At 55.4% G+C, this 56,633-nt stretch carries 54 protein-coding genes, 1 rRNA gene and 1 pseudogene (1 of these 56 running past the window's edge); 21 read left to right on the forward strand and 35 right to left on the reverse strand.

The features are described from left to right. The first annotated feature begins 12 nt into the window (after positions 1-12). A 5S ribosomal RNA gene (rrf, locus tag BBA90_RS06050) occupies positions 13-128 on the forward strand. Positions 129-205: 77 nt separating this feature from the next. Here rrf and mobB read toward each other — a convergent pair. Further along, positions 206-709, reverse strand: a complete 504-nt coding sequence (gene mobB, locus BBA90_RS06055; protein ID WP_065648380.1) for a molybdopterin-guanine dinucleotide biosynthesis protein MobB — start codon at positions 707-709, stop codon at positions 206-208. Continuing rightward, positions 709-1,281, reverse strand: coding sequence for a molybdenum cofactor guanylyltransferase MobA (gene mobA, locus BBA90_RS06060; RefSeq protein ID WP_065648381.1), 573 nt, complete (start codon positions 1,279-1,281; stop codon positions 709-711). The genes mobB and mobA overlap by 1 nt, the downstream gene beginning before the upstream one ends. A gap of 46 nt (positions 1,282-1,327) precedes the next feature. Here mobA and BBA90_RS06065 point away from each other — a divergent pair, with 46 nt between their 5' ends. The 4 genes from BBA90_RS06065 to polA all read left to right on the forward strand — a co-directional run bounded on the left by BBA90_RS06065 (position 1,328) and on the right by polA (position 6,442). Next, the gene (locus tag BBA90_RS06065) at positions 1,328-1,603 is read left to right on the forward strand and encodes a YihD family protein (RefSeq protein ID WP_065650414.1); all 276 of its coding nucleotides are present in this window, start codon (positions 1,328-1,330) and stop codon (positions 1,601-1,603) included. Positions 1,604-1,649: 46 nt separating this feature from the next. Next, positions 1,650-2,636: a serine/threonine protein kinase gene (locus tag BBA90_RS06070; protein ID WP_065648382.1), complete on the forward strand. Its 987-nt coding sequence runs from the start codon at positions 1,650-1,652 to the stop codon at positions 2,634-2,636. Between the two features lie 26 nt (positions 2,637-2,662). Beyond that, a complete protein-coding gene (dsbA, locus tag BBA90_RS06075) occupies positions 2,663-3,292 on the forward strand; it encodes a thiol:disulfide interchange protein DsbA (protein WP_065648383.1) in 630 nt (209 codons plus the stop codon). Between the two features lie 366 nt (positions 3,293-3,658). Further along, complete coding sequence (gene polA, locus BBA90_RS06080) at positions 3,659-6,442, forward strand: DNA polymerase I (RefSeq protein ID WP_065648384.1); 2,784 nt, start codon at positions 3,659-3,661, stop codon at positions 6,440-6,442. A gap of 290 nt (positions 6,443-6,732) precedes the next feature. Here the strand turns inward: polA and yihA are convergent, their stop codons facing one another. Beyond that, positions 6,733-7,377, reverse strand: coding sequence for a ribosome biogenesis GTP-binding protein YihA/YsxC (gene yihA / locus BBA90_RS06085; protein ID WP_065648385.1), 645 nt, complete (start codon positions 7,375-7,377; stop codon positions 6,733-6,735). A gap of 554 nt (positions 7,378-7,931) precedes the next feature. Between yihA and yihI the strand changes: the two genes are divergently transcribed. Further along, entirely contained in the window at positions 7,932-8,453 is a 522-nt protein-coding gene (gene yihI / locus BBA90_RS06090) for a Der GTPase-activating protein YihI (protein ID WP_065648386.1), read from the forward strand. A 233-nt stretch (positions 8,454-8,686) separates the two neighbouring features. Continuing rightward, entirely contained in the window at positions 8,687-10,060 is a 1,374-nt protein-coding gene (hemN, locus tag BBA90_RS06095; protein ID WP_065648387.1) for an oxygen-independent coproporphyrinogen III oxidase, read from the forward strand. Between the two features lie 31 nt (positions 10,061-10,091). Here the strand turns inward: hemN and BBA90_RS19070 are convergent, their stop codons facing one another. From BBA90_RS19070 to glnA, 4 genes are all read right to left on the reverse strand, one after another. Then, positions 10,092-10,217, reverse strand: coding sequence for a YshB family small membrane protein (locus BBA90_RS19070; protein WP_139074175.1), 126 nt, complete (start codon positions 10,215-10,217; stop codon positions 10,092-10,094). 99 nt (positions 10,218-10,316) lie between these two features. Then, positions 10,317-11,726, reverse strand: coding sequence for a nitrogen regulation protein NR(I) (gene glnG / locus BBA90_RS06105; RefSeq protein WP_065648389.1), 1,410 nt, complete (start codon positions 11,724-11,726; stop codon positions 10,317-10,319). A 7-nt stretch (positions 11,727-11,733) separates the two neighbouring features. Further along, on the reverse strand, positions 11,734-12,783 hold the full coding sequence (glnL, locus tag BBA90_RS06110) for a nitrogen regulation protein NR(II) (RefSeq protein ID WP_065648390.1): 1,050 nt from the start codon (positions 12,781-12,783) through the stop codon (positions 11,734-11,736). Between the two features lie 177 nt (positions 12,784-12,960). After that, entirely contained in the window at positions 12,961-14,370 is a 1,410-nt protein-coding gene (gene glnA, locus BBA90_RS06115; protein ID WP_065648391.1) for a glutamate--ammonia ligase, read from the reverse strand. Between the two features lie 439 nt (positions 14,371-14,809). Here glnA and typA point away from each other — a divergent pair, with 439 nt between their 5' ends. From typA to fabY, 5 genes are all read left to right on the forward strand, one after another. Beyond that, on the forward strand, positions 14,810-16,630 hold the full coding sequence (gene typA, locus BBA90_RS06120; RefSeq protein ID WP_065648392.1) for a ribosome-dependent GTPase TypA: 1,821 nt from the start codon (positions 14,810-14,812) through the stop codon (positions 16,628-16,630). 138 nt (positions 16,631-16,768) lie between these two features. Then, the gene (gene yihX, locus BBA90_RS06125) at positions 16,769-17,365 is read left to right on the forward strand and encodes a glucose-1-phosphatase (protein ID WP_065648393.1); all 597 of its coding nucleotides are present in this window, start codon (positions 16,769-16,771) and stop codon (positions 17,363-17,365) included. Positions 17,366-17,370: 5 nt separating this feature from the next. Further along, positions 17,371-18,237: a virulence factor BrkB family protein gene (locus BBA90_RS06130; protein ID WP_065648394.1), complete on the forward strand. Its 867-nt coding sequence runs from the start codon at positions 17,371-17,373 to the stop codon at positions 18,235-18,237. Then, positions 18,234-18,671, forward strand: coding sequence for a D-aminoacyl-tRNA deacylase (gene dtd / locus BBA90_RS06135; RefSeq protein ID WP_065648395.1), 438 nt, complete (start codon positions 18,234-18,236; stop codon positions 18,669-18,671). The genes BBA90_RS06130 and dtd overlap by 4 nt, the downstream gene beginning before the upstream one ends. Positions 18,672-18,730: 59 nt before the next feature. Continuing rightward, the gene (fabY, locus tag BBA90_RS06140) at positions 18,731-19,678 is read left to right on the forward strand and encodes a fatty acid biosynthesis protein FabY (protein WP_065648396.1); all 948 of its coding nucleotides are present in this window, start codon (positions 18,731-18,733) and stop codon (positions 19,676-19,678) included. 49 nt (positions 19,679-19,727) lie between these two features. Here the strand turns inward: fabY and BBA90_RS06145 are convergent, their stop codons facing one another. The 7 genes from BBA90_RS06145 to gmk form a co-directional block, all read right to left on the reverse strand. Next, positions 19,728-21,407, reverse strand: a complete 1,680-nt coding sequence (locus BBA90_RS06145) for an AsmA family protein (RefSeq protein WP_065650415.1) — start codon at positions 21,405-21,407, stop codon at positions 19,728-19,730. A 122-nt stretch (positions 21,408-21,529) separates the two neighbouring features. After that, a complete protein-coding gene (locus tag BBA90_RS06150) occupies positions 21,530-22,918 on the reverse strand; it encodes a nucleobase:cation symporter-2 family protein (protein ID WP_065648397.1) in 1,389 nt (462 codons plus the stop codon). A gap of 133 nt (positions 22,919-23,051) precedes the next feature. Then, the gene (gene recG, locus BBA90_RS06155) at positions 23,052-25,130 is read right to left on the reverse strand and encodes an ATP-dependent DNA helicase RecG (protein ID WP_065648398.1); all 2,079 of its coding nucleotides are present in this window, start codon (positions 25,128-25,130) and stop codon (positions 23,052-23,054) included. Beyond that, positions 25,127-25,822, reverse strand: a complete 696-nt coding sequence (trmH, locus tag BBA90_RS06160) for a tRNA (guanosine(18)-2'-O)-methyltransferase TrmH (RefSeq protein ID WP_065648399.1) — start codon at positions 25,820-25,822, stop codon at positions 25,127-25,129. The genes recG and trmH overlap by 4 nt, the downstream gene beginning before the upstream one ends. A 3-nt stretch (positions 25,823-25,825) precedes the next feature. Next, positions 25,826-27,934, reverse strand: a complete 2,109-nt coding sequence (gene spoT, locus BBA90_RS06165) for a bifunctional GTP diphosphokinase/guanosine-3',5'-bis pyrophosphate 3'-pyrophosphohydrolase (RefSeq protein WP_039381317.1) — start codon at positions 27,932-27,934, stop codon at positions 25,826-25,828. Between the two features lie 20 nt (positions 27,935-27,954). Then, on the reverse strand, positions 27,955-28,230 hold the full coding sequence (rpoZ, locus tag BBA90_RS06170) for a DNA-directed RNA polymerase subunit omega (RefSeq protein ID WP_013511051.1): 276 nt from the start codon (positions 28,228-28,230) through the stop codon (positions 27,955-27,957). Between the two features lie 57 nt (positions 28,231-28,287). Continuing rightward, positions 28,288-28,911 (reverse strand): guanylate kinase, encoded by a 624-nt coding sequence (gmk, locus tag BBA90_RS06175; protein ID WP_065648400.1) that lies wholly within the window; start codon positions 28,909-28,911, stop codon positions 28,288-28,290. A 237-nt stretch (positions 28,912-29,148) separates the two neighbouring features. On the opposite strand from gmk, the pseudogene ligB reads away from it, so the two are divergent. Beyond that, a pseudogene (gene ligB / locus BBA90_RS06180) lies at positions 29,149-30,885 on the forward strand (NAD-dependent DNA ligase LigB); the annotation flags it as partial. Here ligB and BBA90_RS19530 read toward each other — a convergent pair. The 6 genes from BBA90_RS19530 to BBA90_RS06210 form a co-directional block, all read right to left on the reverse strand. After that, positions 30,832-31,449, reverse strand: a complete 618-nt coding sequence (locus BBA90_RS19530; RefSeq protein WP_075050760.1) for a trimeric intracellular cation channel family protein — start codon at positions 31,447-31,449, stop codon at positions 30,832-30,834. The pseudogene ligB and the gene BBA90_RS19530 sit on opposite strands and share 54 nt — an antisense overlap. 304 nt (positions 31,450-31,753) lie before the next feature. Continuing rightward, the gene (locus BBA90_RS06190) at positions 31,754-32,398 is read right to left on the reverse strand and encodes an oligosaccharide flippase family protein (RefSeq protein WP_167350664.1); all 645 of its coding nucleotides are present in this window, start codon (positions 32,396-32,398) and stop codon (positions 31,754-31,756) included. A gap of 73 nt (positions 32,399-32,471) precedes the next feature. Next, on the reverse strand, positions 32,472-32,738 hold the full coding sequence (locus BBA90_RS06195; RefSeq protein ID WP_065648403.1) for a hypothetical protein: 267 nt from the start codon (positions 32,736-32,738) through the stop codon (positions 32,472-32,474). Between the two features lie 433 nt (positions 32,739-33,171). After that, complete coding sequence (locus tag BBA90_RS06200) at positions 33,172-33,567, reverse strand: polyketide cyclase (RefSeq protein WP_065648404.1); 396 nt, start codon at positions 33,565-33,567, stop codon at positions 33,172-33,174. A gap of 372 nt (positions 33,568-33,939) precedes the next feature. Beyond that, positions 33,940-34,863, reverse strand: coding sequence for a kdo(2)-lipid IV(A) palmitoleoyltransferase (gene lpxP / locus BBA90_RS06205; protein WP_065648405.1), 924 nt, complete (start codon positions 34,861-34,863; stop codon positions 33,940-33,942). 408 nt (positions 34,864-35,271) lie between these two features. Then, positions 35,272-36,135 carry a YicC/YloC family endoribonuclease gene (locus BBA90_RS06210; RefSeq protein ID WP_065648406.1) on the reverse strand — a complete coding sequence of 288 codons (864 nt, stop codon included), beginning with the start codon at positions 36,133-36,135 and terminating at the stop codon, positions 35,272-35,274. A 133-nt stretch (positions 36,136-36,268) separates the two neighbouring features. Here BBA90_RS06210 and BBA90_RS06215 point away from each other — a divergent pair, with 133 nt between their 5' ends. The 3 genes from BBA90_RS06215 to pyrE all read left to right on the forward strand — a co-directional run bounded on the left by BBA90_RS06215 (position 36,269) and on the right by pyrE (position 38,192). Continuing rightward, positions 36,269-36,685, forward strand: a complete 417-nt coding sequence (locus BBA90_RS06215; RefSeq protein ID WP_065648407.1) for a DUF3574 domain-containing protein — start codon at positions 36,269-36,271, stop codon at positions 36,683-36,685. A 98-nt stretch (positions 36,686-36,783) separates the two neighbouring features. Continuing rightward, positions 36,784-37,500 carry a ribonuclease PH gene (rph, locus tag BBA90_RS06220; RefSeq protein WP_065648408.1) on the forward strand — a complete coding sequence of 239 codons (717 nt, stop codon included), beginning with the start codon at positions 36,784-36,786 and terminating at the stop codon, positions 37,498-37,500. 50 nt (positions 37,501-37,550) lie between these two features. Then, a complete protein-coding gene (gene pyrE, locus BBA90_RS06225; protein ID WP_039381285.1) occupies positions 37,551-38,192 on the forward strand; it encodes an orotate phosphoribosyltransferase in 642 nt (213 codons plus the stop codon). 74 nt (positions 38,193-38,266) lie between these two features. Here pyrE and slmA read toward each other — a convergent pair whose 3' ends face one another. From slmA to coaBC, 3 genes are all read right to left on the reverse strand, one after another. Then, on the reverse strand, positions 38,267-38,863 hold the full coding sequence (gene slmA, locus BBA90_RS06230) for a nucleoid occlusion factor SlmA (RefSeq protein WP_065648409.1): 597 nt from the start codon (positions 38,861-38,863) through the stop codon (positions 38,267-38,269). A 112-nt stretch (positions 38,864-38,975) separates the two neighbouring features. Then, complete coding sequence (gene dut / locus BBA90_RS06235) at positions 38,976-39,434, reverse strand: dUTP diphosphatase (protein WP_065648410.1); 459 nt, start codon at positions 39,432-39,434, stop codon at positions 38,976-38,978. Next, on the reverse strand, positions 39,412-40,632 hold the full coding sequence (gene coaBC / locus BBA90_RS06240) for a bifunctional phosphopantothenoylcysteine decarboxylase/phosphopantothenate--cysteine ligase CoaBC (protein ID WP_065648411.1): 1,221 nt from the start codon (positions 40,630-40,632) through the stop codon (positions 39,412-39,414). The genes dut and coaBC overlap by 23 nt, the downstream gene beginning before the upstream one ends. A 189-nt stretch (positions 40,633-40,821) precedes the next feature. Between coaBC and radC the strand changes: the two genes are divergently transcribed. From radC to mutM, 4 genes are all read left to right on the forward strand, one after another. Continuing rightward, positions 40,822-41,478: a RadC family protein gene (gene radC, locus BBA90_RS06245; protein ID WP_065648412.1), complete on the forward strand. Its 657-nt coding sequence runs from the start codon at positions 40,822-40,824 to the stop codon at positions 41,476-41,478. Between the two features lie 243 nt (positions 41,479-41,721). Then, positions 41,722-41,958 carry a 50S ribosomal protein L28 gene (gene rpmB / locus BBA90_RS06250; protein WP_010616494.1) on the forward strand — a complete coding sequence of 79 codons (237 nt, stop codon included), beginning with the start codon at positions 41,722-41,724 and terminating at the stop codon, positions 41,956-41,958. 11 nt (positions 41,959-41,969) lie between these two features. Next, positions 41,970-42,137, forward strand: coding sequence for a 50S ribosomal protein L33 (rpmG, locus tag BBA90_RS06255; protein WP_001051798.1), 168 nt, complete (start codon positions 41,970-41,972; stop codon positions 42,135-42,137). A 78-nt stretch (positions 42,138-42,215) separates the two neighbouring features. Further along, positions 42,216-43,025, forward strand: coding sequence for a bifunctional DNA-formamidopyrimidine glycosylase/DNA-(apurinic or apyrimidinic site) lyase (gene mutM, locus BBA90_RS06260; RefSeq protein ID WP_065648413.1), 810 nt, complete (start codon positions 42,216-42,218; stop codon positions 43,023-43,025). Here the strand turns inward: mutM and coaD are convergent, their stop codons facing one another. The 8 genes from coaD to BBA90_RS06300 form a co-directional block, all read right to left on the reverse strand. Continuing rightward, positions 43,026-43,511 carry a pantetheine-phosphate adenylyltransferase gene (gene coaD, locus BBA90_RS06265; RefSeq protein WP_065648414.1) on the reverse strand — a complete coding sequence of 162 codons (486 nt, stop codon included), beginning with the start codon at positions 43,509-43,511 and terminating at the stop codon, positions 43,026-43,028. Next, a complete protein-coding gene (locus tag BBA90_RS06270) occupies positions 43,508-44,284 on the reverse strand; it encodes a glycosyltransferase family 2 protein (RefSeq protein ID WP_065648415.1) in 777 nt (258 codons plus the stop codon). Before BBA90_RS06270 ends, coaD begins: the two co-directional genes overlap by 4 nt. 3 nt (positions 44,285-44,287) lie before the next feature. Beyond that, a complete protein-coding gene (gene waaA / locus BBA90_RS06275) occupies positions 44,288-45,562 on the reverse strand; it encodes a lipid IV(A) 3-deoxy-D-manno-octulosonic acid transferase (RefSeq protein WP_065648416.1) in 1,275 nt (424 codons plus the stop codon). Positions 45,563-45,647: 85 nt separating this feature from the next. Continuing rightward, complete coding sequence (locus BBA90_RS06280; RefSeq protein ID WP_065648417.1) at positions 45,648-46,781, reverse strand: glycosyltransferase family 4 protein; 1,134 nt, start codon at positions 46,779-46,781, stop codon at positions 45,648-45,650. Beyond that, a complete protein-coding gene (rfaQ, locus tag BBA90_RS06285) occupies positions 46,774-47,850 on the reverse strand; it encodes a putative lipopolysaccharide heptosyltransferase III (RefSeq protein WP_065648418.1) in 1,077 nt (358 codons plus the stop codon). Before rfaQ ends, BBA90_RS06280 begins: the two co-directional genes overlap by 8 nt. A 72-nt stretch (positions 47,851-47,922) precedes the next feature. Beyond that, entirely contained in the window at positions 47,923-48,924 is a 1,002-nt protein-coding gene (locus BBA90_RS06290) for a glycosyltransferase (RefSeq protein ID WP_075050716.1), read from the reverse strand. Beyond that, the gene (locus tag BBA90_RS06295) at positions 48,921-50,030 is read right to left on the reverse strand and encodes a glycosyltransferase family 9 protein (RefSeq protein WP_065648419.1); all 1,110 of its coding nucleotides are present in this window, start codon (positions 50,028-50,030) and stop codon (positions 48,921-48,923) included. Before BBA90_RS06295 ends, BBA90_RS06290 begins: the two co-directional genes overlap by 4 nt. A 42-nt stretch (positions 50,031-50,072) precedes the next feature. Continuing rightward, positions 50,073-51,197, reverse strand: coding sequence for a glycosyltransferase (locus BBA90_RS06300; protein ID WP_065648420.1), 1,125 nt, complete (start codon positions 51,195-51,197; stop codon positions 50,073-50,075). A gap of 304 nt (positions 51,198-51,501) precedes the next feature. On the opposite strand from BBA90_RS06300, the gene BBA90_RS06305 reads away from it, so the two are divergent. Beyond that, positions 51,502-52,470, forward strand: coding sequence for a deacetylase (locus tag BBA90_RS06305; protein WP_065648421.1), 969 nt, complete (start codon positions 51,502-51,504; stop codon positions 52,468-52,470). Here the strand turns inward: BBA90_RS06305 and BBA90_RS06310 are convergent. The 4 genes in view from BBA90_RS06310 to rfaC are tightly spaced (each overlapping or abutting the next) and all read right to left on the reverse strand, a layout consistent with a single transcriptional unit that may run on beyond the window. Continuing rightward, positions 52,458-53,459, reverse strand: coding sequence for a glycosyltransferase family 2 protein (locus BBA90_RS06310; RefSeq protein WP_065648422.1), 1,002 nt, complete (start codon positions 53,457-53,459; stop codon positions 52,458-52,460). The two genes, BBA90_RS06305 and BBA90_RS06310, sit on opposite strands and share 13 nt — an antisense overlap. Continuing rightward, positions 53,456-54,712, reverse strand: coding sequence for an O-antigen ligase family protein (locus tag BBA90_RS06315; RefSeq protein WP_065648423.1), 1,257 nt, complete (start codon positions 54,710-54,712; stop codon positions 53,456-53,458). The genes BBA90_RS06310 and BBA90_RS06315 overlap by 4 nt, the downstream gene beginning before the upstream one ends. Continuing rightward, positions 54,699-55,880, reverse strand: a complete 1,182-nt coding sequence (locus tag BBA90_RS06320; RefSeq protein ID WP_065648424.1) for a glycosyltransferase — start codon at positions 55,878-55,880, stop codon at positions 54,699-54,701. Before BBA90_RS06320 ends, BBA90_RS06315 begins: the two co-directional genes overlap by 14 nt. Then, positions 55,877-56,633 carry the 3' portion of a lipopolysaccharide heptosyltransferase RfaC gene (gene rfaC / locus BBA90_RS06325; protein WP_065648425.1) on the reverse strand. Its footprint extends 212 nt past the window's final position, so 757 of the gene's 969 nt are visible here — the last part of the coding sequence; the start codon falls outside the window, past its right edge — the gene reads right to left on this strand; it ends in the stop codon at positions 55,877-55,879. The genes BBA90_RS06320 and rfaC overlap by 4 nt, the downstream gene beginning before the upstream one ends.

Consider the following 56,633-nt stretch of genomic DNA (forward strand, 5'->3'; position numbering starts at 1 on the left):
TAACAGAATTTGCCTGGCGGCCACAGCGCGGCGGTCCCACCTGACCCCATGCCGAACTCAGAAGTGAAACGCCGTAGCGCCGATGGTAGTGTGGGGCCTCCCCATGCGAGAGTAGGGAACTGCCAGGCATCCATCAAGTAAGAGAGCCCTGAACAGACGTTCAGGGCTTTTTTACGTCTGCAGAAAACGCAGAAATGAGTAAAATTTAAGCTTTTTTCAGCCAGCTGACGATAAAGTCAGCGATGCGGTCAGGCTGGTTGATATCCAGCAGCGGCAGATCAAGCGCCAGGGCTTCATCGCTGGCTATGGCAATCACATATTCATCCAGCAACTCTTCTGCCCCGCCTTTAACACCACGCCGCCACAGCGCAATTTTTGCCACCTTTTCATCCCTGAATCCTTCAACCAGTATCAGATCCAGCGCTGCGCTGTTCATCTGTGCTGCCAGATGCTGCAGAGATGCGGGTTCATCTGGCGTTTCACACATCAGCGCCCAGCGCCGTTCACTGGCAACCATCACCTGGTCGGCGCCCGCTTTACGTAAAACGTAGCTGTCTTTACCTGGCGTATCGATCTCCAGCTGATGATGAGAATGCTTGATCAGCCCGGTCCGGATCCCGCGCTGTTTTAACAGCGGTATCAGCGATTTAAGCAGCGTAGTCTTGCCGGTACCGCTCCACGCGGCAATGGCGAGTAAAGGGACGTCCATTATTCTCCTTCCTCCTGTGCCAGATCGTCTGCGGTATTGATATTACGGAATAGTGTCTCATCCTCATCAAACAGCACTGCATGGCCGCCGCTGGCGCACAGAAACTGCATCAGACGCCGTTCGCCGCGTGAGAGATACATGGCCAGTTCATCAGCCAGCGCCCGGTTAAGCAGAGCCAGTACCGGATGATCGCGCATGACCGATCTGACCCAGACCGCCGGCGCCTCTGCGCGCTGTTGCCATAGCCGCAGGACAAAATCCTGAGGAATATAGGGCGTATCACAGGCGCAGAAAACAACCCATTCGCTCTGGCTATGGCGTAATCCGCTCAGCATACCCGCCAGCGGACCGGGCCAGTCAGGTAATGTGTCTGTTATCACTTTACAGCCGCTTAACTGATATTGATCAAGGTGCCGGTTAGCGCTGATCAGCACACTCTCTACCTGTGGCTGCAGTCGCTGCAGCACATGCTGATAAAGAGGCTGATTATGCAGCCGCACCAGCCCCTTATCACGACCTCCCATACGGCTGCCCTGGCCACCCGCCAGAATAACGCCGGTAAATACGGGCATGGTTATCTCCTTTTATAAACCCGCGCAGTGTAACGAGGGATCGGCTATGAAAACCCATCGTCTTAACGAACTGATTGCGCTCCTGCAGCCTGCCTGGCAGCAGGAGCCTGAATATAACCTGCTGGCTTTTTTACACAAGCTGGCGCAGGAGGCGGGCTTTCATGGCCCGTTAAGTGAATTAAGCGACGACATATTGATTTACCATCTCAAAATGCGTGATACCGATAGCACCACAGAAATACCCGGTATCAGAAAAGATTACGAAGCAGACTTTAAAACAGCACTGTTACGCGCACGCGGTGTGATCAAGGCTGACGAGTAGTGCTATCCTTGCGCATCTACTGCAAAGGTAACATACAGGGCCGACAATGAACGACGCTGCCTTTAATTTTCATACGCTGGATCCGGATGCCATTCTCGACGCTTTATGGGATACCGGCCTGCGGGTGGAGTCAGGCTTAACGGCGCTGAACAGCTATGAAAACCGCGTTTACCAGTTCAGCGATGATGAAAACCGGCGCTACGTCGCTAAGTTTTATCGTCCGCAGCGCTGGAGCCGGGAACAGATCCTTGAAGAGCATGCGCTGGCGCTGGATCTGCTGAATGACGACGTGCCGGTAGCGGCACCGCTTACGCTACAGGACAGCACGCTTAACCAGCATGCCGGATTTATGTTTGCCGTGTTCCCCAGCGTCGGCGGTCGTCAGTATGAAACGGACAATGAGGAACAGATGGAGTGGGTGGGCCGCTTCCTCGGCCGCATGCATCAGACCGGACGTCGTAAACCTTTCGTCCGGCGTCCGGAGCTGGGGCTTGAAGAGTATATCCGGCAGCCACAGCAGACGCTGGCCCACAGCGAGCTGGTACCGGCAAGGCTTAAAGAGAGCTTGCTGAAGGCTATAGAGCATCTCTTAAGCACGCTGCAGCAGAGCTGGCACACGCAGTGGCAGCCGCTGCGCCTGCACGGCGACTGTCATCCGGGCAATATTTTATGGCGTGACGGCCCGATGTTTGTTGATCTGGATGATGCGCGCACCGGCCCGGCCGTGCAGGATCTCTGGATGCTGATAAACGGCGATCGACAGGAACAGCGCATTCAGTGGGATATTCTGATAGAGGCGTATAACGAGTTCGGTGATTTCGATTTACATGAATTGACACTGATTGAGTCTTTACGCGCCATGCGCATGGTTTATTATCTGGCCTGGGTCGTACGCCGCTGGCAGGATCCCGCTTTTCCGCGTGCGTTCCCCTGGATGACTGACGAGGATTTCTGGCGCCGGCAGATTGCACTCCTGATTGAGCAGGAGCGACTGTTGCACGAACCCCCATTACGGCTTGGTCCGCAATTTTAATAACGTACTCAGGAGATAGGTTAACAATGAAAAAAATCTGGCTTGCGCTGGCGGGAATGTTGCTGGCATTTAGCGTATCAGCGGCGCAGTTCACCGACGGTAAACAGTATGTCACGCTGCAGAAGCCGGTGGCAGGTGAACCTCAGGTCATGGAATTCTTCTCGTTTTTCTGCCCGCACTGCTATCAGTTTGAACGTGTTTACCACGTCAGCGAGGCAGTGAAGAAGAACCTGCCGGCTGAGACCAAAGTGACAAAATATCACGTCGATTTTCTCGGCGGTGACTTAGGGCCGGTTGTAACGCACGCCTGGGCAGTGGCTATGGCACTCGGCGTGGAAAGCAAAGTTACCGCACCAATTTTTGATGGCATTCAGAAGACGCAAACCATCACCGATCCGGCCAGCCTGAAAGAGACCTTTATCAAAGCAGCAGGGATCTCAGCTGGCGATTATGATGCTGCCTGGAACAGCTTTGCGGTCAAGGCGCTGGTTGCGCAGCAGCAGAAAGCCGCTTCTGACGTCAATCTGCAGGGCGTGCCGGCTATTTTTGTTAACGGCAAATATATGGTCAATAACGGCGGTCTGGACACCAGCTCTATGGAGAATTTTGTCGCCGATTATGCCAACGTGGTTAAGTTCCTGGCTGAAAAGCAGTAACGTAATACGCTTAAACGCTGGCAATGCCAGCGTTTTTTATTTCTTTCTTCCTCATTTATTCTTTTTTCCGCAGATCCTCCGCAGTGATATCCACATGGACGATCGCGTCCCCGAAAGCGCGCTCTGTGTCACGGCAACTTATTAACTTACTGTAAATAAATAGTTATTATCTGATATTTTTTTTTCTCATCCTGAAAAATTAGCGCCCTGTAAAATTTGCGCACAAAGTTATCCACAGAAAGATCGTTGCGATCCGCGTTTGATAACCGTGAAAAAAAGTGCCTCTCTCCCGTGTTCATTCAACATTTTTCTCAGGTTGTGGCATCCTTATAAGCCTGAATCTCGCAACGAAGAAACCTTAACACTATGGCGAAAATCGCAGAAAATCCCCTGATTCTGGTAGACGGATCCTCTTATCTCTACCGTGCATATCATGCCTTTCCGCCACTGACCAACAGCGCGGGTGAACCCACCGGCGCGATGTATGGTGTGCTCAACATGCTGAAAAGCCTGCTGATGCAGTATCAGCCCAGCCATGTGGCTGTGGTCTTCGATGCGAAAGGAAAAACCTTCCGTGACGAACTGTTCGAACACTACAAGTCTCATCGCCCGCCGATGCCTGACGATCTGCGTGCGCAGATCGCACCGCTGCATGAAATGGTAAAAGCGATGGGGCTGCCGCTGCTGGCCGTATCGGGCGTGGAAGCGGACGATGTTATCGGTACGCTGGCGCTGGAAGCGGGTAAACAGGGGCGCAGCGTGCTGATCAGCACCGGTGATAAAGATATGGCGCAGCTGGTGACGCCAGAGATCACGCTGATCAATACCATGAGCAATACCGTACTGGGACCGGAAGAGGTTGAAGAGAAATATGGTGTGCCGCCTGCACTGATCATCGATTTTCTGGCGATGATGGGCGACAGTTCCGATAACATTCCCGGCGTGCCGGGCGTAGGTGAGAAGACCGCGCAGGCGCTGCTGCAGGGACTGGGTGGCATGCATGCCATTTATGAAAATCTCGACAAAGTAGCCGGTCTGGCATTCCGTGGCGCGAAAACCATGGCGGCCAAACTCGAACAGAACCGCGATGTGGCCTTTCTCTCCTACCAGCTGGCGACCATTAAAACGGATGTGCCGCTGGAGGTGAGTTACGATCAGCTGACGGTGAACCAGCCTGACGTTGAGACGCTGCAGACGCTGTTTGCCCGCTTTGAATTCCGGCGCTGGCAGGCCGATCTGCAGGAAGGTAAGTGGCTGCAGGGCAAAAAGAGCAATGTGCAGGCGCAGAGCGTGCTGGCTGATGAGCCCGAGGCCGCGGAAGCCACCAGCGTGCTCTCAGCAGACGGGTATGTCACTATCCTTGATGAGGCAACCTTTAACACCTGGCTCGATAAACTGAAGCAGGCTGACGTGTTTGCCTTCGACCTTGAAACTGATTCACTCGATACGCTCAGCGCGACCATTGTGGGTATCGCCTTTGCCGTCGCGCCCGGTGAGGCCGCCTACCTGCCGGTGGCGCACGACTATCTGGACGCACCCGATCAGCTCGATCGCATCGACGTGCTGGCGAAATTAAAACCGCTGCTGGAAGATGAACGCGCGGCGAAAGTCGGGCAGAACCTGAAGTACGATCGCGGCGTGCTGAAAAATTACGGTATCGAACTGCGCGGCATCCGGTTTGACACCATGCTGGAGTCATACTGTCTGAACAGCATTGGCGGCAAGCATGATATGGACAGCCTCTCGGCGCGCTGGCTGAATCACAAGACGGTCACGTTCACGGAGATCGCCGGCAAAGGCAAAAATCAGCTCACGTTTAACCAGATTGCGCTGGAGCAGGCGGCACACTATGCGGCAGAAGATGCCGATGTGACGCTGCAGCTGCATCAGCAGATGTGGCCAAAACTGGAGCAGGAAGCGGGTCCGAAACAGGTCTTTACGGACATCGAAATGCCCCTGGTCACGGTGATTTCACGTATTGAGCGTAACGGCGTGCTTATCGATCAGAACATCCTCGCCAGGCACTCTCAGGAGCTGACCACCCGCCTCTCTGAACTGGAACTGAAGGCGCATGAACTGGCGGGCGAGCCGTTTAATCTCTCCTCAACTAAACAGCTGCAGACCATCCTGTTTGAAAAGCAGGGCATTAAGCCTACGAAGAAGACACCGGGCGGCGCACCTTCAACCAGCGAAGAGGTGCTGGCCGAGCTGGCGCTTGATTATCCGTTGCCAAAAGTCATTCTGGAGCATCGGGGGCTGTCAAAGCTGAAATCTACCTACACCGATAAACTGCCGCAGATGATTAATCCGGTCTCCGGACGCGTTCACACCTCTTATCATCAGGCCGTCACGGCGACCGGCCGTCTCTCTTCGACCGATCCGAACCTGCAGAACATTCCGGTCCGTAACGAAGAAGGTCGCCGGATCCGTCAGGCCTTTATTGCCGGTACAGATAAACGGATTGTTGCTGCGGACTATTCCCAGATTGAGCTGCGCATCATGGCGCATCTGTCACAGGATAAAGGTTTGCTGGATGCCTTTGCCCAGGGAGAGGATATCCACCGTGCCACGGCAGCGGAAGTATTTGGTTCCGCGCTGGAAAAGGTCTCAGCCGAGCAGCGCCGCAGCGCCAAAGCGATTAACTTTGGCCTGATTTATGGCATGAGTGCTTTTGGTCTGTCGCGCCAGCTGAACATCGGTGCCGGTGAAGCGAAGAAATATATGGATCTCTACTTCGAACGCTATCCGGGCGTGCTGCGTTACATGGAAAAGACCCGCGATCAGGCGGCGTCCAAAGGCTATGTGGAGACGCTGGACGGGCGTCGTCTGTGGCTGCCGGATATCAAATCCAGTAACGCTATCCGCCGCAAAGCGGCTGAGCGTGCGGCAATCAATGCGCCAATGCAGGGAACTGCAGCAGATATCATCAAGCGGGCAATGATTGCCGTGGATGGCTGGCTGCAGCAGCAGAGCGGTGATGACGTGAAGATGATCATGCAGGTACACGATGAACTGGTGTTTGAGATCCACAAAGACGCGGTGGAGAGCGCCAGCGCAAAAATCCGTCAGCTGATGGAGAGCAGCATGACGCTGGATGTGCCGCTGCTGGTGGAAGTCGGCGTCGGTGATAACTGGGATCAGGCGCACTGATCTAACTTGCTGCCTGCTAAACATTTTTTCGGGAATTAAACTATAGCTTCTGTGCAAAAGTGTGACGAGGCTGGTAAAAATTATGTCAAAACCTGAAAGTGAATCACAAAAAATCCTTTGTCGGTCAGAAAAAATCAGGTAAAGTTCGTCGCGTAGGGTACAGAGGTAAGATGTTCTATCTTTCAGACCTTTTACTTCACGTAATCGGATTTGGCTGAATATTTAGCCGCCCCAGTCAGTTATGACTGGGGCGTTTTTTATTGGGCTTTTTTCACCTGACTACGCTGCCGTTACTCTGCTGGCAGGTTATCTGCATCGCCTTCCCGGGCCGGCTCAAGTTCGCTGAACCAGGTATCCAGCTTCTGACGCACTTTGTCCACGCCCAGCTTTTTCAGCGAAGAGAACATCTCAACCTGCACGTCGCCCGTAAAGCCCAGCGCGGCTTCACGCACCATATTGAGCTGCGCTTTACGCGCGCCAGAAGCGAGCTTGTCCGCTTTGGTCAGCAGCACTAAAACCGGAATGTTGCTGCTCACGGCCCACTCAATCATCTGCTGATCGAGATCTTTAAGCGGGTGGCGGATATCCATCAGCACCACCAGCCCTTTCAGCGCCTGCCGCTTTTGCAGATATTCTGCCAGCGCACGCTGCCATTTACGTTTCATCTCTTCCGGTACTTCGGCATAGCCGTAGCCGGGCAGATCCACCAGACGTTTGCCCTCAACCACTTCAAACAGGTTGATAAGCTGGGTACGCCCCGGCGTTTTACTGGTGCGCGCCAGACTTTTCTGGTTAGTCAGTGTATTAAGCGCACTGGATTTGCCTGCATTTGAGCGCCCGGCAAAGGCTACTTCAATACCCGTGTCGGACGGCAGATGACGGATATCTGGCGCACTGAGCATGAAGTGAGTAACGTGATAATTCAAAGCAGACAAAATAGACTCCAGCTGATAGATACGGACTAATGCGCTGATTATACCTGTTATGACGCAAAAGTATCTGACAGCTGTTGCCCTGACAGACTGTGTAAGAGATCGCCGTTTCATGATGCCAGTTTTGGCTGAAATATAAAAAGTTCAATATTTTTTTATCATTAAAATACAAAGTCTTGCGTTGTTTTAATCACTCTTTTCTCTAAATAAGGGCAAGGACTCACTTGTTGATTCTGCACTTTCGTCTACATTTGGTGTCAGTGCAAGGCAGCACCCATCAGGATGATGCGCTCAGGAGTGTCCGGAAGACCACGAGCATGGCAGGAGTACGATTCAGGCAGGAATCGGGAAAGGACAGGGATTACTCGCAGGAGCGATATGGCGACGGAGTGACCGGGACGTTGAGAGCCGTAAAGGATTTATTCAGAGTTTCCTTCGTACGAAGGTGCGAAATAAGGCGATAGCAAAAGCTATCGCCTTTTTTCTTTGTCTGCTTTCTGCTAGATTTCGCCGCAATTCTATACTGAACTCACCAGGCATCACTGAGACCGGATACCATGAAGCAACCTGCACCCGCCCAGCGTGGCAAACCCGCTGCTAAAGCCAAACGCAAATCGCGTGAAGAACTGAATCAGGAAGCGCGCGATCGTAAACGTGACAAAAAGCACAGCGGCCATAAATCGGGCAGCCGTGCCAGCCCGACGGCGCAGAGCAGCGGCAGCGCACAGACTAAAAAAAGCAGCGATGCCCGCATTGGCAGCAAAAAACCGGTATCGCTGGTGGCTGAAGGCAAAACGCAGCCCGTGACAAAAGCGGCACCTCAGCCCAAAGCGAAAGCGCAGAAAGTACGCCTGACGCCTGAAGAGGAGCTGGCGAAGCTGGAGAACGACGAACGTCTCGACACACTGCTTGATCGCCTGGAAAAAGGCGAGACGCTGAGCGGTGAAGACCAGGCGTGGCTGGATGAGACGCTGGACCGCATCGATGAGCTGATGGAAACGCTGGGGATCGCGCTGGATGACGACGCCGAAGATGAGCAGGCTGAAGAAGATATGATGCGCCTGCTGAAAGGGCAGTAATTCCGTTACCGGACGGCATGCGCCGTACCGCATGCCGCGCTGAGCAGGTATTCAACAATGTTTTGGCCTGGATCAATTTTAGCGCTGCTGCTCACATGTTATATCCTCTGGTTATTGTTTAAACTACGCCGCCTGTCGCGCCTGAAATCGCGTTTATGGCGGCGTTCCCTTCACCGCTTCACTGACCCTTCTGCGCGACCTTTCCGGACCACACGCCACCGAAAGAGGTAAGCATGACCGCGCAGCAGATAGAATGGGATCAGCAGCTGGTTGAGAAATACAGCGGCTCAGGCCCGCGTTATACTTCCTATCCCACCGCGCCGGAATTCAGTGAAATTTTCCGCGACGCAGATTTTCAGCAGGCTGCTACCCGCTATCCTCACCGGCCGCTCTCCCTTTACGTGCATATTCCGTTCTGTCACAGGCTATGTTACTTCTGCGGCTGCAATAAAATAGTGACGCGTCAGCGGCATAAAGCTGACCGCTATCTGAATGCGCTGGCACAGGAGATCGCCTGTCGTGCACCGCTGTTTGCCGGTCGCCGGGTAACTCAGCTGCACTGGGGAGGCGGCACGCCGACCTTCCTTGACGGACCGCAGATAAGCCGGCTGATGGCGCTGTTGCGGCATCACTTTGATATAGCGGATGACGCTGAAATGTCGATCGAAATCGATCCGCGTGAGATCGCACCGGCCACGATCGATCATCTGCGGGCGGAAGGATTTAACCGCCTGAGCATAGGGATTCAGGATTTTGATCGGGCGGTGCAGGCGCGCATTAACCGGGTACAGGATGAAGCGGCAATTGGTGCGCTGGTAAAGCGCGCGCGCGAACAGGGCTTTCGTTCGGTCAGTTTCGATCTGATCTACGGTCTGCCGCTGCAGACTGCGGAACGCTTTGCACGGACGCTGCAGCGGGTGGTCGGGCTTGCTCCCGACCGTCTCAGCCTGTTCAGCTATGCGCATATGCCCGCGCTGTTTGCGGCGCAGCGCAAAATCAAAGCAGCAGAGCTACCCGACGCCGCGCAAAAGCTGCTGATCCTGCAGCAGAGCATTGCCACACTGACCGCCGCAGGCTACCAGTTTATCGGGATGGATCACTTTGCCCGGCCGGATGATGACCTGGCGATCGCGCAGCGCAGCGGCCTGCTGCACCGCAATTTTCAGGGCTACACCACGCACGGTGAGAGCGATCTGCTGGGACTGGGCGTTTCTGCTATCAGCATGCTGGGCGACAGCTATGCGCAGAACCGGAAAGTGCTGAATGAGTGGTATGCAGGGGTGGAGCAGCAGGGTAGCGCGCTGTGGCGCGGATTAACGCTGACGGAGGATGATCGTTTGCGGCGCGAGGTCATTAAACAGCTTATCTGCAACTTCACGCTCGATTTTGCCGCCGTGGAGGCGCAGTGGCCGGTCGCGTTTGAAGACTATTTTGCTGAAGATTTGACGCAGTTAGCCCCGCTGGTGGCGGAGGGGCTGGTGCGTTATGAAGCGCGGCGCCTGACGGTGACCGGGCGCGGCCGTCTGCTGATCCGCTCTGTCTGCATGTGTTTTGATCGCTATCTGCGGCAGAAAAACCGCCAGCAGCACTATTCCCGGATTATTTAAATAACAAAGGGAGCAGTACGCTCCCTTGCTATTAACTGAACAGGCTCGCCGTAACGGCGCATACCACAGCAGCCAGCGCAGTCTGCGGCGAATGTGTCACCGCGCTGCCAATGGCTGCCAGGTTATGCGCTATCGTCAGCATGACAGATTGCAGCATGATACTTGTCTCCCGATTACCGCGCATATGATACTCATCGGTAACGGTCTGTACAGCCTGTGCGTGCAAAAAATCAGCAGAAAGCCGCTCCCTGCAGCGTTACTCCATGCCCAGCTCTTTGAGCTTGCGCGTCAGCGTGTTGCGTCCCCAGCCGAGCAGGCGTGCCGCTTCCTGTTTATGCCCCTGAGTATGACGCAGCGCCGTCGTCAGCAGGGTGCGCTCCATCTCCGGTTGCGCTTCGGATAACAGGTTCTGATGACCGGAACGCAGTGCGCGATCGGCCCACTGTGCCAGCAGCGTGGCCCAGCTGTCCGGCAGCGATTGCACCGGACTGTCAGGCGTGACGGATTCAAACAGCTCCGGCGGCAGATCCTGAATCAGCACTTCCTGACCGGCGGCCATGACCGTCAGCCAGCGGCAGGTGTTCTCCAGCTGGCGCACGTTGCCTGACCAGTGCAGGCGGGTCAGCGCCGTTTCCGTTTCCGGATGCAGGATTTTGGCCTCAACCCCCAGCTCGCGCGCGGCGACCTGCAGGAAGTAGCGTGCCAGACGCGGAATATCTTCGCGGCGCTCACGCAGCGGCGGCAGATGCACACGAATAACGTTGAGGCGGTGGAACAGATCCTCACGGAATTTGCCCTCCTGCACGCGCAGCTCAAGGTTCTGATGCGTGGCGGCAATAATGCGCACATCCACCTTTACCGGCGCGTAGCCGCCCACGCGATAGAACTGACCGTCTGCCAGCACGCGCAGCAGGCGAGTCTGCACATCCAGCGGCATATCGCCAATCTCATCAAGAAACAGCGTGCCGCCATCCGCCTGTTCAAAGCGGCCCTGGCGGATCTGGTTAGCGCCGGTAAACGCCCCTTTTTCGTGCCCGAACAGCTCAGATTCAATCAGGTCTTTCGGGATCGCTGCCATATTCAGCGCGATAAAAGGCGCCTTGGCCCGCGGGCTGTGGCGATGCAGCGCATGCGCGACCAGCTCTTTACCGGTTCCGGACTCTCCGTTGATCAGCACGCTGATTGAGGAGCGGGAGAGACGGCCAATAATACGGAACACATCCTGCATCGCCGGCGCTTCGCCGATGATGTCGGTTGTCGGGCCGCTGACGGGCTGATTGCGCGGCTGCTGCTGCTCCTGATAGTGGCTGATGGCGCGCTCGACCAGCGCGACCGCCTCATCAATATCAAACGGCTTCGGCAGATAATCAAACGCACCCTGCTGATAGGCGCTGACGGCGGCATCAAGATCGGAATGCGCCGTCATAATGATGACCGGCAGCATCGGATGACGCTGTTTAATCTGCTTAAGTAGCGCCAGGCCATCCATGCCCGGCATGCGGATATCTGACAATAATACGTCCGGGGTTTTGCTGGCGAGTGCATCCAGCACTTCACTGGCGCTGTCAAACGTCGCGCAGCTTAAACCGGCTCCAGTGAGCGCGCGTTCAAGCACCCAGCGGATGGAGCTATCGTCATCGACGATCCAGACTATCCCTCGTTGCATAGAAACCTCACTGGCGAATGGGCAGGTAAACCGAAAATTCGGTGTGGCCTGGCCAACTGTTAAATTCAATTTTTCCTGAGTGCTGATCGATCAGACTGCGGGCGATAGAGAGCCCGAGACCGGTGCCGCCTTCGCGTCCGCTGACCATGGGATAGAACAGCGTATCCTGCAGCTGTGCCGGGATACCCGGTCCGTTATCTTCCACATCAATACGCGCCACCAGCCGGTAGCGTGTGCCGTGCAGCGTCAGCTGAAAAGCGGTGCGCGTACGCAGCACGATGGTACCGCCCTCTGCGCCCAGCGCCTGCAGCGCATTGCGTACTACGTTAAGCAGCACCTGTTCAATCTGGTCAGGATCGTGTGGCAGTTCCGGCAGACTGGGGTCGTAGTCGCGCACCAGCGTGACGTTATCCGGCAGCTCCATCGAGACCAGCTTGACCACGCGTTCAGCCACCTGATGAATGCTCTGCGTAACGTGCAACCCCGGCTGCTGCGGGCCCAGCAGACGATCCACCAGATTGCGCAGCCGGTCTGCCTGCTCAATGATAACGTTGGTATATTCATTCAGCGACGGGTCAGGTAGCGCGCGCGACAGCAGCTGCGCTGCGCCGCGCAGGCCGCCAAGCGGGTTTTTAATCTCATGCGCCAGGCCGCGTACCAAATCGCGTGCGGCAACCTGCTGAGCATGCTGGATCTGCTCTTGGCTGAGCCGGCGCTGGTTGTCCATCGGGGCCATCTCCAGCAGGATCAGGCCGTCTGGCAGACGCTGCGCGGTCAGCGACATAATATGCGCACGTCCGTCGACCACCAGCGTGACTTCGCTGTCGGTAAAGCCCTGGCCCGCAGCCAGGCTCTCACGCATCACGTCAATGTTCAGCGAAAAGTAGCCGGTCAGTTCCGGCAGCGGTGTGCCAAACAGTTTGCGCGAACTCTGCGCCAGCAGCTGCTGCGCAGCCGGATTGGCATAGCGGATCACCAGCCCGTCATCGACCAGCAGGATACTGTTTATCAGGGAGTTGAGAATCTGCCCTGCATCAGGCAGTGAGCCAGCAACCATACCACGATCCTCTGCACCAAATTAGTGCACTATAGCGTTTTGGGATGGAAAACTCCCTGATAACGGCAATTTTGCGGTGAAAAAAACCCATCCGGAGATGGGCTAAAGTTTCCACGGCAACAAAAAAACGTTGTCCTCTTTTGCCCGGACTGGCGGACAAAAGAGGTGAATGGCCATTTAAACGCTGTAGTAGAGTTCAAATTCAACCGGGTGTGGCGTCATGCGAACGCGATCAACATCTGGCTTGCGCAGCTCGATGTAAGCATCGATAGCGTCGTCAGTGAATACGCCGCCGCGGGTCAGGAACTCGCGATCTTCATTCAGCGCGTTCAGCGCCTCTTCCAGAGAACCGGCTACTTTCGGGATCTCCGCTTCTTCTTCCGGCGGCAGATCGTAGAGGTTTTTGTCCATCGCATCGCCAGGATGGATTTTGTTGATGATGCCGTCGAGGCCAGCCATCAGCAGTGCAGTAAACGCCAGGTATGGGTTAGCCGCTGGATCCGGGAAGCGCGCTTCAATACGGCGAGCTTTCGGGCTGGCAACAACCGGAATACGGATAGAGGCAGAACGGTTACGCGCAGAATAAGCGAGCATAACCGGCGCTTCATAACCCGGCACCAGACGCTTGTAAGAGTTGGTGGTTGGGTTAGCCAGGGCGTTAATTGCTTTAGCGTGCTTGATCACACCGCCGATGTAGAACAGTGCCGTTTCAGACAGGCCGCCGTACTTATCACCGGAGAACAGGTTTACGCCACCTTTAGAGAGTGACATATGGCAGTGCATACCGGATCCGTTATCACCAAACATTGGCTTTGGCATAAAGGTTGCGGTCTTGCCGTAAGCGTGCGCGACGTTGTGCACGACATACTTATAAATCTGAATTTCATCCGCTTTTTTGGTCATGGTATTGAAGCGGGTTGCCACTTCGTTCTGACCAGCGGTTGCCACTTCGTGGTGATGTGCTTCTACAACCAGCCCCATCTGCTCCATGGTCAGACACATGGCAGAACGAATATCCTGAGAGGAGTCAACCGGTGGCACCGGGAAGTAACCGCCTTTCAGACCCGGACGATGGCCTTTGTTGCCGCCTTCGTACGCTTTGCCGGTGTTCCAGCACGCTTCGATATCATCGATAGCAACATGTGAACCTGAAGTCGATGAGCCGAAACGGATATCGTCAAACAGGAAAAATTCTGGCTCAGGCCCGAACAGCACCGTGTCAGCAATACCGGAAGAACGCAGGTACTCTTCGGCGCGCTTGGCAATGGAACGCGGGTCGCGATCGTAACCCTGCAGCGTGCCTGGCTCAAGGATGTCACACCGGATGATGAGAGTCGGGTCTTCGAAGAACGGATCCATTACCGCGGTGGTGGCATCCGGCATCAGCACCATGTCTGATTCGTTAATGCCTTTCCAGCCACCGATGGATGAACCATCGAACATTTTGCCTTCTTCAAAGAAGTCTGCGTTAACCTGATGAGCAGGAATGGTGACGTGCTGTTCTTTACCTTTGGTATCGGTAAAACGCAGATCGACGAACTTAACTTCATGCTCGTTCATCATCGAGAGAACGTGTTCAGCGGACATACTCAACTCTCCTGGAAATGGTCATCTGTTGTCGTGGTGAGAGAACTCAAAATGCCTGGAATGTGTCACGACTACTGACCACCCCTGACTAAGATCCCGGCAAGCTATTCAGCCATCAGGCCACTGTCGTTTGCACTTAAAAAAGATAAAGCGAATTCTGTGCCAACTTTTTTCAAGCGCGATAAATGGCGCTGTGCGGCGCGCTGCGGTGCATCAGCAGCTGCACCAGAACAGACGCATTGCTTTATTATGGTGCAAATCCGTGCGGTGTCAGCACTAAAATGGTGCACAAAGCCAGCAGGATGCAGATATTTGCACCGCTAATGGTGCTAAAAATCAGCAGCGCGAGAATATTGTCGGGAAAACTGTGATCATGTTCAGTATTCCGCTTAATCCGTGTACAATACCGCGTTATTTCTATAATGCCTGAGGCAAAGCTGTGATCGAAAATTTGCGTAACATCGCCATCATCGCGCACGTTGACCATGGAAAAACCACCCTGGTCGACAAACTGCTGCAACAGTCCGGTACTTTTGACGCTCGTACCGAAGCGACTGAACGTGTGATGGATTCCAATGATTTGGAAAAAGAGCGTGGAATTACCATCCTCGCAAAAAACACCGCCATCAAATGGAACGACTACCGTATCAACATCGTTGATACCCCGGGACACGCCGACTTCGGTGGTGAAGTAGAGCGCGTCATGTCCATGGTGGATTCGGTGCTGCTGGTTGTTGATGCGATGGATGGCCCTATGCCGCAAACCCGCTTCGTAACCAAGAAAGCCTTTGCCCACGGTCTGAAACCTATTGTGGTTATCAACAAAATTGACCGTCCAGGCGCGCGTCCTGACTGGGTTGTAGATCAGGTATTCGACCTGTTCGTTAACCTCGACGCGACTGACGAGCAGCTGGACTTCCCTATCATTTACGCGTCAGCGCTGAATGGTATTGCAGGTCTGGAACATACTGATATGGCTGAGGACATGACCCCGCTGTATCAGGCAATCGTCGATCACGTTTCTCCGCCGCAGGTTGAAGCTGATGCGCCGCTGCAGATGCAGATTTCACAGCTGGACTACAACAACTACCTGGGCGTTATCGGTATTGGCCGCATCAAGCGCGGTAAAATCAAGCCGAACCAGCAGGTAACGGTGATTGATAGCGAAGGCAAAACCCGTAACGCAAAAGTAGGCAAAGTGCTGACGCATCTGGGTCTGGAGCGTATCGACAGCGATCTGGCAGAAGCGGGCGACATCATTGCCGTTACCGGTCTGGGTGAGCTGAACATCTCCGATACCATCTGCGACACGCAGAATGTGCAGGCCCTGCCGGCGCTGAGCGTGGATGAGCCGACCGTGACCATGTTCTTTAACGTCAATACCTCACCGTTCTGCGGTAAAGAAGGTAAATACGTTACTTCACGTCAGATCCTGGATCGCCTGAACAAAGAACTGGTACACAACGTTGCGCTGCGCGTTGAAGAGACCACCGATGCTGACGCGTTCCGCGTATCAGGTCGTGGTGAGCTGCACCTTTCTGTTCTGATCGAAAACATGCGTCGTGAAGGTTTCGAGCTGGCGGTATCCCGTCCGAAAGTTATCTTCCGTGAGCATGAAGGCCGCAAGCAGGAGCCATTTGAGAACGTGACCCTCGATATCGAAGAGACCCATCAGGGCTCGGTGATGCAGGCGATGGGTGAGCGTAAAGGCGACCTGAAAAATATGGATCCGGATGGCAAAGGCCGCGTACGTCTCGACTACGTGATCCCAAGCCGTGGTCTGATCGGCTTCCGTAACGAATTCATGACCATGACCTCCGGTACCGGTCTGCTTTATTCTACCTTCAGCCACTACGACGACGTTCGTCCGGGTGAAGTGGGTCAGCGTCAGAACGGCGTTCTGATCTCCAACGGTCAGGGTAAAGCCGTTGCGTTTGCGCTGTTTGGTCTGCAGGATCGCGGTAAGCTGTTCCTGGGTCACGGTGCAGAAGTCTATGAAGGCCAGATCATCGGTATTCACAGCCGCTCTAACGACCTGACAGTAAACTGCCTGACCGGTAAGAAACTGACCAACATGCGTGCGTCAGGTACCGATGAGGCAACCACGCTGGTTCCGCCACAGAAAATGACGCTGGAGCAGGCGATCGAGTTCATCGATGATGATGAACTGGTTGAAGTCACGCCACAGTCAGTGCGTATTCGTAAACGTCACCTGACCGAGAACGATCGCAAACGCGCGTCTCGCGGCGGTAAAGAGTAAGCGATACCTTCTGTTATCAGGCCCCGCACTGCGGGGCTTTTTTGTTTTTGTTGCCCGCCTTTTCCCCGGCTGCTTACTGTTCAGCTACGCTTTTTGCCGCTAGAGTGAATGATCCCGGAAGCACAGAGGAGAGGCGTCATGCTGTACATCTTTGATTTGGGTAACGTGATCGTTGATATCGACTTCAATCGCGTACTGGGCGTCTGGAGTGATTTAGGTCGCGTGCCGCTGGCCACGCTGCAGAGTCGCTTCGGCATGGATGAAGCGTTTGAACAACATGAACGGGGTGAAATCAGCGACCCTGAATTTGCTGAACGTCTTTGCGAGCAGCTCGATATTGCCCTGAGCTACGAACAGTTCACTGCCGGCTGGCAGGCCGTGTTTGTCGGCGTGCGCCCGGAGACGCTGGCCATCATGAACCAGCTACGCGCCCGGGGCGAGCGCGTGGTGATCCTTTCCAACACGAATCAGCTGCATTTTGAGTTCTGGCCAACACACTATCCGGAAGTGCAGCAGGCTGCCGATCGCGTCTATATGTCGCAGGATCTCGGCATGCGTAAACCGGAAGCCCGTATTTTCAGCTATGTGCTGGCGCAGGAGGGGTACACTGCCGATCAGGCCATTTTCTTTGATGACAATCAGGCAAATATCGATGCGGCACGCGCGCTGGGAATAGACAGCGTGCTGGTGGAGGACCACAAAACCCTGCCAGACTGGTTTGCAGCGCGTGGATAAATGTGATGGCTAACACTCTGCGCCACCGGGCGCATGCGTTCTTTTTATGGCTCAAGCTGCTGTGGCGGCGTATCGACGAAGACAACATGACCACGCAGGCAGGTAATCTTGCCTACGTCTCCCTGCTGGCACTGGTGCCGCTGGTCGCGGTGATCTTCGCGCTGTTCGCCGCGTTCCCGGTGTTTTCCGACATCAGCGTACAGCTCAAGAATTTTATTTTTACCAACTTCATGCCGGCAGCGGGTGACGTGATCCAGCGCTACCTCGACCAGTTTGTGGCTAACGTTAACAAAATGACGGCAGTGGGGGCTGTAGGGCTGATTGTGACGGCGCTGCTGCTAATGCACTCCGTTGACAGCGCGCTGAACACCATCTGGCGCAGCAATTCGCCGCGTCCGATGGTCTATTCGTTTGCCGTCTACTGGATGATCCTGACGCTGGGACCGCTGCTGGCTGGTGCCAGTCTGGCAATCAGTTCCTATTTGCTGTCGCTGCGCTGGGTGAATGTTACCGGCGTAACCAGCCTCATCGACCAGCTGCTGCGTATTTTCCCGCTGGTGCTCTCTATTCTGGCGTTCTGGCTGCTTTACAGCGTTGTGCCAACGCGCCGCGTGCCGGGGCGCGATGCGCTCACGGGGGCAGTGGTGGCAGGTCTGCTGTTTGAGCTGGGCAAAAAAGGCTTTGCGCTCTATGTTACGATGTTTCCTTCGTATCAGTTAATTTACGGCGTACTGGCCGTTATTCCGATCCTGTTTCTGTGGGTCTACTGGACGTGGTGTATTGTTTTGCTGGGAGCGGAAGTCACCGTCACCCTGAACGACTATCGCCAGCTAAAGCAGCAGGAACATGAACCATCCCGTGAGGAAACATGATTGCATTAATTCAGCGCGTCAGTGCCGCCAGCGTGACGGTCGACAAGCGGATCATTGGTGAGATTGGCGCAGGACTGCTGGTGCTGCTGGGCGTGGAGAAAGAGGATGATGATCAAAAAGCGCGGCGACTCTGCGATAAAGTGCTCGGCTACCGTGTTTTCGGTGACGAAAATGACAAAATGAATCTGAATGTGCACCAGGCTGGTGGCAGCGTGCTGGTGGTTTCGCAGTTTACGCTGGCAGCAGATACCCGTAAGGGCATGCGCCCCTCATTTTCCGGAGGAGCCGCACCGGCCGAAGCGGAGCGACTGTATAACGTCTTTAGCGACTGCTGCCGGGCCAGCGGTATCACCACCGCCTGCGGTCGCTTTGCGGCGGATATGCAGGTTTCACTGGTAAATAACGGTCCGGTCACTTTCTGGTTGCAGGTGTGAGATCGGCAGTCGGGCGACAGGCGATCGGCCACGCAGGCTCCGAACGGGAGAACCATTTTATGTATCATCTTCGAGTGCCGCAGACGGCTGAAGAGCTGGACATGTATTACCAGTTCCGCTGGGAAATGCTGCGCAAGCCGCTACGCCAGCCACAGGGCTCAGAACGTGACGCCTGGGATGCGCTGGCGCATCATCAGATGGTGGTGGATGAGCAGGGCAAGCCGGTTGCTGCAGGCCGCCTCTATATCAATGCCGAGAACGAAGCGGCTATTCGCTTTCTGGCCGTGCACCCGTCGGTACAGGGCAAGGGGCTGGGTACGCTGGTGGCGATGACGCTGGAGTCCGTTGCACGCCAGGAGGGCGCCAAGCGCGTAACCTGCAGCGCGCGCGAAGACGCCGTGGAGTTTTTTGCCAAGCTGGGTTTTATCAATCAGGGTGAAATTACGGCACCGCAGACCACGCCGCTGCGTCATTTTCTGATGATTAAACCGGTGGTGACGCTGGATGACATTCTGCACCGCGCCGACTGGTGCGGTCAGCTGCAACAGGCGTGGTATGAGCACATTCCTCTGAGTGAAAAAATGGGCGTGCGCATTCTGCAATATACCGGGCAGAAATTTGTTACCACCATGCCGGAGACCGGCAATCAGAACCCGCACCATACGCTGTTTGCCGGCAGCCTCTTTTCACTGGCCACGCTGACCGGCTGGGGACTGATCTGGCTGCTGCTGCGCGAACGTCACCTGGGCGGGACCATTATTCTGGCGGATGCGCACATCCGCTACAGCAAACCTATCAGCGGACGGCCCGGTGCCATCGCCGATCTCGGCTCGCTGAGCGGCGATCTCGATCGCCTCGCGCGCGGGCGTAAGGCGCGCGTGCAGCTGGAAGTCGAGCTGTATGGTAATGAGGAGCCGGGCGCAGTATTTGAGGGCGTCTATATTGTACTGCCTGCAGATCAGCATGGTCCGCTTGAAGCGGGTGGCTCTGGCGCGCTGATAAACTAAGGGTGTCGGCACCGATCGCGCTTGCAACAACGCGATCGGTGGGCCGGTATTACTCTGTCTCTCCGTTACGCATGGTCTGCTGCAGCGATCCTGCGTCGGTGGTAACGGAAAGGTCTGCTGAAATGCCCGGACGCAGTGGCGTACCGGCGCGCAGCGAACCCTTAAGCTGCAGCTGCAGCGTGCTGTTACCGCTCTGCGTCAGTGCCGGCCAGCCCCAGTTTTCCAGCACGTTTGCCGGCACCGCCTGGCCTTTCAGGCTCAGTGTGAGCGGGCGTCCGGCACTCTGACCCACCGTTGCTGTCGCTTCCAGCAGTCCGTTGCCGTTAAAGGCGCTCATTTCTGTTATCTGGATCTGCTGCTCATCTGCCGTCAGTGCGATTGAGGGATGACGCAGATCGGTACGGTTAAACGTGGCTTCTGCCGCATTAAAAGCCGCTTTGCCTGACCAGATCCCCCACTGATGTTCACGCGCCAGCAGCAGGTTGTCCGCAGAGCCGTCCAGTGCGGTCATCTGGAAAGGAAACGCCGGGTTGATATCGATGATCAGGTTACGATTGGCGGTGGCGTGCTTCACCAGCACGCTGCCAAGCCAGGCGGGCAGGGGGGCCTGCCAGCGCTCGCGCCAGTTCTGCGGTAACGTATACTCCAGTCCGGCCACTGCCAGATCGTCCAGCGTCAGCTGCCGGTTGCTGCGCGTCCAGCTGCCGCTGGCTCGCAGAATACCGTTAACCCAGCGCGAGCTGAACTGCGTGAGTCTGACACCTTCAGGCGAGAACTCTGCATTAACAATGGGATCATCCAGCGCCAGGCTGCCATTGATAAAGTTACCTGCATTCATTGCCAGGTAGCCCTCTTTGCTTTGCCAGTCCCCGTTGTGCAGGGTGATGTCCCGCAGCGTAAGATCCAGATCGGTGACGGCCCAGTCGGGGCCCTGCAGCCGGGCATCGGTGAGATCCAGACGATGAATACTGACCGCAGGGGCCGTCAGCAGCGGGCGCAGAAATTCATTCAGCGATTTGCTGGTCTGCAGGCGGATATCATTCAGGCGCAGCTGATTGATGCTCCAGTTACCCCCGGCGTCACGCTCTGCCCGGCCGGTTACCGAGCCGCGTGCGATATCCGCACCGATTGTGGTTAGCTGCAGGCGGCGCTGCGCCACGTTGCCCTGCAGCAGCACGTTATCACCGGCCACTCCGTTCAGCGTCAGCTGCGCCGCGCTCATCTGAAACTGTGCGTCACTGCCCAGCATATCGGCGGGCGTGGGTTTCCATGGAATGATACCGCCATTAATGCCGCGCGCAGAGAGCGGCAGCGCCGTGCGCGGGCTCTCCAGGCGTACATTTCGCAGCTGCAGGCGGTTTGCCTGAATCGGCAGCGTGGTCGCTGGCGTCTGATTAGCGAGATTGATCTCCCCTTCATGGATTTCAATGCTGTCGAAATGAAGCCAGTCGCTGAACTGCACCAGCGCCAGGCCAAGATCGATGCGTTTAGCCACGACAACCGCCGGCTGGCCGTCGTGACCAAAGCTGAAGTTATCCAGCACGATATGCGAAGGGGAGGAGAAGTTATGCTCAATTTTACTGACGGAGAGATGCCAGGCTGTTTTGTCGCTTACCCAACGGCTAAACCAGCCGGCGCCCCACTGTGTCTGCACCAGCACATAACCGATCACCAGCAGCAGCAGAATCAGCAGTAATAAAGTAAGGAAAAACTTGCCCAGAAATTTCATTGCATTCATCCATCGCGATCGTTGTCCGGTCAGTGGTTGTTATGCCTGAATTACCGTTGCAGCTCAACTGTCTGGCGAAAAATGCGAATAAATAGCAGGCAGGCTGATGCCTGCCTGCTGCGCTATTTTTCCTGCGGGAAAATAAGATTAAGCACAATCGCCGTAATACCGCCGGCAGCAATACCGGAAGAGAGCAGCGTTTTCAGCCACTCTGGCGCAAACTGCAGGATCAGCGGCTGCTGAGAGACACCCAGCCCGACCGCCAGCGACAGTGCAATAATCATGATGGCGCGGCGATTAAGCGGCTCGCGCGAGACAATGCGCACGCCGGAGGCAGCAATGGTGCCAAACATCACAATAGTGGCGCCACCCAGTACCGGTTCCGGAATATGCTGAACAAAGCCGCTGACCGCCGGAAACAGCCCGAGTACCACCAGCATCAGCGCCACCACAAAGCCCACATAGCGGCTGGCTACGCCGGTCAGCTGGATCACGCCGTTGTTCTGTCCAAAGCAGGAGTTGGGGAAGGTATTAAACAGGGCAGAGACGCAGGAGTTCAGGCCGTTTGCCAGCACGCCGCCTTTCAGACGCTTCATATAGAGCGGGCCGCTGACCGGCTGTTCTGAAACGTCAGAGGTGGCGGTGATATCACCGATGGTCTCCAGCGAGGTAACCATAAAGACCAGCATCAGCGGGATCAGCAGATTCCAGTCAAAGCCCAGCCCGTAATAGAGCGGTGAGGGCACGGCCAGCAGCGGCTGCTGTACCGGTGCCGCGCTCTCCGGCAGCATATCCAGCCCCCACGCCAGTGCATAACCCACCGCCATCGCGATCACCAGCGATGCGACGCGCAGATAGGGGTTTCGCTGCCGGTTAAGCAGAATAATGACCAGCAGCACGGCACCTGCCAGCAGCAGGTTTTCAGGTGCGCCAAAGCTGTGATCGTTCATCGCGGCAAAACCACCGCCAATCGAGGTCAGCCCGACCTGAATCAGCGAGAGACCGATAATCATTACCACAATGCCCGACACCAGCGGCGTAATAATCCGGCGTGCAAGGTGCAGCACGCGCGACAGCAGCATTTCGGTACAGGAGGCGACCATCAGCGTGCCAAACAGCGCCGCCATCATGGTGGGCACATCCGCTCCGCCATTCTTCAGCGCCATACCGCCCATGATCAGTGGGGTGACAAAGTTAAAGCTGGTGCCCTGAATCGACAGCAGCCCGGACCCAACCGGTCCCCAGGTTTTGATCTGCAGCAGTGACGCCACGCCGGAGGCAAACAGCGACATGCTGATGATGTGCTGCGTATCCTGTGCCGGCAGTCCCAGCGCCTGGCAGATCAGCAGCGCCGGGGTGATCACGGCAACAAACATCGCCAGCAGATGCTGACAGGCGGCAAACAGCGTCTGCGGCAGCGGCGGGCGATCCTCAAGACGATAAATCAGTTCGCTTTTTGTCGTGGCAGACGCACTGGCGGGCGAAAGGGGTTCGGCACGATTAACAGGCATGACAGGCTCTCAGTAACAGCAAAGTGGCGATTTTAAACGGTTGCCCGCTGAAAGCAATCGTTTGCATAGCTGGCGTCACTCTTCCGCTGGGTGATTTTTCCGCAGGCGCACAGGGCGCGGCGGAAACAGGTACCTAGGCGTGGCTGTAGCGTTCAGTTTCCGGCAGCCAGCGCTCAATCAGCGCCTGTGCCTGTTGGGGGTAGTATTGATGGATATGGCGTGCCACGCGCTGCACTTCCGGGATCATGGCCTGATCGCGCAACAGGTCAGCTACCCTGAATTCAGCATTGCCGGTCTGCCGCGTGCCCAGCAGCTCGCCGGGCCCGCGAATTTCGAGATCGTGCTGCGCAATCACAAAGCCATCGTTGCTGTCGCGCAGGACCTGCAGGCGACGCTGAGCCGTTTTGCTCAGCGGGGCTTTATAAAGCAGCACGCAATGTGAGGCGACGGCACCGCGCCCGACGCGCCCGCGCAGCTGATGCAGCTGTGCCAGGCCAAGCCGCTCCGGATTTTCGATGATCATCAGGCTGGCATTGGGTACATCCACGCCAACCTCAATAACGGTAGTGGCGATCAGCAGCTGGATCTCGTTGGCTTTGAATGCGGCCATCACTGCCTGCTTCTCTGCAGGCTTCATGCGACCGTGCACCAGGCCTGTGCGCAAATCGGGCAGCGCAACGCGCAGCTCCTGCCAGGTCGCTTCGGCAGCCTGCGCTTCCAGCACCTCCGATTCATCAATCAGGGTGCAGACCCAGTAGGCCTGACGGCCCTCCAGACAGGCGTTTTTTACGCGTTCAATAATGTCGCTGCGGCGCGTATCCGGAATGGCCACCGTCGTCACCGGCGTACGGCCCGGCGGCAGTTCATCAATAGTTGACGTGTCGAGATCGGCGTAGGCGGTCATCGCCAGCGTACGCGGGATAGGGGTCGCGGTCATGATGAGCTGATGGGGATGAAAACCCTGCTCTTCGCCTTTTTCCCACAGCGCCAGCCGCTGATGCACACCAAAGCGGTGCTGCTCATCAATGATCACCAGCGCCATGCCGCTGAATTTTACCTGCTCCTGAAACAGCGCGTGCGTGCCCACGACCATCGCCACCTGGCCGCTGGCGATTGCCGCCTGCTGCGCTTCGCGCGCTTTGCCTTTCTGCTTGCCGGCCAGCCAGCCCACTTCGATGCCGAGTGGAGCAAACCACTGGCGGAAATTCGCCGCGTGCTGCTCGGCCAGCAGTTCAGTCGGCGCCATCAGCGCGACCTGTTTGCCGTGGGCAATCACGTTAAGCGCGGCCAGCGCCGCCACCAGCGTTTTCCCGGAGCCGACATCACCCTGCACCAGACGCAGCATCGGATAGTCATTGGCCAGATCGCGTTCAATCTCCTTTACCACACGCTGCTGTGCGCCGGTCGGAGAGAAGGGCAGCGCGGCCAGCAGCCTGTCCACCAGCGTATGACAGGCGGGCAGCGGCAGCGCATGATGACGTTGTGCCCCCGCGCGCACGGCCAGCATGCTGAGGTTATGCGCCAGCAGCTCTTCAAGAATTAATCGTTTCTGTGCCGGATGACGACCGGTTTCCAGTTCGCTGAGCCGGAGATCGGGTGGCGGCCGGTGCAGCGTGCGCAGCGCATCAGGCAGGCTGATCAGCCCGCCGCTCAGCTCCGGCGGCAGCAGCTCAGCAATCGCACAGCTCTCCAGCAGAGTCAGCGCCTGGTCAGTCAGGTTGCGCAGCGTGGCCTGACGTATGCCTTCCGTGGTGGGATAGACCGGCGTCAGGGTTTCCTGCAGCTCTGCGCCGCCCTGCTCGCCCTGAAGGCGATATTCAGGATGGATAATTTCGGCACCGCGCTGCCCGCGCTTGATCTCACCATAAGCGGTAACGCGGCGACCGGGTGCCAGGCTGTTTTTCATGCCGGCAGTGAAATTAAAAAAGCGCAGGGTAGCAATCCCGCTGCCGTCACTAATCTGGCACACCAGCATGCGGCGGCGACCAAACGTGACCTCGCTGTTCAGCACTTCGCCTTCAATGGTGGCCCAGATACCGGGCAGCAGGTCGTTGATTTTATAGAGCTGAGTGCGATCTTCGTAGCGCAGCGGCAGGTGAAGCAGCAGATCCTGGATAGTAAACAGGTTAAGTCTGGCCAGCTTAGCGGCCTGGCTGGCGCCGACGCCGGTCAGGGTACTGAGCGGTATGGCATCCAGCAGCCGGCCTTTCATTTCCGACCCGTGGCTTGCATGGCGGACCACCAGCCGGCATCGGCATCAATGCCGCCCTGCATATTGATCTGCGGATAGGGCAGGCCTTTCTGCTTCGCCACGCGTGCGAGAACCGGATAGCCGCCTTCAAACAGCAAACGCTGTTGCTCTGCTTCATCCAGCAGGCTGTGCTTACGCTGATACATCCCGGCATTTTGCCGCTGGCGCTGTGCTTCATAAAGGATAAGCGCGGAGGCCACAGAGACATTCAGCGACTGCACCATACCCACCATCGGAATAATAATATCCTGATCAGCCAGCGCCAGCGCGTCGGCAGTGATGCCGGTTTTTTCCTGACCCATCAGAATGCAGGTCGGGCGGGTGTAATCAATAGCGCGAAAGTCGACCGCTTTTGCTGACAGGTTGGTGGCCAGCACCTGCATGCCGCGATCTTTCAGATGGCGTACTGCTTCAGTGATGTGCGTATGGGTTTTAACGTTTACCCAGCTGTTGCTGCCCGCGGACGCCGAAACCATCGTGCGCATCCGCACGCTGGGCCAGACGGCGTGAACTTCATGAATACCCACCGCGTCTGCCGTGCGGATCACCGCAGAGACATTATGCGGCTTGTGCACCTGCTCCATGCAGACGGTAAGATCGTGCTGGCGCAGCGCCAGCATTTCCTGAATTCGGGCAAAACGTTGAGCATTCATGCATTAATTACGGTTACGGTGGACTTTGATTACATCCGGCATCACGCGAATTTTACGCATAATGTTTGCCAGATGAACGCGGTCGTTAGCAGTCAGACGGATAAAGGCGCTGTAAACGCGGCCGTCGCGCTCTTCAGTATTCAGGCTCTGAATATTCGACCCCGCCGTGTTGATGGCGGCGGTGAGATTCGCCAGCGCCCCCTGGTGGTTAAACATATCCACCTTAATCTCCGCGACGAACTCCTGATCGGTCACTTTATCCCACTCTACTGCCATAAACTTCTCGGGCTCTTTCTGGTAGCCACGGATATTACGACAGGATTCATGGTGCACGACCAGGCCTTTGCCGGGACTGACGTGCGCGACAATCGGGTCGCCGGGGATAGGACGGCAGCACTTGGCAAAGGTGATCAGTACGCCATCGGCGCCTTTGATCGGCAGTTTTTTGCTGCGCTTGCTGCTTTGCGCCGCATCTGCAGCGGACTGCAGCAGGTTTTTCGCCACAACCACGCTCATGGCGTTGCCCAGACCAATTTCAGCCAGCAGATCGTCCATGCTGGCGAGCTTCATACGCTCCAGCTCCAGCTGCACGTTTTCTGCCGGTATTTCAGCCAGCTTTTTACTGCCGCCCAGCGCATGGCTCAGCAGACGACGCCCGAGGTTAACGGAATCTTCGCGTTTGAGGTTTTTCAGCAGCTGGCGGATCTTGGCGCGCGCTTTTGAGCTGACCACAAAGTTGAGCCAGGCGGCGTTCGGGCGTGCGCCGGGCGCGGTGATAATCTCGATGGTCTGTCCGCTGGTGAGCGGCTGTGACAGCGGATAGGGCTGGCGATCGACGCGCGCACCGACACAGGCGTGGCCAATGTCGGTATGTACCGCATAGGCGAAATCCACCGGCGTCGCACCGGCTGGCAGCTCAACGATGCGGCCTTCAGGCGTAAACACGTAGATCTCATCCGGGAAGAGATCGGATTTAACGCTTTCGATAAATTCAAATGAGCTGCCGGCGCTTTGCTGCAGCTCCAGCAGGCTCTGCAGCCAGCGCTGAGCGCGGATCTGTGCGGTCGTGCCGCTTTCACCCGCTTCTTTATAGGCCCAGTGGGCGGCCACCCCCATCTCTGCCATCTGATCCATATCTTCAGTACGGATCTGCACCTCAACCGGCACGCCGTGCGGTCCAATCATTGAGGTATGCAGAGATTGATAGCCGTTAGCTTTGGGGATGGCGATATAATCTTTCACGCGTCCGGGACGCGGTTTATACAGGCTGTGCATCTGACCCAGCACGCGATAGCAGGTATCGAGATCTTTCACTACCACGCGGAACGCGTAGATATCCATGATCGAGTGAAAACGCTGCTCTTTCAGATGCATTTTGCGGTAGATGGAGTAAAGATGCTTTTCACGACCGCTGACGCGGCAGGGAATACCTGCCTCCAGCAGACGCCCGTCAATTTCCGACAGGATCTTCTGAATCATCTCTTTACGGTTACCGCGCGCCGCTTTTACCACCTCTTTAATCACGCGAAAACGGTTAGGATAGAGCGCTTCAAATCCCAGCTCTTCCAGTTCTGTTTTCAGATGATGAATACCAAGACGGTGCGCCAGCGGGCTGTAAATTTCCAGCGTCTCCAGCGCAATGCGCCGTTTTTTATCCGGACGCAGCGCGCCCAGCGTGCGCATGTTGTGCGTGCGGTCAGCCAGCTTGATCAGAATGACGCGGATATCCTGCACCATCGCCATGATCATTTTACGGAAGTTTTCTGCCTGCGCTTCTTTCTTGTCGCGGAACTTCAGCTTGTCGAGCTTGGATACGCCTTCCACCAGTTCAGCCACGCTCTTGCCAAACAGCTGTTCCATATCCTGGTAGGTGGCGGGGGTATCTTCGATCACATCATGCAGCAGCGCGGCCATCAGTGTTTCATGGTCGAGCTTCATCTCAGCCAGAATGCAGGCCACGGCAACAGGATGGGTGATGTAAGGCTCACCGCTGGAACGAGTCTGTCCCTCGTGAGCATCACGTGCGACAAGGTAGGCTTGCTTGAGGCGCTTGATTTGCTCCTCAGGCAAGTATTTTTCAATCAGCTGATTGAGGCTTTCAAACAGATACAAGGTTGACCTGCAGAGTGCGGTTAACGACGACCTTCAGCGATAGCGGTAACGGCTTGCAACTCAGCGGCTTCCTGCTCTTGCTGTTCCTGACGATCACGCACATCCAGAATCTGGTTGGTGATCAGGCCTTCTTCGATTTCGCGCAGGGCGATAACGGTGGCTTTATCGTTCTCTTCCGGAACCAGCGGGTCTTTGCCGCCTACCTGCATCTGACGTGCACGACGTGCAGCGACCAACACCAGGTCAAAACGGTTACCAATTTTCTCTACTGCGTCCTGAACGGTTACGCGTGCCATAGGTGTGCTACTCCACAGATGATGAAGAAATGACTGGGCATAATACTGAAACTGAATTCAGACTGCCAATAGTTTGCTGATTAAAGCATCATGACGCGCTTTCTGGCGTCCCATACGCAGGCGTTCTGCGCGAATAATGGTTTTCAGATCGGACAGGGCCAGATCGAAATCATCATTAACAATCAGGTAATCGTATTCAGCATAGTGGCTCATTTCCGCCACGGCCTGCGCCATGCGGCGCGCAATAACCTCTTCGCTATCCTGCCCGCGGCCGCGCAGACGGCGATCCAGCTCTTCGGTCGACGGCGGCAGGACAAAAATGCTGCGTGCTGCGGGCATTCTGCTGCGGATCTGCTGCGCGCCCTGCCAGTCGATGTCCAGAAACACGTCCACGCCGGTGGCCAGAACCTGCTCAATCGCGGCGCGCGAGGTGCCGTAATAGTTGCCAAACACTTCGGCATGCTCGAGGAACGCATCCTCAGCGATCATGCTTTCAAATTCAGCTTTGGATACAAAAAAGTAGTGCTCACCATGCGCTTCGCCAGGCCGCATGTCGCGGGTGGTATGCGATACCGACACCTGTGTGTCGTAGAGCGGTTGTGTCTTTAACAGCGCCTGAATCAGGCTGGATTTACCCGCGCCGCTGGGGGCGGAAACAATATAAAGCGTGCCTTGAGCCATGGTTATCTTGAATTGAGTAAAGAGCGAAGTCGATTTCCTGCACAGTATACACGGGTCAGGGCCGCCACGCAGCGTTTGCCGCGCAGGTAAAGCAATTCTTTTCTGCGAACGGGCGCAAACCACGCAGTAACAGACAGTAAAACGCCGGATTTGTGCGCGAGCGCTGTTCCACGCATTGCGCAGGCTACTGGCAATCACCACTGCCGCGCGCTCCAATCAGCAAAAAGGAGAGCGGTAATGAAACGATGGCTGTGGTTAGGTCTCTGCCTGCTGAATACAGAAAGCCGGGGAGAAGCGCTGTGTCCTGTCTGGTCACCCATGCGGGCACAACAGGAGATAACGCGTCTGCAGCAACAGCTGCGTCACTGGGATAACGCTTACTACCAGCAGGGGGCGTCGCCGGTGAGCGATGATGACTATGACAGTCTGCTTTCCAGGTTACAGCAGTGGCAACGCTGCTTTATACCCGGTGCGCCGTTACATGAAACCGCACTTCCGGCCAGCCGTGGCACACCGCACCCGGTTGCCCATACCGGAGTACGCAAGCTGCGCGACAGGCTGGCGGTTGCTTACTGGATGCAGCATAAATCCGCGCTCTGGGTCCAGCCCAAAGTGGATGGCGTGGCCGTCACGCTGGTCTATCGTCACGGCAGGCTGACGTCGCTTATCAGCCGCGGCGACGGGCTGCGCGGCGAAGAGTGGCGGGAAAAAGCGGCGCACATTCCGGCTATTCCCCAGCGGATTGAGACCACGCTGGCAGAAGTCATACTGCAGGGAGAGCTGTTCCTGCAGATGACCGATCATCAGCAGGCACGCGATGGCGGCGCCAATGCCCGTGCGCAGGTGGCCGGAGCCATGATGCGGCGCGAAACCAGTCCGCTGCTGAAACACACCGGGCTGTTTATCTGGGCGTGGCCAGACGGACCTCCCGATATGGCGGAAAAACTCGCGCAGCTGTCGCGCTGGGGCTTCGATCTTACCCGGCAGTGGAGCCAGCCGGTCAGCGATGAAGAACAGGTTGCCGCCTGGCGCGCGCGCTGGTTCCGCGCTGCGCTGCCGTTTGCCACTGATGGCGTAGTGATCCATGCTACGCCTTCTGCTGCCGGTCGCGACTGGCAGCCAGGGCAGGGAAGCTGGTCCGCCGCGTGGAAATACCAGCCTGCCGAAGTCAGCAGCGAAGTGCGTGCCGTCACGTTTTCCGTTGGACGCACCGGAAAAATTGCAGTGGTGTTGCATCTGCAGCCGGTTCAGGCAGAGGATAAAACCGTGCGGCGTATCAGCATTGGCTCCGTCGCACGCTGGCGCGCGCTGGACGTCATCGCCGGCGATCAGGTCACGCTGACGCTGGCCGGGCTGGGGATCCCGCGTCTGGAGCGGGTGATCTGGCGTATAGCAGAACGACACTATCCGCAGCCGCCTGCCAGTGAGGCTTTTCACGCCACCAGCTGTCTGCACATCACGCCAGACTGTCGCGCACAGTTTCTTTCCCGCCTGAGCGGGCTGAGCCAGAAAACGGTGCTGGATATTGCCGGTATGCAGCGCAGCAGCTGGCAGCGTCTGCTACAGCAGGGTGCGCTGACGCACCTTTTTTCATGGCTGACGCTGACGCCAGAGCAGATTGCCGCGGCAGAGGGAATATCGCCGGCACGGGCGCAGCGTATCTGGCTCAGCTTTATGCTGACGCGTCAGCAGCCGCTGCGTCGCTGGATCGCTGCGCTGGGTCTGCCGCTGCCGCGCCGGGCGCTTGCGTCCCTGCCGGATACGCAGTGGGATGAGCTGCTGGCGCGCACCAAAGCTGACTGGCAGCAGCTGCCAGGGATAGGCGACGTACTGGCACAGCGCCTGGTCACCCTGCTGCAGACGCCTCAGCTGCGTGAGCTTATTGCGTTTCTGCAGCAGCAGGGCATTCCGGAAGCCCCCTCACTGCTCGGGATGGGGATAGTTGAAGACCGGCAGGCCGAGACGAAAACGCAGGGCGAGCAGGCGGGCGGTAAAACCAAACAGCAGGGTAATAATCACCACCGCTTCATGCGCCAGCGAGGTTTTCAGCAGCAGGATGTAGATCCAGCCGGACGCGAAGGCGATACCGGCATACAACTCTTTCTGGAACACCAGTGGAATACGGTTGCAGAACATATCGCGCAGCACGCCACCAAATACGCCGGTGATAACCGCAGCAATTGCGGCAATGATCGCGGCATGGCCGGAATCCAGCGCGACCTGAGCACCAATAATAGAGAACACCACCAGTCCCAGCGCATCAAGTACCAGAAACACTTTGCGCAAATGGTTCATCAGCGGGGCAACAAAGGTAGTGACCACCGCCGCCGCTGCAACGATCATGATGTATTCCGGATGCTTTACCCAGCCGAGCGGGTAGTGACCCAGCAGAATATCGCGCACCGAACCGCCGCCGATTGCAGTGACAGAAGCGATGATAATGACGCCAAACAGATCCATTTTGCGCCGGCCTGCGGCCAGCGCTCCGGTCATCGCTTCAGCAGTGATGCCGATAAGGTAGAGAACAGTTAATAGCATGAGGTACTCCAGCAGTCTGGCCGGCAAGGCTATAGCCTGGATACCTCAGAGACTACTGAGTTTTTTTCAACTGAACGCTATCGGATTAGAATAGTTAATGTGAGGGCTCAATAAAGGCAGGTGCAGTAGGGAAGAAACAGAGTGCATCATTTTTAGTGATAAAAAAATATGATGCAGCAGCACGTTTTTTCAGAAAAGAAATGATGGGATTGCCTGCAGCGCAGAAAAGAAAAAAGCGTGCTGTTAACCAGCACGCGAATGCATCGGACAGATGCCCAGAGCCCACCATACAGACTTGTTGTTATTATCCGTTTCTTGCTCGCACGCTGGCGAATTCTTTCAGGCTAAAACGGTACGCAGGCTGAAACCAGGCGCGACCGTAGTAGCAACAGAGCAGCATTCTGACGGAGACCAGTGCAAGGTATCCCCAGACCGCGCAGAGCGCCGACGGCATCAGCCACACCGTAAAGAGTGTTGCCGCCAGGCCCGCTGCTACCGACGTGATCTCGGTAAAAGCGATACGCGTAAACTGCTTTTCCCGCTGCAGGATAGCCCGGTAGTGCTGCCCCTGCGGGATAATAATAAATATTACCGACATCATCTCCAGCATAACCGCAAGCTGCGGCTGCTGCGCTACAGCGCTATAAATATCACTGCCAATAAACAATGCTGCAAAAATAAATAAGCCGGTAAAAATACTTCCCCAGTAAAGAACGGACAGTTCGCTATTATTAAAGCTTATTTTGCGAATAATTTTATTATTAAAGCCGCGATCGGCAAGTGTATCGATAACCAGCAGAGTCAATATGGCTATAACCAGCAGGTTTAATTCATTCGCCTGCAGAGTTTGCGCCAGCAGCGTCAATTGTAAGACGCCAATGCCAATAATTTTTGCTGAAGAGAGAAGCGACCATTTGGCGCTGGACAGTTCTCTTTCACGTATCGCCACAGTATGCTCATTATGGTACATGTACCATTACAGTTAAGAAATTGTACAGAGCAGAAGGGGTATGCCCTGCACCTTAGTGCAGCACATCCTGACGCAGCCCTGAAATACCTTTCAGGGTTTGCCATTTATGAATGCACTGCAGCAAATGGTGTTCTGAAAATAGTGTAATACTGCAGGCATCTATTATTTCTTTTGTCCGCACGGTATCTCCTCCAATACGGAGGAAATCCGTGAGATCGTTATAAAATCCTTTTGTATTATTATAATCCCCGGCCAGCATCCGTCTGGCAATCTCAACAAATTCTTTTTCTGATAACAAAGGATAAGTTGAGCGATCCATGTTTTTCCCTGTTTTTATTATTAAGTCTTGCTGTGTGTGAATACGTTATACAGTTTTTTATTTAATTTAACACCATGAGAAAATTCTTATAAACAGACTTCAGGAATTAATGGTTTCAGACTATGCATTAAAATAGTTAAGCAGTGATGTTTCTGACTAATTAATCTTTTCAGGAAATTGTCTTATCGGCCGCAGTTACTGAATGTGAAATGATATAAATGTTCTTTTATATCAACGCTTTTCTTTGATCGCACTGCACCGTCAACCAGGAATTTTCCCGTTAACGACGCTTTAGCTATCCTGGGGATGCAGCGCTGAAATGTTATAAACAACCATGAAACAGTTAAGGAGTATTGCGCAAAAAAAATGCAATTTTTTTTGCCATTGCGTCCAGCTGTGGCTGGGAAATCAGGCGTTATGTAAGCAATTGATTCTAGTGAGTTAAAAGATAAAGTAATCTTTCCAGGTCGGCGCGCAGGGCCGCCACTTCCTGCCCGAAGTGCGCATCAGAAGTAAAAGGCTGACGGTAGAGCACGGCAATAAGTTCAGCCCCCTGGCCGTTGGCAATGACGCGCATTGGCATATAGCGCTCTTTACCGCTGCCGTTATCTGCCCAGTAGTCCATAACGCCAAACGGATTATGTGGCGTAAAACGCAGTTTCAGCGAGTTCTCTCCGCGCCTTGCCCGCCAGTATTGTCCTTCCTGCACCAGCGTTGCGCCGTTCAGGTCGCTTGCCCATTTTGCAAAACAGGCGGGTTGCCAGATAGTTTCATACAGATCCAGCCAGTTACGCGGCACGGTAAGCGTGAGAGTCTGTGAGGGCAGCATGGTGCCTCCTGAGGCAGCCTGATTCAGAGTGATCTCACCCTATCGGAAGCTGACCGGGCTGCCTATGGCGCAACAGGAAAAGTGTGGGGCAGCAGAGGTTTTTTACTGTGTTACCGGGCCTTAAGCCGGGCCGGACAGCCACACGCGCTGGCAACAGAATGGCTGTTTCATACACGTGTTAACCAGGAGAAACAGAATGCTGCCGCTTATATCGGCTTCATGCTGCAGGTGATATGGCTGACGGGCAGCATAATGCGTGTGAAGGGGACGGTTGATCAGCCCGCAGCGGATGCTGTCAGGCCGATCGGCTTTATGACCGGAGTAAGGGTCCGCACGACAGGGGAAACGACGGCGGACGGTTATCCGTGCAGATCAGACGTAAAGAGAGGCTTCACCCGGCGGACGCGTTTTGAAACGACGATGCAGCCACAGGTACTGCTCCGGCGCGCGCAGGATCTCTTTTTCAATTACCTTATTCATATAGGCTGCTGCCGCTGCTTCATCTTCATGCGGATAGCCTTCCAGTTCCGGCTGAATAATGAGCTGGTAACCGGTTTTATCCGGATTACGAATCAGAACAATCGTCAGCATTGCAGGCCGCGCAAGACGAGACAGAACAAAGGTGCCGTTCGTGGTCGCGGCTTTCTCTACCGCAAACAGAGGGGCAAATACGCTGCCTTTCGGACCGTAGTCCTGATCGGGGGCAAACCAGACGGCTTCACCCTGCTTCAGCGCCTGCACCATGCCGCGCAGATCGCGTCGGTCAATCATCGCTTTATTCGAGCGCATACGGCCTTTGGTCTGCGCCCATTCCATCGCCTGATTATTATGCGGACGATACATGGCCATCATTGGCTGGCAGAGACCGGTAATACGACCGCCCAGCTCCAGTGACATAAAGTGCACGCCGATAACCATAACGCCGCGCTGCTGATTCTGCGCATTCTGCAGGTTAGCGATACCGCTGACGTTAAACAGACGACGGACCCGCGCATCTGACCAGAACCATGCAATACCGGTTTCTGCCAGCGCCATGCCGAGCGACTCAAAGTTGCCGGCAATCATGACCTCTTTCTCTTCTTCATTAATATGCGGGAAGCAGAGTTCAATGTTGCGGCGGGTGATGCGTTCACGCCGCTTGAGAAAATGGCGGGAGAGTTTACCCGCGGTTGCCCCGAGACGGATCAGAACAGGATAGGGAAGCTGCACCAGCAGCCAGAGCACGGCCAGACCGAACCAGGTGAACCAGTAGCGGGGATGCAGCAGTGTGGAGCGAAACTGTCCGGTTTTCTTCATAGCACCTTCATAGGTAGAGTAAATGTAACGCGCTAAGAAGTCGGTCCATGGTTCCTGGTGCGGTACAACTGTAGTAATTACGACCGGCACTTTAGCAAATAGTGCCTTAAGAATTCTGCTAACTTTAGTATCTTTAGGATTGATGGAATTTATGGAACCGGGACATTACCGGCTGCAGGAAGGATGATTTTTCTTTTAAGTCAGTAAAATCAATCAGATAAAATGGCAGTATTCATGCTGAAGATACCGCAGATATGTCAGGACAGGTCAGCAGCAGACACAGCTGTACATCATTGCACGCACAATGCTTACATTGCAAAAGATAAAAAATGGTCTACGGAAGTGAGGCTGCATAAACCCGCTGCTGCGGGCTTATGCAAAGATGCCTTTAATAATGGCAGGCAAACCTTACTCAATGTTCTGAATCTGCTCGCGCATCTGCTCAATCAGCACTTTCAGCTCAATCGCTGAAGCGGTGATATCCGCATTAATCGATTTAGAGGCCAGGGTGTTCGACTCGCGGTTAAACTCCTGCATCATAAAGTCGAGGCGACGGCCGACTGCTTCTTTCTTCTTCAGGATGTTATAGGTCTCTTTAACATGCGCCTCAAGGCGATCCAGCTCTTCAGCCACGTCAACGCGCTGGGCCATCATAACCAGCTCCTGCTCCAGACGATTATTCTCCAGCTGAACGTCCGCCTCTTCCAGCCGGGTCACCAGACGCTCGCGCTGCCATTTCAGTACGTCCGGCATCTGCGCCCGCACTTTGCTGACTTCCTGCGACACGCCGGCGAGACGCTGCTCAATCATCCCCTTCAGCGCATTACCTTCACTTTCACGCGCTTCGATAAAGTCATCCAGCGCGCCATCAAGCGCCGTCAGCAGCTCAGCATTAATCGCATCCAGATCCTGCTCCGGTGCTGACATCACGCCCGGCCAGCGCAGAATATCCAGCGGATTAATGGCGCCCTCATCGCTCTGCATTTTTACCCAGTTAGCGGCCTGCACCAGCTGTTTTGCCAGCGCTTCATTCAATTGCAGCTCGCCCTGCGCGCCCGGGTCGGCATCAAAACGCAGATGGCACTCAATTTTACCTCGCGTCAGGCGGGCGCGGATACGCTCGCGGATCACCGGCTCCAGGCCGCGGAACTGCTCCGGCAGGCGAATGTAGGTTTCCAGATAGCGCTGGTTTACCGAGCGCAGTTCCCAGGTCGCGCTGCCCCAGCTGCCTTTGGCTTCGCGACGGGCGTAAGCGGTCATACTGCGGATCATAAGCTTGTACTCTTTCAGGGAATGTTCTGCGCATTATAGCGGCGTGCGGTGCAGCGGGATAGGGATAGCAAAACGCTGCTATGGTTAGAACAGGTCTATTCACTCTGAGCAAGCATATTACCTGGCGACTATGATGTCCGATCTGTTTCGTAATCTGTATAAATTCTGGTGCAGCCTGATAGTGCTGTTACTGCTGACCGGTTGTCAGACCACGCCGGCGCGTCTGCAGTCGATCCCGCAGCACAACGCACCGGTGGCGCTGTGTGGCACCGGAGAGATGATGATGCAGACCACGTTGTGGCTGAGTGCAGTACCGGAGCAGGAATGGCAGCTGTTTCTGCGCGATGAGCTGATGCCGCGCTTTGGCGATACGCTGACAAGCTATGACGCCGCAGGAAAGGGAGAGGCGCGCCGGGTAGTGGTACTGCTCTATCCACCGGATGTGGACTTTTCTGCCGTGATTGAGCGCGCGCGCGACCGGTATCGTACGCGCTTTAACGCCAGAACCACTACCCGCATTGATACGCTGGTCTGCGCGGCTGTCCGCTGAGCACAAAGAGAATCGTCGATCTGTCCCACGCACGCGGGACAGTGGCGGCTGAAGTCCGTATAATGCGCAGCCAAACTCAAGCAAGCCGGAGAGAACCTATGCGTCCTGCAGGCCGTAGCACTTCTGAAGTGCGTCCCGTTACCCTTACCCGTCACTACACCAGACACGCCGAAGGCTCAGTGCTGGTTGAATTTGGTGAAACCAAAGTGCTCTGCACCGCGACCGTCGAGGAAGGCGTGCCGCGTTTTCTCAAGGGTAAAGGTCAGGGCTGGGTGACCGCAGAATATGGCATGCTGCCGCGTTCAACCCACAGCCGTATGGCGCGCGAAGCGGCCAAAGGCAAGCAGGGTGGCCGTACGCTGGAGATCCAGCGTCTGATTGCCCGCTCGCTGCGTGCTGCGGTCGATCTCACTGCGCTGGGTGAGTACACCATCACGCTGGATTGCGATGTTATTCAGGCGGATGGCGGCACGCGTACCGCGTCAATCACCGGCGCCTGCGTGGCGCTGGCGGACGCGCTGAACGCGCTGGTTGCCGCGGGTAAGCTGAAGAGCAGCCCGCTGAAAGGTATGGTGGCCGCTATCTCTGTTGGCATCGTGGGCAGTGAGGCGCTGTGCGATCTGGAGTATGTTGAAGACTCCGCAGCGGAAACGGATATGAACGTGGTAATGATGGAAGATGGCCGGATGATTGAGGTGCAGGGCACCGCAGAAGGCGAGCCGTTCAGCCATGAGGAGCTGTTAACACTGCTGGCGCTGGCGCGAGGCGGGATTGAACAGTTGATTCAGGCGCAGAAGGCTGCGCTATCCAGTTGATGTACTAAGGCGACCTCCGGGTCGCCTTTTCTTTATTTGAGGAGTGAGAGATGAAAGCCTGGCAGCGTCAGTTTATTGAATTTGCCCTGAATAAAGGGGTGCTGAAATTTGGTGAGTTTACCCTGAAGTCCGGACGAAAAAGCCCCTATTTTTTTAACGCCGGCCTGTTTAACAGCGGGCGCGACCTGGCCCTGCTGGGGCGTTTCTATGCGCAGGCACTGGTTGACGGCGGCGTCAGCTTTGACCTGCTGTTTGGCCCGGCTTATAAAGGTATTCCCATTGCCACTACCACTGCCGTGGCGCTGGCCGATCATCACGATCGCGATGTGCCCTACTGTTTTAACCGTAAAGAAGCCAAAGATCACGGTGAAGGCGGTTTGCTGGTAGGCAGTCCGCTGGAAGGCAAAGTGATGCTGGTTGATGATGTGATTACCGCCGGTACGGCGATCCGCGAATCGATGGACATTATCAGCGCGCATCACGCCACGCTGGCTGGCGTCCTGATTTCACTCGATCGTCAGGAGCGCGGGCGCGGCGAGATTTCAGCGATTCAGGAAGTGGAGCGCGATTATCACTGTACGGTCACCGCCATTATTACCCTGAGCGATCTGATTGATTATCTGGCAGAGAAGCCGGAGATGGCAGATCATCTGGCAAAAGTGCGCGCTTACCGCAACGAGTATGGTATTTAAAACCGCGCTGCGGCCGCCATCCGCGGCGGCCGCAGAAGACGCTTTCAGGCGCACCTGGCCAGACAGGCAGGCGATTAAATCAGCTGCGCGGCTATCAGCTGCCAGCGGCTGTCAAACTCTGCCGTCGGGCTGTAGCGAAATCCGGAACGGACAAAGCGTGACAGCAGGCCTTCGCAGAACGCCAGCAGCTGGCTGGCCAGCAGGGCTTCATCTGTCCGGAATCCCTCTCCGTCGCGGATTTTCTTTTCGCGCATCACCTGACGCATCTGCATCTCAATGCGCTCAAACAGCTGGTTGATACGCTCCTGCAGACGATCCTGTTCAAACATCAGCGCGTGACCGGTCAGGATACGCGTCAGTCCCGGATTACGCTCAACAAAACCCAGAATCAGCTGCGTAATCAGACGCAGCCGTGCCGTGGTCTCTTTTTCATCGTTCAGGATAAGATTGATGCGGGTAATCAGACTGTCTTCGATAAATTCGATCAGACTGTCAAACATCCGTGTCTTGCTGGGGAAGTGGCGGTAGAGAGCCGCCTCGGAGACGCCTACGTTAGCGGCCAGCCTGGCGGTGGTAATTCGCTGGGTGCCATCCCCTGACTCCAGCATCTGCGCCAGCGTCTGCAAAATCTCTTCGCGACGGTTCCTTTTCGCGACTTTTTTCTCTGCCATGACCTTCAACACCCCTGAAATTCATTAAATACAGGCAATACCGGCCTGTCTGCCGCAGGTAATTACCTGCAGAGACATGCGTTAACAAGATGGCTAATTGAAGAGTGGTAACTTACTGACGGCCGGAGTGGCCAAAACCGCCTGCACCGCGATCGCTGGCGTCAAAATCCTCGACCAGATTAAATTCCGCCTGTACCACCGGCACAAACACCAGTTGCGCCAGACGATCGCCCGGCTGCAGGGTAAAGCTCTCCTGACCGCGGTTCCAGACTGAAACCATAAGCTGTCCCTGGTAGTCAGAATCGATCAGGCCGACCAGATTACCGAGCACGATACCGTGCTTGTGGCCGAGGCCGGAGCGCGGCAGGATCACCGCGGCCAGCGTCGGGTCAGCGATGTGAATTGCCAGGCCGGTGGGTACCAGCGTGGTCATGCCTGGCGTAATCTCCAGCGCCTCATCAAGACAGGCGCGTAAGTCGAGACCTGCAGAACCAGAGGTGGCGTAAGCGGGCAGCGGAAAGTCGCTGCCTACGCGCGCATCAAGAATTTTAACGTCTATTTTTTTCATCATAACGGCTGACTATCTCGTCTATTAACTGTTGGCCAAGGAGCGACTTATCGCTGAGCGGTAAGCGCTTTTCGCCCTCCTGCCAGAAAAGGTGAAGCGCATTGGTGTCGCTGTTAAATCCCTGACCCGCCTGCGCGACATCGTTAGCGCAAATCAGATCCAGATTTTTCCGTACGCGTTTTTGCCGCGCGTATTCTTCCACATTCCGGGTTTCGGCGGCAAATCCCACCACATAAGGGCGATTTTCCTGCAGTGCCGCCACGCCGGCAACAATGTCCGGGTTCTTCACCAGCTGCAGTGTGACATTATCGTCGTCACCCTGTTTTTTCATTTTTTCTGCTGCCACGGTTGCCGCGCGATAGTCCGCCACGGCGGCACTGGCGATGAAGATATGCTGCTGACTAATATGCGCCATCACTGCCGCCTGCATCTCCAGCGCGGTTGTGACGTCGATACGCTGCACGCCGGCGGGCACCGGCAGCGTTACCGGACCGGAAACCAGCGTGACGCGGGCACCGCGTCGGGCCGCGGCCGCGGCGATGGCATAGCCCATTTTGCCTGAGCTGTGGTTGCTGATATAGCGCACCGGATCCAGCGCTTCGCGCGTCGGACCTGCGGTAACCATAATACTGAGATGCTGCAGATCGCTGACCGGTTCGGCCCACTCCAGCGCATGCGCCACAATCGCCAGCGGATCGAGCATACGGCCCGGCCCGGTATCGCCGCACGCCTGGCTGCCGCTATCCGGCCCCCAGATCATGACGCCGCGCTGCTGCAGACGCTGCAGATTCTCCTGCGTAATGGCGGCACGGTACATCTGCTGATTCATGGCGGGTACCAGCGCCAGCGGCGCGTCGCTGGCGAGACAGGCAGTGGTCACCAGATCGTTAGCCATACCGGCAGTTATGCGGGCGATTAAATCAGCCGAGGCGGGAGCCAGTACAATCAGGTCCGCCCATTTAGCCAGCTCGATATGGCCCATCGCGGCTTCAGCAGCGGGATCGAGCAGGTCATCAAACACCGGATAGCCGGAGACCGCCTGCAGGCTGAGCGGAGTAATAAAGGCGCGGGCTGCGGAGGTCATCATGACACGCACCTCGGCACCGCGATCGCGCAGACGTCGCACCAGCTCCGGCGCTTTATATGCAGCGATACCGCCGCTGACGCCCAGCAGAATTTTTTTTCCGGCTAATCCAGTCATGTTGTTTGCCTCAACTTAACGCATGATGCCGCACCCGGCGCAGCAGACAGGGCAACTTTATCATAAAACCGTCCGGCCGCCTGTTCACCGGCCGTGCCCTTTGCGAAGCGTCTCTGAAAAGACGAATGCAGGACTGGCATTGCTGACCGCTGGCGCGCATCCTGACTATCAGCCACAGGGAGCAGTGCAATGAATAAACTGGCACCACGGGAAAAACTAATACAGGCGGGCGCAGAAGCGCTAAGTGATGCTGAACTGCTGGCCATCTTTCTGCGTACCGGTACGCGCGGCGTCAGCGTTATGGCGCTGGCCCGGCAGATGCTCAATGAGTTTGGCTCACTTTACCGCATCATGACCGCCAGCGAGCGCGAACTGAGCCTGATTAAAGGCGTTGGCAGAGCAAAGCTGACCCAGCTGCACGCGATAGCAGAGCTGGGACGGCGTTTTTTTGCCAGCCAGCTGGCGCGGGAAAATGTGATGGAGAATCCGCAGGTCACGCGTCACTATCTGCAAAGCGTGCTCGCGCATGAGAAGCGGGAAATTTTTATGGTGCTGTTTCTTGATAACCAGCATCGTGTACTGCAGGCGCAGAAGATGTTTGCCGGCTCAATCAGCAGCGTAGAGGTGCATCCGCGTGAAATTGTGCGGGAGGCGCTGAAACTCAACGCTGCGGCAGTGATTCTGGCGCACAATCATCCTTCGGGACAGGCTGATCCCAGCCGTGCCGATCGCGAGATCACCACAAAAATTGCTCAGGCCTGTGCGCTGCTGAGTATCCGCCTGCTGGACCATCTGGTGATCGGTCACGGCGAGTTTACCTCATTCGCCGAGCGCGGCTGGCTATAGTTTTGCGCCTCAACCGGGCAAAAATGCGGCGTTTTTGCACGATCCAGAGGGATCTTTATCTGTTCGGGACTTGAGCACTTGAGCTGAGCGGCGTATACTACGCCACCTTTGAGAATCTCGGGTTTGGCGTTTGGGCCAGCTTAGCGGGTTCACATGGAACTCGCCTGGCGGGCTAAGGCCTGACGAGGCGGCCAAAACCTATGTTTTTAAAGCTCGAGCTGATTTGATTTTTGGAGAATAGAAATGTCACGAGTCTGCCAGGTAACTGGAAAGCGTCCGGTGACCGGTAACAACCGTTCCCACGCAATGAACGCGACGAAACGCCGTTTCCTGCCGAACCTGCACTCTCACCGTTTCTGGGTTGAGAGCGAGAAGCGCTTCGTTACTCTGCGTGTATCTGCTAAAGGTATGCGTGTTATTGATAAAAAGGGCATCGATACGGTTCTGGCCGAAATCCGCGCCCGTGGTGAGAAGTACTAAGGAACTGAATCATGGCTAAAGGTATTCGTGAGAAGATCAAGCTGGTTTCCTCTGCTGGTACAGGTCACTTCTATACCACCACGAAGAACAAGCGTACTAAACCTGAGAAACTGGAACTGAAAAAGTTCGATCCGGTTGTACGTCAGCACGTGATCTACAAAGAAGCCAAAATTAAGTAATTTTGGTGTTCTTGCGAAAAACCCGGCTCCGGCCGGGTTTTTTGTTTGTGCGCTATGTCAACACGTTGAGGAGATGCGATGCCTGAATTACCTGAGGTAGAAACCAGCCGACGCGGTATTGAGCCTCACCTGGTGGGGGAAACCATTCTGCACGCTATTGTGCGCAATGCGCGCCTGCGCTGGCCGGTTTCCAGTGAAATTCACGCTCTGAGCGATCAGCCGGTGCTGAGCGTGCAGCGGCGGGCAAAGTATCTGCTGCTGGAGCTGCCGCATGGCTGGATCATCATTCATCTCGGCATGTCCGGCAGCCTGCGCATTCTGCCCGGTGAACAGCCGGCTGAAAAGCATGACCACGTCGATCTGGTCATGAGTAACGGCAAAGTGCTGCGTTATACCGATCCCCGACGTTTTGGTGCGTGGCTCTGGAGCGCCGATCCGGCAGGCAGCAGCGTGCTGTCTCATCTCGGACCGGAGCCGCTGAGTGACGCCTTCAGCGGTGACTATCTGTTTACCCGATCGCGCGGCAAGCGCACCGCCATCAAGCAGTGGCTGATGGACAACAAGATTGTGGTCGGGGTAGGCAATATTTACGCCAGTGAGTCGCTGTTTACCGCCGGTATACTGCCGGATCGGGCGGCGGGAAGCCTGAGTGAAGCGGAAACCACGCTGCTGGCGGACACAATAAAAGCGGTGCTGCTGCGCTCCATTGAGCAGGGAGGCACCACGCTGCGCGACTTTTTACAGACTGACGGTAAGCCAGGCTATTTTGCCCAGCAGCTGCAGGTCTATGGCCGCGCCGGCGAGCCCTGCCGCGCCTGCGGCACGCCGATCCTCAGCGGCCGGCATGGACAGCGCAGCACCTTCTGGTGTCCGCACTGCCAGCACTGATCACGGCTGCTGCAGTCTGGTCAGCAGCGCCTGATGAATGACGGCAGGCAGGAATGCCTGCACGTCGCCGCCGTGACGCGCCACCTCTTTTACCAGCGATGACGACACAAACGAGAAGCCCTGCGACGGCAGCAGAAACACCGTCTCCAGCGCGGGCAGCAGGTGGCGGTTCATCTGTGCCAGCTGCGATTCATACTCAAAGTCAGCCACCGCCCGCACGCCGCGTACCAGCACGTTCGCCTGCTGCGCCCGGGCAAAATCAGCCATCAGCTCGTTAAAGCCCACCACCTCAACGTTAGTCAGATGTGCAGTGGCCTGACGCGCTAAATCGACGCGTTCATCCAGCGTAAACAGCGGTTTCTTACCGGGGCTGGCGGCAATCGCCACCACCAGCCGATCAAACATGCGGGCCGCGCGCGTGACGATATCAAGGTGTCCGAGCGTCATCGGGTCAAACGTGCCGGGATATATCGCTTTCGTACTCATACGCGACCTTGTGCAGAAGTATGGTGCAGCGCCCAGAGCGCGGCATATTTATTGAACGTATACTGCGCGTTAACCACTGCCAGGATCCAGCCCTGTTTACCATCAAGAAAGCCGGCACGCAGCAGCAGCGTTTTGGCAAAAGCCCCCAGCGTATGAGAGAAAATGGCGAACAGACCGCAGCGCTTGCCGCGCTGAAAACGCTCCTGCGCCCAGGCTTCGGCATAGTTCATCTGTTTACGCTGAAACGTTATCAGATCGCGGCAGGTAAGGTGTGCCAGATCGCCGGGCAGCGTCACTACAGGCGCACCCTGCGTTTCCAGCGACTCATGCACCAGATTGTCGTTATAGCTGAGATGGCGCGGATAGAGGCGCATCACGCGATCCGGATACCAGCCGCTGTGACGCATGAAACGGCCGAGGAAAAAATTGCTGCGGCTGAGGCTATAGACCGTGGCAGAAGGCGGCTGGCACAGCACCTGTTCAATGGCGTGGCGCAGTGCCGGGGTCACGCGCTCGTCAGCATCCAGCATCAGGATCATCTCTCCGGTGGCGAAGGCCTGCGCGCGCTGGCGCTGTTTGCCATAGCCTGCCCACGGCGGGGCTTCATAGACCTGCGCACCCTGCGCCCGGGCAATCTCTGCGGTGGCGTCACTGCTGCCTGAATCAAGCAGGATAATTTCATCGGCCCAGGCAACGGATGCCAGCGCATCAGGCAGAAGTTCAGCTTCATTCCGGGCGATTATCACGACCGAAAGACGTTGGCGTTGTGACATAAATTAGTGTGCTCGCGGTGGCAGATGAGGCTCCAGCAGCTGCAGCAGGCGCTGCAGCGCGCCCTGATTCTGATGTAAAACTTCAACGGCGTGACGGCCATAATAGCGACGATAGTCATCATCCTGCAGCAGGTTGGCGACCTCTTTTTCCAGTGCAGCGGCATCGCTGACTGTGATCAGCCCTTCAGCCTGCTGTAATTTGGCGCAGATATCTTTGAAGTTCCAGGTGTGCGGTCCCATCAGCACCGGGATGGCATGCGCGGCAGGCTCCAGCGGGTTATGACCGCCGCGTTCAACCAGGCTGCCACCGACAAAGGCGAGATCGGCGATGCCATACAGCAGCATCAGCTCACCCATAGTATCGCCAATCACCACTTCTGTATCGGCAGAAGGAACCGCACCGCTGCTGCGCAGGGTAAAAGTAAAACCGCGCTTTTGCGTCAGATGGCACGCATCTTTAAAACGTTCGGGGTGACGTGGGACCAGAATCAGCAGCAGATCGGGAAACTGCTGCAGCAGCTGGCGATGCGCATCCAGCACAATGGCTTCTTCACCTTCGTGCGTGCTGGTCGCAATCCAGACCGGACGGCGCGATGCCCACTGACGCCGCAGCGTAACGGCTCTGGCCGCCAGCTCTGGCGTCACGGAGATATCAAATTTCAGGCTGCCGGTGACCGCCAGATGCGATCGTTTCAGGCCCAGGCTAAGAAAGCGATCGCCATCTTCGCTATTCTGCGCCGCAATAAGGGTGATGCTCTGCAGCAGATCGCGCATAAAACCGCCCAGCTTTTTATAGCCGCGGGCGGAACGCTCGGAGAGACGGGCGTTGGCGATAACCAGCGGAATGTCGCGCTGGTGCAGGATGCGAATGATATTTGGCCACAGCTCGGTTTCCATGATGATCACCAGGCGCGGATCGACCGTATCCAGAAAACGGTTAATGGCACCGGGCAGATCGTAAGGCAGGTAAACATGGTGCACATCTTTACCAAACGCGGACTGTGCGCGCTCTGAGCCGGTGGGCGTCATGGTGGTCACGGTGATAGGCAGGGACGGATAGCGATGGCGCAGCGCCCGCACCAGCGGTACTGCAGCCAGCGTTTCACCTACCGATACTGAATGCAGCACGATACCGTGCGGCTCAACCTTGCCGGTGCAGTAGCCATACCGCTCTGCCCAGCGTTTACGATAGGCTGGCGCTTTACGACCGCGCAGCCACAGGCGCAGCCAGATAAATGGCTGAATCAGATAGAGCAGGGCGGTATACAGAGTCGTCATAGTTATCGTTACGACATATTCGCGTCAAAAAACCGGAGAAAGGCGGCATACTATCAGAAATTCACCGCCTGCTCACATCACTTCGTCAGCGCTGGCTCAGCACATGCTGATAGAGTGAGGTCAGCGCAGCTGCCAGCCGCTCAGGCCCGTAAGGCTCCACCCGGCGGCGGGCGGCCGCACCCATGCGGTTGTCGACTGACAGCGCAGGCACCGCCAGCACCGCCTCTTTCAACGCGCGGATATCCAGCGCATCACAGACAAAGCCCTCTTCACCGTTGCGGATAAACTCTGCCCCGCCGCAGCCGGTGCTGGTGATCACCGCCAGTCCGCAGGCCATTGCTTCCAGCACTACATTAGGAAACGGGTCGTACAGCGTTGGCAGCAGCAGCGCATCGGCGGCGTGATAGAACGGCTGCACATCCTGCTGGACACCGGCAAAGCGCAGACGATCGAGACAGTTAAGCTGGTTTGCCAGCTGCTGATAGCGCGACAGCTGCTTATCCTGGCCTACCACAATCAGGTAGCGATCGGTTTGTGCGACAGCTTCGATCGCCGCTTTCAGCCCCTTGCGCTCAAAACCGGAGCCAACGTAGATCATCACATGAGCGTCCTGCGGCAGCCGCAGCTGCTGGCGTGCCGAATGGCGCAGGCTGGGTGTCGCGGGCTGAAAGCGTTTGCTGTCAATGGCATTGTGGATCACATGAATGTTGCCGGCATCCAGCGTGAAATGGCGCAGGATATCCTGCTTCACCATCTCTGAATTACAGATCACCGCTTTGAGCGACGGAGCATTAAACATCTCCGCTTCAGCCTGCAGCACATAGCGATGATAAGGGCTGAGTGTGGCGCTCAGACGCTGCCACGGGGAGACAATGCGCGAGCGCTGCTCTAACCAGACCCGATGTACGCCGTCACCGGCACGAAAAATATCGCACCCGGCGATGCGCTCGTGGCTCTGAACAAGGTCAAATTGCTCCCGCTCCCAGCAGGCGCGTGCTGCACGTGCGAAGCCGCGCTCGCGGGAGATACGGCCAAACTTTACCGGATTGCAGATGTGCAGATGCCAGGCGGGATTGGGCGTGCCCTGCCAGCTGCGGGTAATGATATTGAGATCCAGCTGCTCACTATCCAGCGCCTCCAGCGCGCGTGAAATAAAGCGTTCGGCCCCGCCGTCCGGGCGATATTTCTGCCGGACGATAGCCAGACGTATTTTATTCATGCAAATAGCTCCTTGCAGCGGTCAGCACATCGGCGACCGGAATCGCGGAAAGATAGCGCTGCTCCGTGCGGGTATCGATCGAGTCGGGCGACGGCAGCGGTGCATAATCACCCGCCCAGATCACCCGGTTATTATTGCCCCACGGGCGCCAGTGCTGCAGCTTCGTCGGCCCAAACAGCGCCAGGCAGGGCGTATCCAGAGCCGCTGCCATATGCATCGGCGCAGAGTCGACACCAATAAACAGTTGCGCCGCGTCGATCAGCGCAGCCAGCTGCGGCAGTGACAGCTGGCCTGCGAGTGACACCACGCGTGAGGTGGAACAGAGCGACTGGATATGCGCTATCATCGCCAGCTCTTTTTTATCCGGTGCAGCAGTCAGTACCAGGGTGTGCCCTTCATCAGAGAGCGCCGCGATCAGCTGCGCCATCTTTTCATCGTCCCAGCATTTAAATACCCAGCGCGACGTAGGCTGCAGCACAATAAACGGGCCGGCGATCTGCTGCTGCGCCAGCAAAGCAGCTACTTTCTGTCGATCCGCCTCGCTGAAATGCATTGATGCAACTGCGTCCGTTACGTCGATACCGAGCGGCGCCAGCGCGCTCATATTTTGCTCGACCGTATGCAGCTGATGATGCTGCGTTGTGGGTACCCGCTGATTGTGGCACCAGCGCCATAAGGCGTTATCACGTTTGCGGTAGGCAAAGCCGATACGCACTGCGGCACCCGACAGGCCGGTAATAATGGCACTGCGCCACTGATCGGCCAGGTTGACCACCAGATCGTAGCGGCAGGCGCGCACGGCGGAGAGTAGCGCCAGTTCATGGCGCAGTTTCTGTAAGCTGCCCTCTTTTTTCCAGCTGCGATCGATAATATGCAGCTGCCGAATTGCCGGATGCGCTTCCAGCATCGGCCGGGTTTCTTTGTAGAGCAGAACATCGATATGCGCATCAGGATAACGCGCGCGCAGCGCATTGATGACAGGTGTTGTCAGCAACATGTCACCATGATGACGCAGTTTGATCACTAAAATAGATTGTGGTGTGAACCGGGCTGGAATCGGGCTTGCCATACTTATTGATCTCAGGATTCAGTGAGCCGATTGTAGGGCAAACCCGAAAGGGGTTAAAGCGAGCAGTGGTGCTTATTTCTGGCGCCATCGGTAAATACGGCTCAGCCACAGCAGCAGCTGATACCACTGCTTCAGGCCGCGCGCGTTGCGCAGCATACGTTTATGCGTCCCTGTACTGAACAGATCGGCCAGCATCGCCTGTCGCGCATCTGCTTCAGGTTCGCGCCGGATAGCGTGACAGACGCTAAGCGCTTCATGCGTGATCTGGTAGTGAAAGACCGGATAGATGCGGATACGGCGGCGATAACGCTGGTTCAGCTCCTCCAGCATCCGGGCAATTTTCAGGTAGTGACGCTGATACTCTACGTTGCGCTGGCCGGTGCGTTTGCGGTTGCTGATGGAGGCATCATGCATGTAATAGCGATAAAGCACGCGATCGGTATAACGCACGCGCGTTGCGTTAAACATAAATTCAGTGGTCCAGGGAATGTCCTGATGATGCAGGCCGGGCTCAAACAGCAGATTGCAGCGCGTAATCAGCTCACGGCGATAGATGCCCAGCCAGACAACGTGCATGTAACGCCGCGTTTTAAGCGCGGTGTTAAGCCACTCAGGACCGCTCAGCACCGCGGTGCTGGTAAGGCGCTCAAGAGGAATAAGCGGTCTGGTACGCTGGCTTGCTTTGAAATACCACTCGGCATTGCATTGCGCCGCATCCAGCTCATCGCGCTCTGCCATCTCCACCAGCGTCTGATACATTGCCGCATCCATGGTGTCATCGGCATCGGGAAAGCTGACGTACTTACCGCGTGCAATGGCCAGACCGGCATTTCTTGCCCGTGACACGCCACCGTTGGCCTGATGGATCACGCGGATGTGCGGATAACGTGCGGCGTAAGCGTCCGCCTGCTCGCCGGAACCGTCGGTTGAGCCATCATCGACAATGATAATCTCAAGGCTGGTCAGCGTCTGCGCTAACAGCGCCTCAAGGCAGGCAGTAAATTCAGTGCCGGCATTGAACATCGGAATGATAAGACTGAGTAATGGTGCGGAATTTTCTGGCTGGGCTGTCATGAGGTCATTTCATTGTTTCGGCGCGCCAGACGCTGCTGCTGTCGGGTGCGAATAAAATCGTGGATATCGCTCAGCTTACGCTGATCCAGGCTGAAAAGCTGTTCAACCGGATGCGCGAATTCATATTGCGCATCAAAGACAAAAGATGAGGGCGCGATATGGTCGGGACCAATCAGCAGCACATCGCCCAGCGGTCTCTGCTCCTCTACACAGCAGGGGCCATAAATCAGAATAACCGGTACCCGCTGCGCATCGGCAATGTACACATTGCCAGAATCGGAGGCGATATAGAAATCCATTTCGCTGATAACGGCCGGCAGGGCTTCCAGTGATACTTTCCCCACCAGACTGATCAGGTTATCGCGATGCCCCGCTATTTTGAACAACTCCTGAACGCGCGACTGTTCATTCGGTGCACCGAAAGCAAAAAAGGTGCAGTGAAGATCGCTCAGGTGGTCAAACAGGCGTTGCCAGATAGCAGGCGGAATGGTTTTTGCCTGATTACCGGCGGTTACGCTGATACCGATGCGTGTTCCTGCACACGCTGTAATCTCTGCCGGCAGGGCATCAGGTTGCCATAGCGGCAGCGTCGCGTGTTTAGGGTAGCTCTCTTTAGTGAAAGTGCGGTCGGCTAACTTCAGATAGTTTTCAAGGGTCAGCGTATTTTTCTCATGCTGCACCTCGCCGCTTGCAGTGTAATAGAAAAGATTCTGATACCCCTTACGGCGATAGCTGGAGAGAAACTGTTTATTACCCGCATTGCAGCAGGCGGCAATAAACAGATTCAGGTTAGTCGGGTGCAGCAGATATACATTGTCGTAGCGATTGAGCAAATGCCAGACTAATTTGAGCTTTTTAAGCAGGCCGGAACGATACTCTTCGATATACCAGATGTGTTCAAGGGTGGCGTCATGGCTGGCGAGCGGCGCAACACTCTTGCTCAGCAGCGCATCGCTTTTTCCCAGATGCGTTAGCAATGGAGTGATATTAATAAAATCGCCTATCTTGGCGGTCTGAATCACCAGGTTTTTTCCGCTACGCGACTGAAACAGCTTCATTACCCATTTAATCGGGCAAAAAATGATAAATATAATAATGTAGGTCAAGCAATTATCCCCATATTCTGGCCGCACCCCGGTGGGGATGTCTTAATTCGAAACATGGCGTGCCTTTGAAAATGATTTTTCTGTTACAGGATCCAGCTGCAGATATTGCTGACAAATGTTAGCCAGACTATAAATGCTCAAATCGATATGTTGCAAATCAGGGGGATTGGTATACACATCGTGCATTTTTTCTGCCAGCGACGCGGCATTCATATCAGCCAGGCACCGGGACAGTGGGCCGGTCAGGATTTCAGCAGGGCCACCGGGACAGCGTGTACTGACCACCGCCGTGCCACAATGCAACGCTTCAACCAGCACATTACCAAACCCTTCGCTATCTGAGCTCACAATCAGCATATGAGCATGGCGGATCCACGGATAAGGGTTTTGCTGAAAGCCTTCAAAACGGACGCGCTCTGAAATGCCTAAGTCCCGCGCCTGCTGGCGTAACGCATCCAGGAGTTTCGCGCTGCCCTGTCCCAGCAAAATCAGAGGCGCCGTTATGCCGCTACGCGCATAGGCGTCGAGCAAACGGTCCTGACGTTTTGCCTCATGAATACGTCCTACGTGGACAAGATAATCCTGGCCCGCCAGCGGGCAGGGCTCAGCTGCCAGCCGGTCGAGCTGTTCAAAATCGAAAGGATTGAAAATAACGCGGGTCAGGCGCGGTGTGACGCCGACGTTCTCTACCAGATCATTAATAACATGCTGCGATACGCCCACCAGCTGTCGGCCCTGATAGACGTAACGTATTTTTATCTGTTTCAGCCAGCGGGAAAAACCTGTTTTCCGGCCCAGATAGGAGGCAGAAAAAACACCGTGCAGGCAGTACCAGGTTTTCGCTGAATCCAGCGAGCGGGCCCGTCTGACGATACGATCGGTCTTATGTAAATGCGAAAATATTAAATCAAATTTGCCGTTCAGCGCTTCACTCTGGCGTACCGCATCGTCAAGTAACCGCGCACGGCGTACGGTTTCTGTCATTCTTCGCCACGGACGGGAGCTGTGATCGCATACCACCTGATAATCCACGCCTGCAGGAATAGGGTAATCGCAGATTTTTCGCAGAGAGAAGATCGAGACCCGGTGTCCCAGCGAAACGAAACCCTCAGCCAGCGTTAAGACGACTTTTTCGGCGCCGCCACCGGGCAAACCATCGATCACCATTAAAATGCGTTTCGACAAATTATATACCTCTGCCTGCCTGTCAGCTTGCTAATGAAACTGCGCTGCTATCTTTCCGATACGATCAATTTATCGTAAAACACATGGATTATATAAAAATCCAGCCATAACAGCGTGCTGCTGGCCGCTACAGATAAATTCAGCCTGCTTTTTATCCGGACTGATCTGGTTTAACCAGCACCGGAGTGCTCTTCCCTGGCTCAGACAGCTGCGCTGGAAAAGTTTGCGCCTGCCACGGACGGTGCGTAACATAGTGACGATAATAGTGAAATATACCGGACAAGTTATGGAAAAGCCTGCCTTTTTGATTACCCTGGATACTGAAGGTGATAACCTGTGGCGCAACCGCAGCGGAAAGGTAACAACGCATAACGTCAGTTTCCTGCCCCGCTTTCAGATGCTATGCGAAAAGTACGGCTTCAGGCCTACCTGGCTGACCAATTACGAAATGGCGAGCGACCCTGCCTATGTGGAGTTCGGGCGGGATTTGCTGGCCCGCGGACAGGGGGAGATTGGTATGCATCTTCACGCCTGGTATAGCCCACCGGAATATAAACTGACGCAGGACGACTGGCGTTATCAACCCTATCTGATTGAGTATCCCGAGGCCGTTTTACGCGATAAAGTCGCCTTTATGACGGCGTTGCTGGAGGAGGCATTTCAGCAAAAAATGACCAGTCATCGCGCTGGCCGCTGGGCCTTTAACGAAGTGTATGCTCAGGCTTTAATCGATAACGGGTATCTGGTGGACTGCTCCGTCACCCCGCGGGTTAGCTGGCGTCATTCATCCGGCGCCCCGCAGGGGAACGGAGGCACTGACTACAGTCGCTTCCCCGATCGCGCTTACTATATAGACACCAGCGATATCTCAAAGCCCGGCGACAGTCCGCTGCTTGAATTGCCCATGAGCATTCAGTATCGCTATGGCCCAATGACCAATCGGTTTAAAAAGGCGTGGAATCAGCTGCGCGGTAAGCCGCGCGGACCTTCTGTCAACTGGCTGCGCCCGACCGGTGGCAACCTGAATGAAATGAAAAAGGTTGCCGCACAGACGCTCGATCAGGGCAGTGATTATATCGAGTTTATGCTTCACTCTTCTGAGTTCATGCCAGACGGCAGCCCTACATTTAAAACTGAGGCGGACATCGACAGGCTGTACAGCGATCTGGAGCAGCTGTTTATCTGGCTCCAGCCACGTGTACAGGGCATGACGCTGACCGAGTATGCCTTACATAAAAAAGGTCAGGCACGCTGATGCGTTTCAGAGCGGCGCTTTCTGAACAGGCCGTTCAGGTATGAGAAAAAGGTATCAACCTGAGGAAAGCGCAACTGCAGATATTTTTTTGTCCTGCAGTTGCCCTGGCAAATCACTGCCGCTGAGCGGAAAAGCGCGAGAGTAGAGTGCTCGTAATAGTAATAGCCGTAGACAATTTTCGACATGGTCTTTATTTCATTAAAGCAGTCCAGCACCATAAATGACGCCAGACGCTGATGAGCTTTATCTTTCTTTTCTGCCCAGATGAGCATTTTCTGCATGGCAAAGGTAAGATCGGCGATATCACTTTTTCTGACATTGCGTGTTATACCGCTCTTATTATCGCGATAGAAATAAAGCGTATTATCCAGATGCGCAATGTTGTCTGTTTTGAAATAGATAAAAGGTGTAAAAATCACATCTTCGTAGCGCCTGCCCGATGCAAAACGTTCATCACTCAGTAGAGCACGACGGTAAACCCGGTTCCACAAATGCCACATCGATTTTTTAAACAGAGGCTCAAGGCAGTTCACGCCCGAGGACTGAAAGTCATAGGCGATACGTTTCACATCGAGGGTTTCCATCTCCTCAGGTGGCTGTCGTTCAAAACGCGCATAGTTGAAATCGATTAAATCATCATTATCAGTCAGCAACAGCGGCCTGATAACAGCAATATAGTGCCTGCTGATCATATCGTCTGCATCGATAAATGTGACAAACGTTCCCCTGGCGTGCTGCAGACCGATATTACGCGTATCAGCAATGCCGCAGTTTTTCTGCTGCAGAAACAGCACTGCTTCATGCTGTTGGGTCTGCAAAAAAGTGCCAATTATGCCCGCTGAGTTATCCTCTGAACCATCATCAATAATGATGACTTCAATATCAGGTTCAAGCTGCGTAAACAGCGACTGCAGGCAGGGAAGAATAAACTCCCCTGCATTAAAGCAGGGGATAATGATGCTCAGAACGGGCGGGCTCGATTTTGTCATTGATGTTTTTCCTGATGATGCGAACCTTTCATCATGAAGAAAACAAATATAATTGTCAGACAGTAGATGAGGGTACATTCTGTACTAAAGAAAATCACATCACTTAGCCCATAACCTATCAGCGCCAGCGTCAGGGTCAGTAAAAGCGCATTTCCGCCACGTCTGAATGCATAAACCAGCAGCATAATATAGAAGTTCACCAGTGCCAGCGCGCCTGCTATTCCTTTTATCGAAAAGGTTTCCAGTACTTCATTATGCATATGAACAGTCAGGTAAGGTAATGCGCCATACAGCTGCGGCTGTTGCTGAATAATCTGTTTTGCCAGCAAAGCCCGATGTTCTGCTGACTGGCCCGCAGGGGAATGTATGCCGGTTTTCAGCGCGATAATCTGCATGCTTAAGCGGGAGACAACTGAATTTTCTCCGCGGTTTTTATGCATATCCGCAATATTTTGCTGAAACTCATCGATGCGATTAGCTATCTTGTCTTTAAATATCAGCGAACCTGCGATAAAAAGTACGGGAATAATGACAAAAAGCGCAACTTTATAGCTTCTGCTGATAACATTTTTTGAAAATAAGATGAGTATCAGGGCCAGTACAGGAAAAACAAGCATTGCCGCGCGCGTACCGGTCAGAATAATAGCAAGATAACTAAACAAAAAAGCCGCAGGAAAAAGGAAAAGCTTCACTTTATTTTTCTGCAGTAAAATTGCCTTGAGGAAAACTAAATTGACAGCGCTGATGATATAGGCGGCCATAGTCGCCCGGTCAAAGTTCAGCTCTACGCGACGCAGATGCAGCCAGGCGCCCTGATAGATAGCATAGGCATTAACCGCCAGGCCAGTCAGAATTGCGGCAAGAATAGCCTTGCTGCGTAGGTCACTTTTATCATTTAAGACAAAAAAGAGAATAAGTGCGGCCGATATCTGTAAGCGGCCCGTTGACTGATACTGGCGATAGAGACTGATAAAATCGCCTGGCTGCTTATAAACCACAGTCCAGATGATACTGGCGATGCCCACCAGCAACATGGCCGCAGGTAACGCGATATTTATTCGCAATTTAGCGTAATACAAGGCATGGGTAGCTATGACAATGAAAGCAATATAACTGGTTATATAAAATACATTGCGGCCAAAGCTGCCGCCAAAGGGCGCGGTGAGCAGTGCCGTTGCGCATCCAAAAAATATCAGGGTACTTATTGCAGCGTGGGGGGCTTCGCGCCTTGCCAGGTAATTACTGATGTGCATTTTTTATATTCGCAATTTCGTTTAAGGAACTTTCTATTTCATCTCTGAAATACGCATAATCAAAGTGAGTCATTGTCCAGTTTTTAGCGTTTTCACTGTATGCCTGATAGTTCTCTTTTTGTATCAGAAATTCAAACGCATCGGCACAATCGATATGAGAAAGCAGCATCGGTTCAGTCATGGTATCTTTTATCGGATCGTATACCTGATAAGGAAAGTCAACGTCAATCCCCGTAAGCTGCTGGTGTTCACTTAAAGAAACCCGGGGTGATAAGCCAATGCCACAAATTTTGTCGGCAATCACTTCAGGCTGCCCGTCGACAAAAGGGAAAATCACAGGTACGCCAAAATAAAGGGCTTCCATACAGGACAGACCAAAAGGCTCGGTCACTGGCGTACTCATATAAATATCAACGCGATTGAAAAAGTCGGCAATATTATGCTGAAAACCGCTGAACCTGACATGCTCTGATATGCCAAGCCGCTGCGCTAAATCTTCAAATGCTTCACGATCGGGGCCTTTTCCGGCAACTTCAAGCGTGACATTATGCCCGCGCGTTAGCAGCTCTTTCGTCATCAAAAGCGAAACAGAGATCCCCTTCAGGCCAACCTGACGCGATGCGGTTCCGATTCTGATCGGCTGGCGGAGTTGCCGCACTGCAGGATCGATTCCCTGAGGCGTGACCAGACGGTTAATCACAACTTTATGCAGGCAGGGCAGATTGAAACGGTGCTGCATTACTCTGGACGACGCTCCGGAGGCTGAAATAACCCCATCCAGCATGGCCATAAACGCAAGCGTTTTACCGTTCTTTGGATAACGCCATGAACAGCCGTGATCGTAATAAACCAGTTTCGCCTTGCGGGGTTTAGCGGTAAGCCGGGGAACCAGATCCCACACAATAATCATATCGGCATTACTGGCATTTACGCGTTTTTGCAGCAGATGCTTGCGCAGGAACTGCGGGCTTTTTAAAGGAAAGTGCGGAAACAGCCGGTTAGCAAAGGTAACGTGCTGCCGGGGCATCTGCTGCAAAATATCCGGGTCGATCTGATTACTGATGCAGATAACGTCATCGTTTCCGTCAGAAACATCATTGATGTACTGAAGAAACAGCCGTTCAACGCCGCCCATTTTGCCTAAATTGATAATGTGCAATTTCTTCATGCTAACACCTGCTTTAACGTCTCCAGCACCGTGTCAGGTTGGATATCTGCCATCCTGTCACCCTGAACCGGGCGCAGCGCGTGCTGGTTTCTGCCATAGCCGCCAATCAGCCCCGGATCGGTCGGACCAAACAGCGTAATATTGGGTCTGTCCAGTGCGGCGGTCAGATGGCTGAGCCCGGTGTCCACAGAGACTACCGCGCGCGCGCCGGCCAGCTGCTGAGCCACCTGTTCCAGCGTCAGTTTTGGCAAGACTTCCACATGGGAAAAGCCTTCCGCCAGCCGCTGCGCACGCTGCTGTTCATGTATTGCGCCCCACGGCAGCCTGATCTGCAGGCCGGTCGGCTGCAGCAGCGTAATCAGCTCACGCCAGTGTGCTTCCGGCCAGTGTTTGTTGTCGCGGGTTGTGGCGTGTAAAAACACCAGCCAGGGCTGTACTGTTGCGGGCCGGGGAGTCAGAAAATGTGCCGCAATGGCATAATCACCCTGGGTGGCGGGTTTTTCATAGCCGAGACTTTTCGCAAACAGCTCGCGCGTGCGCTCAACGGCGTGCTGTTGCTTGCTGATCTCATGGCGCCTGTCGTACCACCAGCTGGCAAAAGGCTCGCGCGCGCTGCGGCTGTCCAGGCCATGTTTTGTGCCGGTTGCCAGACGCGTCACCAGTGCGGCGCTTTTAATTAAGCCCTGTGCATCAATGACCACATCATACTGGCGCGACTGCAAATTGCGCTTAAACGCGACGCGCTCTTCGCGC

Source organism: Pantoea eucrina (assembly GCF_001691555.1).
Taxonomy (GTDB): Bacteria; Pseudomonadota; Gammaproteobacteria; order Enterobacterales; family Enterobacteriaceae; genus Pantoea; species Pantoea borealis.

What these genes read in the sequence shown, in the direction of transcription:
- BBA90_RS06215 (WP_065648407.1), top strand. Translation starts at nt 36,269, where the DNA reads ATGTCCGATCTGTTTCGTAATCTGTATAAATTCTGGTGCAGCCTGATA.
- dtd (WP_065648395.1), top strand. Translation starts at nt 18,234, where the DNA reads ATGATTGCATTAATTCAGCGCGTCAGTGCCGCCAGCGTGACGGTCGAC.
- BBA90_RS06150 (WP_065648397.1), bottom strand. Translation starts at nt 22,918, where the DNA reads ATGCCTGTTAATCGTGCCGAACCCCTTTCGCCCGCCAGTGCGTCTGCC.
- BBA90_RS06210 (WP_065648406.1), bottom strand. Translation starts at nt 36,135, where the DNA reads ATGATCCGCAGTATGACCGCTTACGCCCGTCGCGAAGCCAAAGGCAGC.
- lpxP (WP_065648405.1), bottom strand. Translation starts at nt 34,863, where the DNA reads ATGAAGAAAACCGGACAGTTTCGCTCCACACTGCTGCATCCCCGCTAC.
- dsbA (WP_065648383.1), top strand. Translation starts at nt 2,663, where the DNA reads ATGAAAAAAATCTGGCTTGCGCTGGCGGGAATGTTGCTGGCATTTAGC.
- coaD (WP_065648414.1), bottom strand. Translation starts at nt 43,511, where the DNA reads ATGAGTACGAAAGCGATATATCCCGGCACGTTTGACCCGATGACGCTC.
- BBA90_RS06290 (WP_075050716.1), bottom strand. Translation starts at nt 48,924, where the DNA reads ATGACAGCCCAGCCAGAAAATTCCGCACCATTACTCAGTCTTATCATT.
- glnA (WP_065648391.1), bottom strand. Translation starts at nt 14,370, where the DNA reads ATGTCCGCTGAACACGTTCTCTCGATGATGAACGAGCATGAAGTTAAG.
- BBA90_RS19070 (WP_139074175.1), bottom strand. Translation starts at nt 10,217, where the DNA reads ATGCTGCAATCTGTCATGCTGACGATAGCGCATAACCTGGCAGCCATT.
- BBA90_RS06065 (WP_065650414.1), top strand. Translation starts at nt 1,328, where the DNA reads ATGAAAACCCATCGTCTTAACGAACTGATTGCGCTCCTGCAGCCTGCC.
- BBA90_RS06200 (WP_065648404.1), bottom strand. Translation starts at nt 33,567, where the DNA reads ATGCTGCCCTCACAGACTCTCACGCTTACCGTGCCGCGTAACTGGCTG.
- BBA90_RS06305 (WP_065648421.1), top strand. Translation starts at nt 51,502, where the DNA reads ATGGAAAAGCCTGCCTTTTTGATTACCCTGGATACTGAAGGTGATAAC.
- BBA90_RS06315 (WP_065648423.1), bottom strand. Translation starts at nt 54,712, where the DNA reads ATGCACATCAGTAATTACCTGGCAAGGCGCGAAGCCCCCCACGCTGCA.
- yihX (WP_065648393.1), top strand. Translation starts at nt 16,769, where the DNA reads ATGCTGTACATCTTTGATTTGGGTAACGTGATCGTTGATATCGACTTC.
- slmA (WP_065648409.1), bottom strand. Translation starts at nt 38,863, where the DNA reads ATGGCAGAGAAAAAAGTCGCGAAAAGGAACCGTCGCGAAGAGATTTTG.
- mobA (WP_065648381.1), bottom strand. Translation starts at nt 1,281, where the DNA reads ATGCCCGTATTTACCGGCGTTATTCTGGCGGGTGGCCAGGGCAGCCGT.
- BBA90_RS06070 (WP_065648382.1), top strand. Translation starts at nt 1,650, where the DNA reads ATGAACGACGCTGCCTTTAATTTTCATACGCTGGATCCGGATGCCATT.
- radC (WP_065648412.1), top strand. Translation starts at nt 40,822, where the DNA reads ATGAATAAACTGGCACCACGGGAAAAACTAATACAGGCGGGCGCAGAA.
- BBA90_RS19530 (WP_075050760.1), bottom strand. Translation starts at nt 31,449, where the DNA reads ATGCTATTAACTGTTCTCTACCTTATCGGCATCACTGCTGAAGCGATG.
- gmk (WP_065648400.1), bottom strand. Translation starts at nt 28,911, where the DNA reads ATGGCTCAAGGCACGCTTTATATTGTTTCCGCCCCCAGCGGCGCGGGT.
- rfaQ (WP_065648418.1), bottom strand. Translation starts at nt 47,850, where the DNA reads ATGGCAAGCCCGATTCCAGCCCGGTTCACACCACAATCTATTTTAGTG.
- BBA90_RS06320 (WP_065648424.1), bottom strand. Translation starts at nt 55,880, where the DNA reads ATGAAGAAATTGCACATTATCAATTTAGGCAAAATGGGCGGCGTTGAA.
- yihI (WP_065648386.1), top strand. Translation starts at nt 7,932, where the DNA reads ATGAAGCAACCTGCACCCGCCCAGCGTGGCAAACCCGCTGCTAAAGCC.
- rph (WP_065648408.1), top strand. Translation starts at nt 36,784, where the DNA reads ATGCGTCCTGCAGGCCGTAGCACTTCTGAAGTGCGTCCCGTTACCCTT.
- recG (WP_065648398.1), bottom strand. Translation starts at nt 25,130, where the DNA reads ATGAAAGGCCGGCTGCTGGATGCCATACCGCTCAGTACCCTGACCGGC.
- coaBC (WP_065648411.1), bottom strand. Translation starts at nt 40,632, where the DNA reads ATGACTGGATTAGCCGGAAAAAAAATTCTGCTGGGCGTCAGCGGCGGT.
- mobB (WP_065648380.1), bottom strand. Translation starts at nt 709, where the DNA reads ATGGACGTCCCTTTACTCGCCATTGCCGCGTGGAGCGGTACCGGCAAG.
- BBA90_RS06130 (WP_065648394.1), top strand. Translation starts at nt 17,371, where the DNA reads ATGGCTAACACTCTGCGCCACCGGGCGCATGCGTTCTTTTTATGGCTC.
- BBA90_RS06195 (WP_065648403.1), bottom strand. Translation starts at nt 32,738, where the DNA reads ATGGATCGCTCAACTTATCCTTTGTTATCAGAAAAAGAATTTGTTGAG.
- rpmB (WP_010616494.1), top strand. Translation starts at nt 41,722, where the DNA reads ATGTCACGAGTCTGCCAGGTAACTGGAAAGCGTCCGGTGACCGGTAAC.
- polA (WP_065648384.1), top strand. Translation starts at nt 3,659, where the DNA reads ATGGCGAAAATCGCAGAAAATCCCCTGATTCTGGTAGACGGATCCTCT.
- trmH (WP_065648399.1), bottom strand. Translation starts at nt 25,822, where the DNA reads ATGAATGCTCAACGTTTTGCCCGAATTCAGGAAATGCTGGCGCTGCGC.
- waaA (WP_065648416.1), bottom strand. Translation starts at nt 45,562, where the DNA reads ATGACGACTCTGTATACCGCCCTGCTCTATCTGATTCAGCCATTTATC.
- rpmG (WP_001051798.1), top strand. Translation starts at nt 41,970, where the DNA reads ATGGCTAAAGGTATTCGTGAGAAGATCAAGCTGGTTTCCTCTGCTGGT.
- BBA90_RS06300 (WP_065648420.1), bottom strand. Translation starts at nt 51,197, where the DNA reads ATGGTGATCGATGGTTTGCCCGGTGGCGGCGCCGAAAAAGTCGTCTTA.
- hemN (WP_065648387.1), top strand. Translation starts at nt 8,687, where the DNA reads ATGACCGCGCAGCAGATAGAATGGGATCAGCAGCTGGTTGAGAAATAC.
- dut (WP_065648410.1), bottom strand. Translation starts at nt 39,434, where the DNA reads ATGATGAAAAAAATAGACGTTAAAATTCTTGATGCGCGCGTAGGCAGC.
- BBA90_RS06310 (WP_065648422.1), bottom strand. Translation starts at nt 53,459, where the DNA reads ATGACAAAATCGAGCCCGCCCGTTCTGAGCATCATTATCCCCTGCTTT.
- mutM (WP_065648413.1), top strand. Translation starts at nt 42,216, where the DNA reads ATGCCTGAATTACCTGAGGTAGAAACCAGCCGACGCGGTATTGAGCCT.
- fabY (WP_065648396.1), top strand. Translation starts at nt 18,731, where the DNA reads ATGTATCATCTTCGAGTGCCGCAGACGGCTGAAGAGCTGGACATGTAT.
- BBA90_RS06145 (WP_065650415.1), bottom strand. Translation starts at nt 21,407, where the DNA reads ATGAAATTTCTGGGCAAGTTTTTCCTTACTTTATTACTGCTGATTCTG.
- rpoZ (WP_013511051.1), bottom strand. Translation starts at nt 28,230, where the DNA reads ATGGCACGCGTAACCGTTCAGGACGCAGTAGAGAAAATTGGTAACCGT.
- BBA90_RS06270 (WP_065648415.1), bottom strand. Translation starts at nt 44,284, where the DNA reads ATGTCACAACGCCAACGTCTTTCGGTCGTGATAATCGCCCGGAATGAA.
- pyrE (WP_039381285.1), top strand. Translation starts at nt 37,551, where the DNA reads ATGAAAGCCTGGCAGCGTCAGTTTATTGAATTTGCCCTGAATAAAGGG.
- BBA90_RS06280 (WP_065648417.1), bottom strand. Translation starts at nt 46,781, where the DNA reads ATGAATAAAATACGTCTGGCTATCGTCCGGCAGAAATATCGCCCGGAC.
- glnG (WP_065648389.1), bottom strand. Translation starts at nt 11,726, where the DNA reads ATGCAACGAGGGATAGTCTGGATCGTCGATGACGATAGCTCCATCCGC.
- glnL (WP_065648390.1), bottom strand. Translation starts at nt 12,783, where the DNA reads ATGGTTGCTGGCTCACTGCCTGATGCAGGGCAGATTCTCAACTCCCTG.